Raw genomic sequence first — 45,130 nt, 5'->3', positions numbered from 1 at the left:
CCTCTTCCACAGCTATTCCACCTATCACCGCGGCGTGGAACTGCTGATGGGCGCGTTCAACTGGCTGGACCTGACCCCCAAGGGCCGCAACGAAAACGGCGCCATGAGCTGGCTCAGGCTGCATGACCAATATTGAAAGGGGCTATGGCTCGATGCGATGCATCTCGCGATAGGTTCCAGGCGAGAGGCCGAAGCGCTTTTGGAACAGGCGCGAGAACCTTGCGGCCGGAAACAGCCCCACCTGCGTGGCGACCTGCTTCAAGGGCAGGCCCCGCGACAGCAACATGCGCGCCGCATCCAGCCGCAGGGTCTCGACGAAATGCGCCGGCGTCTGGCCGGTGGCGGCGGTGAACTTGCGGTGAAAGCTGCGCTCGCTCAGCCCGGCGCGGTCGGCCAGGGCCGGGACATCCAGGGGGGCGTGCAGGTTGGCCTGGATCCAGCCGATCAGCGCCACGAAGGGGCTGTCGCCCCTGGCCTGCGCCGACAGCAGGGGGCTGAACTGCGACTGATGGCCCGGCCGGCGCGCATAGAGGACCAGCCGTTGCGCCACCTCGCCCGCGATGCCGGCGTCCAGGTCGCGCGCGACCATAGCCAGCGCCATGTCGATGCCGGTGGTCACCCCGGCCGAGGTCCAGAGCCTGCCGTCGGTCACGTAAAGCGCCTCGGGATCGACGTTCACGTCGGGGAAATGCGCTTGGAAGCGCGCGCAGGCGTCCCAATGCGTCGCGACCCGGCGACCGTCCAGCAGCCCGAGACCGGCCAGCACCATCCCGCCCGAACAGACCGAACCAAACCGTTCGGCCTCCGGCGTCAATCCAGGCAGCGCCGCACGCAATTCCGGGTCGGCCATGGCGGCTTGCAGCGGCCCGCTTTCGGCGCCGACGATCAGCAGCGTGCCGAGCCGTTGCCCGCGCAATTCATCAAGGCGCGCGGTCTGCACGGATATTCCTGTGCTGCTGGCGACCTCGCCGCCGCCCGGCGAGGCCAGCGAGATCTGGTAGAACGGCGCCTTGCCAACCTGCCCCAGAGCGCGGTTCGCGCCGTTGAAGACGGATGCGGGACCAGCCATGTCCAGCAGTTCGAACCCTGGATAGAGGATGAAGACGACCCGGTGCATTGGCAGAGATTGCACGTTTTTTGTCATATCTGCCAGCCCATCCGCAGACTAACCTGGGCCGACAGCGTTTCCTGGCCAGTTCAACGAGGTGAGACATGGACGCGAATGGCAAAACGACCCGCGAGATCGTCGAACGCTTTCACGATGCGTTCGAGAACCACCGCCCCGACGCCCTCGACGCGCTGATCGGCGAGGGCTGCATCCTGGAGAACACCGCCCCTGCCCCGGACGGCGCGCGCTACGAAGGCCGCAAGGCCTGCCTGGATTTCTGGAAGGGTATCGCCGCCCCGGCCAGTCTCGCCTTCACGGCCGAGGAGATCTGGGCCGGCAAGGATCGCGGCATCATCCGCTGGCGGCTGTCTTGGGGCGAAGGCGAGGCCGACCGGGTGCGCGGCGTCAACATCCTGCGCGTCCGGGACGGCAGGATCGTCGAGGTTTTCGGATATGTGAAGGGATAGCGAGGCAAGCCGATGAGACTTCGCATCGCCCTGCGGGCCATCCTGGGACTGGCCCTCCTTTCGGCGGCGGGCTTCGGCATCTGGATCGCCTCGCTGCCGCCCGCATCGGCAGACCTGACCCCGCCGCAGGTGCCGCAGGCAGAGACGGATGCCCTGCTCGCGGCGCTGGAACCGCCGAAGCGCGCGCGACCCCTGGTCGCCATCATCGGAATCAACGATGCCACCGAGACCACCGATTACCTGCTGCCCTATGGCATCCTGAAACGCGCCGATGTCGCCGAGGTGGTCTCCCTTGCCACCGCACCGGGCCCGGTGCGGCTGTTTCCCGCGCTGACCGTGCAGCCCGACGCGACCATCGCCGCCTTCGACGCGGCGCATCCCCAAGGCGCGGATTACGTGATCGTCCCCGCCATGAGCCGCGACAACGATCCGGCGGTGATCGCCTGGCTGCGCAGCCAGGCCGGCAAGGGCGCGGTGATCATCGGCATCTGCGCCGGCGCCAAGGTCGTTGCTGCCGCCGGGCTGCTGAACGGCAAGCGGGCGGTGACGCATTGGTATTACCTGGACGAGATGCGCAAGATCGACCCGACCATCTCTCATGTCCCGGACCGGCGGATGGTCGCGGATGGGGGCGTGGTGACGACGACCGGCATCACCGCCTCGATGCCGATGATGCTGACCCTGGTCGAGGCCATCGCCGGTCGAGCCAGGGCGGAAGCGGTTGCCCGCGAGCTCGGCATCGCCCGCTGGGATGCACGGCATGCCAGCGGCGCCTTCGCGCTGACCCGGCCTTTCGCGGCGACGGTGCTGGCCAACCGGCTGGCTTTCTGGAACCATGAGGAGTTGGGCATCGCCCTTGCGCCGGGCATGGACGAGATCTCGCTGGCGCTGGCCGCCGATGCCTGGTCGCGGACATATCGGTCGAAGGTGACGACTTATGCCGCGTCGGGTATGGTCGGAACTCGCAGCGGCATCCGTCTCATCCCCGACCGGCAGGACGCAGACTGGCCAAGGGATCGGCGCGTCCCGACCTTTTCCGACGGCAAGCCCGCCGATGTCCTGGACCGGACGCTTGACGCGATCACCGCGCGTTACGGCGCAAGCACCGCCGATGCGGTGGCGATGCAACTGGAATATCCAAGGTAGACAGGAGGAACCTATGCCACATACGATCCGACTGCACCGCGTCATCGCGGCGAAACCCGAGAAGCTCTATCGCGCCTTCCTCGAGCCCGACGCGGTGGCAAGCTGGCTGCCGCCCTACGGCTTTCTCTGCACCGTCCACGAGCTGGAGGCGAAGGTCGGCGGCCAGCACCGGATGTCGTTTCGCAACTTCACCACCGGCGACAGCCATGCGTTCGGCGGCAGCTACCTGGAGCTGATCCCGGACAGGCGCCTCGTCTATACCGACCGGTTCGACGACCCCAACCTGCCGGGCGAGATGACGGTCACGGTGGATCTGAAACAGGTTTCGGTCGGCACCGAGGTCAATATCGAACCGCAGGGCGTGCCCGATCTGATCCCCGCCGAGGCCTGCTATCTCGGCTGGCAGGATTCGCTGCACAAGCTGGCGAAACTGGTCCAGCCCGAGATCAAACAATAGGCGCAGGAGCTTTCCGATGACCCCCACCATCACCGCCTTCGCAAACTCCCCCGACCGCGGCCAGGGACAGGCGCGCGACATGCGCGTCCGTTGGGCGCTGGAAGAGATTGGCCAGCCCTACGATGTCCGCCTAGTGAGTTTCGGCGAGATGAAGCAGCCCCCACACCTGGCGCTGCACCCCTTCGGGCAGATCCCGACCTATGAGGAAGGCAATCTTGCCCTGTTCGAGTCGGGCGCCATTGTGCTGCATGTCGCGCAGCGCCATCCGGGCCGGCTGCCCGAGGACGCGAATGCGCGGGCGCGGGCGATCATGTGGATCTTCGCCGCGCTCAACACCGTCGAGCCGCCGATCATCGAGTGGGAGCAGGCCGTATACTTCGAGCGCGACAGGCCCTGGTACCAGGCGCGCCTTCCCCTGCTGGAGAAGCGCATCCGCGGCCGGTTGGAGCAGCTTTCCCGCCGGCTCGGCGAGGCCGACTGGCTCGACGGCGCCTTCAGCGCCGGCGACCTGATGATGGTGACGGTGCTGCGCAGGCTGGAGGGCAGCGGCATCCTGGACGGGTATCCCAGCCTCCGCGCCTATGTCGCCCGAGGTGAGGCGCGTCCCGCCTATCGACGCGCCTTCGAGGCACAACTGGCGGTGTTCACAGCGTCGCAGGGTTAAGCGGGCGTTTGCGGAAAGATCATGGCAGACTGAAGCAACGGGGAAGGAGAGACGCCGGAATTCGGGCCGCACCCCTCACGAAGCACAGGCTTGGGCAATGGACAGGCTGTTTTCATAGAGATGATGGCGGGTGATCCGGCCATTCTCGACCGTAAGGCGCAGGGCGAAGGGGCCCTCGAAGGATTTTCCCGTCGCCCGCACGGTTCCCGACAGATGCCCCATCAGGACCGCGTCGGCGCCATCGACAAGCAAGGTATCGACCGAGGCCCACGCATCCTCGGGCACCGTATATTGCGCCAGTTCGGTGAACTGGGCAGCGCACTCGGCGGCGGTAGATCGCGGCCGGATCCATGGGACGGCGGGGTTTTCAGCAAGCTGCCAGTCCACGTCCTCGGCGAACAGCGAGGCCAGGCGCGCGGTGTCGCCCGCCAGCCTGGCAGCGAGGAATTGCTGCACGACGGCGCGAGTTCGGTCGGCGACGGAATCCGGGGATGTGGTGGTTTGCGACGGCGGGCGGTGGTAGTCTTCAGGCATGATCATCTCCTTAAAGCGGATTCCGCCCTGCCGACTGGCAGAGCGATGCCCAATCATCGCGAATCGGCATTGCGAAAGCGATTACCCCGCAGGTAATCGTTCCGTCGCCGCGCCCGAGCCGAGTGTCCTGCCATGAGCGATGCGACCGGCAATGCGGGGGAGCTGCTGCGCCGATGGCGGCAGAGGCGCGCGCTCAGCCAGCTTGCGCTGGCAAGCGAGGCAGAGATTTCCCAGCGTCATCTCAGCTTTCTCGAGTCCGGGCGATCCCGGCCAAGCCGGGACATGGTGCTGCATCTCAGCGAAAGGCTGGAGATTCCCCTGCGGGAGCGCAACCTGATCCTGACCGCGGCGGGCCATGCCCCGCATTACCCGCATCGCGGGCCGGATGCCCCGGAATTCTCGGCAGTGCGCGGGATGATCGACCGCGTCCTGCACGGCCATCTGCCGCACCCCGCCCTGGCGGTGGATCGCCGCTGGACGCTGATTTCCGCGAATCCGGCGGCCCGCAAGCTGATGGCCGGCGCCGCCCCGCATCTGCTGGAGGGAAAGGTCAATGTCCTGCGCCTGAGCCTTCACCCCGAAGGGCTGGCGCCGCGCATTCTCAACCTGCCGGAATGGCGCGCCCACCTGCTGGCCCGGCTGAAGCACGATATCAGGCAGTCGGCGGATGCGGTGCTGGCCGCGCTTCACGACGAAATCGCCGCCTTTCCCTGCCCCGCAAGCACGACGCCGCCAGCCTCGGATCCCGAGCGGGAGGGGCGCATCGCGGTGCCGCTGAGGCTGCGAAGCGGTGCGGGGCCCCTGTCCTTCCTCAGCACCACCACGGTCTTCGGCACGGCCACGGAGGTGACGCTGTCCGAGGTGACGATCGAGGCGTTCCTTCCGGCCGACGACAGGACCGCCAGGGCAATGACGCAGGCGGCCGAGGGTTGATATGAGGCGCTCCCGGCGGTTGGCGGCAGGAGGATGGCAGCCGACTGACAGGCACCAGCGGGCGTTGTCCCGCGCCGGATCATGGGCTCTCGGAACCGGCCTTCGGGCAATTCGACCTGATCCATGACGATTGAAGGCCGGGCGGTCGCCGCCTTCCCCGCCTCGCCGAGCCACCGCGTTTCAGGTCCAGCCCGCAAGGCCGCCGCGGCGCTTCAATTCGCGGACGGGGGGCGATATGCCCGGACCGGGCAGACGAATGGCAGGGCATGCAGATGAACGGGCCAGATGCGGCGCCCCCGCGAAACTGCCGATGGGACGTAGACGGGTTGCAGCTTGGCGGGCGGGCATGAGGGCGGCACTCCCGTGCTGGCCCTGCACGGCTGGATGGACCATGCCGCCAGTTTCCAGGAACTGGCGCCCCGGCTTGTCGGATGCCATGTCGTCGCGCTGGACCTCAGCGGGCAGGGGCGGAGCGGCCATCGTGCGCCCCATGCCACCTACAATATCTGGGACGACCTGCCCCAGATCGCCGGAGTCCTGGATCGACTGGGATGGAGAGATTGCGTACTTCTGGGCCATTCCCGGGGCGCCAGTATCGCGATCCTCTTCGCCGCGGCGCAGCCTGAAAGGGCCCGCGCATTGGTCGCGCTCGATTGGCTGGTGCCCGAACCCATGCCCGATGAAAGTGTCGTTTCGACCCTGCGCGCCTTCATCGAAGAGACCCGCAGGCAAAAGGCAAGCGCTCCCAGAACCTTTGCCTCGAAAGCCGATTACATCGAGCGCCGCCGGGCCCAGGGCAATTCGCGGCAAACCTCGGAAGCCTTGGCCGAGCGTGCGCTGATCGAGAGGCCTGGCGGCTTCCAGCTGCGCGGCGATCCCCGGCATTTCGCCAGTTCCGCCGTCAAGCTGACCCAAGGGCAGGTGGAAGCCGTGCTGCGCGCGATCAGATGCCCCGTGCTGAATCTGTGGGCCGAAGACGGCGTCAAGAGCCGCAGACCGAAAGCCATGGAACTGGCCTGGCTTGGCGCAAGGCTGATCCCGGATTACGACATGGCCGAGCTTCCCGGAGACCATCATTTCCACCTCGACCCCCGCATCGCCGAGCGGATCGCCAGCGCGATATTGGCGTTCTTGGCCCGGAATGGTCGGTCCTGATCTGGGAAGGACGGATGCGCCCCCGCCACGTCCGAAGGCGGATCGAGGCAGGGATGTCCTCGCAGGTCTTGTTCGCACCGTGTACGAGAGCGTCCGAGCCGCCTCCTCACGCCGTCGGCACGGTTCCCCCGTCGATCACATGTTCCGTGCCGGTGATGGAGCTTGCCCGATCCGAGGCGAGAAAGGCGATCAGGCTGGCGATCTCGGCCGGTTTCGCGGGGCGGCCGAGGGGGATGCCGCCAAGCGCCTCCATGATGATCCGCTTGCCGCCCTCGTAGTCGGTGCCGGCCTCCTGTGCCAGCCGCTCGGCATGGCGGATGGCGGCCTCGGTTTCGATCCAGCCGGGAGCGACGCGCAGAACGCGCACGCCTTTGGGTGACACTTCTTTCGCAAGGCTCTTGCTGTAGGTCGAGAGCGCGGCCTTGGCGCTCGCATAGCCGGTGGTCGAGCCCGGCAGCGGCATGAGGCGCTGGATCGAGGTGACATGGATCACCACGCCCGCGCCCTGCGCCATCATCCCCGGCACAAGCGCGCGGTCCAGCCGGACGGCGGAAAGCAGGTTCCAGTCCAGCTCCTTCTGCCATTCCTCGTCCGTCAGCGCGGCGAAGCCGCCGCCCGGCGCGCTCGATCCGCCCAGCACATGGACCAGGATGTCGACGCCGCCCATGCGGCCCCGCGCGGCCTCGGCCACGGCCCGGCAACCCTGCGCGGTGGTCAGGTCGGCGGCGACGAAGATCTGTTCGGGCAGGTTCTCGGGGCGCGTGCGGGCCGTGGTCAGCACCTGCGCGCCAAGTTCCCGGAACAGCGCCACGGTGGCGACGCCGGTGCCCTGCGTGCCGCCGGTGATCAGGGCGCGCTTGCCCTGCAAGGTCAGAAAGCCGGTCATCAGCGGATCTCCAGATCGGTGATCCGGCCGCCCGCCAAGCCGAAGGTGAAGGTAAGCGTGGCAGGGCTGCCCGGAAAATCGCCGCTGACGCGGGCGCGGACCGCGGTCTTGTCCGCCGCTTGGGTCAGGTCCAGCGGCTCGGCCCTGTGGCGATACTGCGCCTTGGCCGCCTGCCACCAGGCCAGGATCTCCTCGGGGCCGCGATAGGTCCGGTGCTCGTCACGCACGACGGCATCGGGCGCGAAGGCCGCGGCCAGGGCCTCGGCATCCTGCGGGGCCTGAGCCGCGAAATAGGTTCTGATCGGCGCGGGAAGCTGCATGTTCCGTTCCTTCTGTTACTTGCAGGTGAAACATGGGCCTCGACCATTATCAGAATAAGCCGGATAATATGGCATCTGGTGATGACGGAATCGGGACAATGAAGGACGCGGGGCTGAGAGACCTTGAGGCCGTGCTGGCCATCGCGCGCCGGGGCACCTTCCGGGCGGCGGCGATCGAGCTGGGCATGTCGACGACCGCGCTGTCCCATGCCATCGCCCGGCTGGAGGCGGGCCTCGGCGTGCGGCTGTTCAACCGGACCACCCGCAGCGTGTCGCTGAGCGATGCCGGCCGGCAGTTCGTCGCAAGCGTCTCGCCGGCGCTGGCCGAGATCCGCGGGGCGATGGACAGCGTCCGCGCGCAGGGCCAGACGCCCTCGGGGATGCTGCGCATCAATGCCTCGGCGGTGGCGGGGCGCGAGATCATCTCGCCCCTGGTGCTGGAGTTCCTGCGCCGCCATCCCCGCATGCAGGTCGATCTGGTGACCGAGGAGCGGCTGGTCGACATCGTGGCCGAAGGCTTCGATCTGGGCATCCGCACCGCCGACCTGGTCCCCCGCGACATGATCGCCCTGCCGCTTGGCAAGCCGCAGCGCTATGCGGTCGTCGCGACCCCGGCCTGGCTGGCGGGCCGGCCCCGGCCGCGGGTGCCGGCCGATCTGCTGGCGCATGACTGCATCCGGGTGCGGCTGCCGAACCGAGAGCTTTTCCGCTGGTATTTCGAGCGGCAAGGCGAGGTCGTGCAGATCGACGTCCGCGGTCGCCTGATCCTGGACGAGGCGGCCATCGCCCGCGCCGCCGTGCTGGAGGGCGCGGGCATCGGCTTCTTCATCGAGCAGAACGTGGCCGAGGACATCGCCGCCGGCCGCCTGATCCGCCTGCTGGAGGACTGGACCCCGCCGCGCCCCGGCTTCTGCCTGTATTACCCCGGCCGCAGGAATCCCTCGGCGGGGCTCACCGCACTCCTTGCGATGGCGCGAGAGATGGCGCGGCAGGCGCTAAGGGGGTGAGGGCCGGTTCGGCCCAGAGTGGCCGGTCGACCTCGCGCTACACTGCAGCGCAGCATGTTTGAAAACTGCTGTTCGGGCAGTGCTGCAGCAACAATGAAGGCGCTGCTCCGGATACCTCTGGCGCCGCGACATCCTCCGGGCGATCAGCAATACGCCCTCCCATGCCAGCCCCAGTAATTCACCCCCCTAGGGAAGAGAAGCGAAATCAGCATCAGCCAGCCCATGCCAGCCATCGTGCAAAACATTCCACAGATATCGGTTTCGAACACGATACAACGCTGGGCAAAGCCCTCATGCAGTGCGTAGCCGTTCCATCCCGCAATCAGCCCGGCCAGGGCAGATTGCTCAGGCACTTATCGCACCTCTCCGGCGTTAGGCTCCTGCTCCTTGAGCATCCCGATAATCTAAGCTTCAATGAAACGGCTTTCCTCTTCCCCTCCGCAACTGCGGGTTGGGGAGACCCAATGTCAGACTGATCCAGCTACTGGCGGCAGGTCAGGAAGATCAGGCCAATCGTCGGGCACCAGTGCCGGAGGTTTCGTCCACGGTTCTTCCACAAGAGCGGCCTGGAACCACTCATCACGAAGGTTGGCGTGCTCCGAAACAATCAGTTGGAAGCCAGGCGCGTCTTCTGTCACGAAGCGCAACAGAAGAGCGAACAATCTGCGGACCGTCTCAAGATCGATGTCGCCCTGCTCGGTCTCCTCTACGGTCCCACCGACACTCTTGTAGCTCGCCTCCGACGGGAAGTAGACCTGTGTCGGCTGATCGATCAGCATGAAACGTGGGACAGGAAGGTTATAGTTCGTGGTGAATCTGTGGAACGCGAGCATGGCCCCAAGATGATAGGCCAGATGGTTCGCCCCGCCCCCACTCTTGTACATATAAACGGGTCGACCGGGCCGCTCGATCACGACGGTGAGCGATCTGAGGTCAAGCCTCGCGGGGAACTCTCCAAATTCACCACCGAGTTCACGGATGTAGCCAGACATGTGCTGGGCGATATTGCTGAGGGCGGCCTGGAGGCGGCTGTCGGAGTCGTCTGCGCCAAGCCGCTCTTCCAACTCCTCGACACGCCGGCGTAAGCGACGTTCCTCATTCAGCAGCTTGGCCAGTTCCTCGTCAGGCACCAGGTTTTCTAGGAATAGGCTGATGCGCCCCACTACCCGCGCTGCAGCATTGTTGCGATTTCCCATCTCCGCGAGAACCTCGCTCGCAGCAATCGCAGCCGAGAGTTCGAGTTCCCTCTGCGCGATGAGAGCCGTGAGGCGGGAAGACTCTTCGATCTGCTTCGAGAGATAAGCATCCAGAACCGGGCGCTCACCCGTGACCGCGGTCAACTCCCGATCCAAGGACCGAAGCTCGCCCAAGAGGGCAGCGGCAACGGGGCTGTCCATTCCGAGATCTTTTTCGGCGAACGGCCATTGCCATTCGCCGGTCTCGACGTTTTTGGGCAGTGCCTTAATAGACGCGAGACGGTCCTGTTGCTCCTTAACCTCAGTTTCGAACCCCCTCGATTGGCCCGCGAACTGCTGCGCGGCCTTGATACGGACTTCCGCTTCCCGGCGCTCCTCTCGTAGTTCTGAGATCTCCCGCTCAATTATGGAGACCTGCTGTCCGTCATCCGCGGAAACCGGCGTGGGTCGCCACGAGAGCGCTTGACGCAGCAAAGATATCGCATCTCCGGCAGACACACCTGTGGATGGAAGAATCCCAACGCCTCGGGCTTCAGACAAAAGGGTGATAGCCTTCGTCTCCGAACCCGCAGTTGCCTCTTTAGTTTGTTGGACGAGCTTTGCGTTAAGACGAAGCTCGCGATTTGCGGCGCGCAGCTGGGCGTCGAGTTGGAACTTATCCTTGCCAGAGACGCCAAGGACAATGGGCATTGTGTCTTTTATGGTTTGCTGTTGATAGTCCTCGTCCTGTCTGTAGAATAACTGAGTCTTGCTCGTGACAAACTCTTGTTTTTGGAACAAGTAGTACACTGTGTGTTGGATCGTCGCCTCAAAGCTGGAACGACTTTGGTCAATGGGTACGTCGGTGATGTTATCCGGTATGCCTACGAGCTTTGAAAGTAGAGAGACAACCCCCTCGTCATTATCATTCACAAGCAATTCTTCCGGTTCCGGTGCCTCAACAACGGATCCGCGTCGGACCATTGCGGTACTGCAACTAGCCACCCCTGACCGAGGCGCAGGTTTAGCGATCAGCACTTCTTCACCCGCAAACCGATAGATGACTGCGTACCATGCCACACGATCGTGAATTGTACCCTCAGGGACAAGGAACGTCGAACGCCCCATACAATACTCGATGATTTCGGATAACGCTGACTTGCCTGTCGATGACCTCCCGGTGATGATGTTCAAACCATCGTGGAAGGCCACATCACGGCGCCGGCCATCACCGCTGTAGAGATGGATTGATTTAATTTTCAAGGTCGCACCCCCAAGGTTGCATAGACAGTACTGCGGTCGCCGATGCGGGCGAACTCTTTGCCTAGAAACGCAGCGGTCCGTTGGCACTCGAGCGACTCATGTGTGCCTGACAGTGTCTTTCGGATGCCTGCACCTATTTGCAACCTACCAGCTGCCTCGACTGTCAATACACCTGACTGCATCAGCAGACCAAGGCCCTCGAAGGTGAACGGAAGAATATCGGTACAGCGTCTGGCCAAGCCAATCTGAAACTCGGGATGCTCAGCGGCGATCTTGAGGAAATAGCTCTTCTTCTTCGTGCGCACAACTTCCCGGGTTTCACGGTGGAGACAGAGAGGCAGAACAAGCAGTGACAAGGAAAAAGGCATGCCTTTCCTGTCGATCTCTTGGAAGGCCATTATGGCCCTAGATAGCACAAGACCGCAAAAGGCCGGGTTAAAAAGATTTCGAATCTCAACCGGACGCTCATTCCACGGCCTCAAACCGTGACCTCCAGCGCGTTGGCAAGGCGCTCCAGAAATCTAGGATGCCAATACACCCTCGGCTGCGGGTCGGCATTCGCCAGCATTTGGAATGTACCTCTGACTACGTAGGGTTCCGTGACGCGCTCACGAATTCTCAAATTGCCCGTGTTTAACTGGGCCCAGTCGTAGAGCTCCCGCCCTGCCTTCCGACACACCTCCTCGCCGCTTCCGTCCGTGAGAAGCTCGCACGCAATCTCGCGGAACCTGTCCCATTCCTCAACGAGACGATCTTCGTAGAGTTCGATCTCGTTGGAAACGAGTAGGCTCTCACGAGCCCAGCTTGATCGCTGCTGGAACGCCCGGTAGTAATCGATGATTGCGCGCCGAATCCGCTCTTCGGAGAGTCCCAGAACACGAAGCTGCTCCACAAATGTGCGGTTGTCGGAGGCGGCGTCGATACTTTCCGGGGTCTTGCCAAGGAAGTCAATTGGTAGATTGTCCGACTTGTAGGCGTCATTGATCGCACTCAGCTTGTCGGAAACGTCACTGATGTAGATCGGATCATTCCCCCTACTGACGAGATGATTCGTTACAACGTTCACCCACCATCCTTCGAGCCGTTCGAAGACAGCCTGGCGATTACGCCGGTCCACCGCGCGCAGTCGTTGCTCTATTATTGCCGGGAGCTGATCGATGCGGTCGGTTTCCTGTACTATCGAGATACGGCCTAAGAAATCACGCTGCTGCTTTATGGCTAACGCGTCCAATTCGGCGGCGATCCTAGAGATCGTATCGGACTTGCTCATGGAAAGGACTTTTTTTGCGCTTTCCAATCGAATCATATCATCCTGTCCATGACCAAGAAACAAGCTCATGAACGAATCATCCGGCACGCTCGCCGTCGTCACCAGGATGAAGCGAATGTCAGAACCAGCTCCATGGCCCGTTTTGATGTAGAGGGTAAGCCAGATCCGTACTGACTTCCAGAAGTCGGTCGCCAAGTCGGTCAACCGTTCCCCTTCCGCCTTGTGCTTGAGCGAAGCGGCCGTAATGGATCCATCGGCTGCGACATGCTCAACGTCATCGTTGCGCTCGAGAAACAATTGACCGCCATCGGGTAGCTCGAGTGCCCTCAGGAGAGAAAAGCGGTACTGGAAGAAATAGCCCAAGCCCTGGGCCGCCGCCGAGAACGGCGAAGCAGACATCACAAGGCACATCCGGATGTTGTGACGTTAAGACTGGGCAATACGCACTCCCCTTTCTCAAATGACCGAAGCAATCCGTTCAGGCAGCGTAGCTGATGAATTTAGCCCGTGCTAGCCTGTTTGTGATAGCGCGTTAGTCGACTGCTAGAGTTGCCTTCCAATCCATAGACGGGCGTTCCGGGTTCATTTGACCTCTCCCTACGTCTGCTGGTCGGTCTCATTGCTGGTGAAGCCACATCGCGGCGGGCAGTTATCCTGTGGACAAGTTCCGCTGACTGCGGGACTTCCGTGAAGCGGCTCACCGCCCTTCATGGCCAGCACTCGGCCACATTGCCGCGCGTTGCACGAGTGACCGCTTTTCCGATGTCGCCGCGATTGCAGCGCCGCACTGCCGCCAGACAGCTTTCCGCCCAGTGCGATGATCCACCTTCACAACAGCGGAGCACTTACCTTCCTTCGCCTGCGTCCGTATCCTGCACGGGGACGATGAGCCTGGATGGACGACAATGGATGATCACGGATATCGCCCCGGCCTCGCGAGCACTGCGCCCCGCACAGCTGCATCCTGACCTTTGTCCGGAAGGATTCCGATGACTTGGCGTTCCTCTGTCGACGCCTATTGCGAACGGACCGGCCCGGATTACTGGTCCGAGCCGATCAATGCGCTGACCAACATGGCCTTCCTGATCGCCGCCCTGGTCCTGTGGCCGCGGCTGCGCGGGCCGGAGATGGCGATGGGCCGGGCGCTGGCGGCGGTGCTGTTCGTGATCGGCATCGGCTCCTGGCTGTTCCACACCCACGCGAACCGGTTGACCGGGCTGATGGACGTGCTGCCGATCCTCGGCTTCATCCTGCTCTATGTCTTCACCGCCACCCGCGACTATTTCGGGGCGCGTCCCTGGATCGCCGCCCTGGTGACGGCGGGCTTCATCCCCTATGCCGCCGCGACGGTGCCGATCTTCTCGATGATGATCCCCGGCCTCGGCTCCTCGGCCAGCTATGCGCCGGTGCCGCTGCTGATCCTGATCTATGCGCTGCTGCTGTGCAATCGCCTGCCGGAAACGGCGCGCGGCCTCGCCATCGGCGCCGGCATCCTGATCGTCTCGCTGACCTTCCGCACGCTGGACCAGCCTCTGTGCGATGCCCTGCCCTTCGGCACGCATTTCCTGTGGCATGTCCTCAATGCGGTGATGCTTGGCTGGATGATCGAGGTCTGGCGCCGGCATCGGCTGCGCTGATCCCGGATTCAGGCAAGTCATTGCACGACGCCGGAACGCGCCGCTCTACGCCACCCTGCCCTGTCGCACCCCGGCCCATGCCATTCACCGCCGATTATTCCACAGCGATTTCCATTGCTTATGCGGATTTCGGCGCCGATGCTGGCGATTATGATCTTGCCAGCTTTCCGAACCCAGGCCACGATGACGCGGAGCGAACGCGAGGCGCTGCTCGACGCCCTGCTGCTCGGCGAGCCGGAACTCGGCTTCACGCCCCGCGGCAGTCCCGACCCGCGCCTCGTCGGGCTGGTGCGCCTGCTGGGCAGGCAGGCCGCCAGAGACAATTTCGAGGCGCAGAAAAAGACCAGGGAACCCGGCGCCTCCTGATCCGACAGGGAGTGCCGCCATGAAGGTCGCCGTCTACGCCCGCTATTCCTCCGACCAACAGCGCGATGCCTCGATCGCCGACCAGTTCCGCATGTGCCGGCTGCGCGCCGAGAAGGAAGGCTGGACCGTGGTCGAGGAATATTCCGACCATTCCATCTCCGGCGCCAGCATGATCCAGCGGCCCGGCATCCAGGCGCTGGTCATGGATTCGACGCGCGGCCGCTTCGACCTTGTGCTGGCCGAGGCGCTGGATCGCATCAGCCGCGACCAGGAGGACATTGCCGGCATCTACAAGCGCATGCGCTATGCCGACGTAGTAATGTTCACCCTGTCCGAGGGCGAGATCAGCGAATTGCATGTCGGGCTGAAGGGCACGATGAACGCCCTGTTCCTGAAGGACCTGGCCGACAAGACCCGGCGCGGCCAGCGCGGGCGCGTCGAGGCCGGCAAGTCCGGCGGCGGCAATTCCTACGGCTACGACGTCGTCAAGAAGTTCGACGGCAATGGCGAGCCGATCCGCGGCAACCGCACGATCAACGCGGCGCAGGCCGAGGTCGTGCGCCGGATCTTCCGCGACTACGCGGCCGGCAAATCGGCCAAGGCCATCGCCGTCGCCCTGAACAGGGACGGCATCCCCGCCCCCTCGGGCGGCGACTGGGGCTTCAGCACCATCAACGGCAACCCGCGGCGCGGCAACGGCATCCTCAACAACGAGATGTATGTCGGCAGGATCGTCTGGAACCGGCAGCGCTTCGTCAAGGATCCCGATACCGGCAAGCGCCAGGCCCGGCTCAACCCGGAAGAAGACTGGGTGATCCAGGAGGTGTCGGAACTGCGCATCCTCGACGACACGCTGTGGAACGCGGTGAAGGCGCGGCAGAAGGACAATACCGTCGCACGGGACGCGCGCGGCATCGCCGACGTGCGCAAGGTGAACCACCGCCGGCGGCCGAAGTATCTGTTTTCGGGACTGACGAAGTGCGCCTGCTGCGGCGGCGGCTATTCGGCGATCTCGAAGGATCTGATCGGCTGCTCAACGGCGCGCAACAAGGGCACCTGCGACAACCGGATGAACATCCGCCGCGACGCGCTGGAATCGCGGGTGCTGAACGCCTTGCGCACCCGCCTGGTCGATCCCGACCTCTTCGCCGAGTTCTGCGACGCCTATACGAGGGAGACCAACCGGCTGCGCATGGAGAGCAGCGCCGGCATCGACAAGGTCGAGGCGGAACTGAAGCGGATCGCCCGCGAGGAGGAGAAGCTGATGGATCTCTACATGCGGGACGCGATCTCGATCGAGGTGGTGAAGGAGCGCGGCGACAAGCTGCGCGCCCGCAAAGTGGAGCTGCAGGACCTCCTCGCCAATGCCGACGAGCCTCCGCCCCTGTTGCATCCGAACATGGCGCTGCAATACCGGGCAAGGGTGCAGCAGCTCTACGAGACGCTGCAGGGCGACGACGAGGCGCAACGCATCGAGGCGGCGGAGATCATCCGCTCGCTGATCGACCGGATCGTACTGACGCCGGGAGAGGACCGGATCGAGATCGACGTCCAGGGCGATCTGGCCGGAATCCTTATGATTTCCGCACAAACGAAAAAGCCCGCCGAGGGGGCGGGCGGATCGCAAGTAAAGATGGTTGCGGGGGCGCGCAACCAACGATACTTGCGATTGGTCGAACGCCATATCCCCAAGCTCGCCGCTTAATATAACTGATTGCGGTCATTTGAAAAACACCGTTGTCGACGCGCTTATGCCTCGTATTTATCGCTGGAGGCCGGAAAGGAGAATCGCGGCCGGACGTGGACGTCACCGAAACGGAAAGACAACCACAACTGCGGCTAGCTGAACAGCCCTTCCAGTACAGAACGTTGCTCCGCATGCTTGGCCGGGTTGTCGTTCTTCAGCTTCTCCAGATTGATCAGCTTCCAACGAACCGCAGGCAGGTCAGCCGCCCGCGGCCGTTCGATGGCATCGAAGTCGGGAATGCCATCATGCAGGCTCAGGAGAAACGTCCTGGCCTTTTCATCAAGGCGAGACCGGATGCCCGCGACCAGCCGTTTGCGGGTTTCGAGCAGGTCGTCAAGACTGACACGAGTCTTCGTCATGCCTTCAAACTCCTTCGTATAAGGCTGGTCGAGGTCGATAAAGTTCGGGTTCAGAAGTTCATGCGCGGGACGCGATGAGCAGGCGATATAGATCAGGAAGGTCCGGAACAGATCCTCTGTCAGACCTTCATTCTCGTACAGCAGCTTGATGTCATAGAGGTCACGCGGATGCTGGCGGTCCACTGCGGCATGCAATTTGCCTCCGAACAGATCCTCGAAGGAAACCACCTGCATCTCTGCATAGCCGAATTCGTCCTCAACCGCATCTGACACCGGGCGCATCTCGGGATCGTGGACGGCGCCACGCATGACCGGCGAGGTCTCGATCTTGATCTCGGCACCACCCAGTCGAACGAGAACACGGGTGGCGCCGCCTCCCCCGCCTTGGATGCGTTGCGTCTTCGCGCGGGCTATGCTGCCTTCGACGGCGGCGGCGATGCGATCCATTGCCTCGTTGATCTCAGCGAGGCTTTCACGGCGATCCTTGATCGGCAGATAGGTCAGATCGATATCGACCGACAGGCGAGGCAGATCGCGGTAGAACAGATTGATCGCCGTGCCGCCCTTGAGCGCGAATGCCTTTTCCTTCGCGACATGCGGGAGCAGGCGCACAAGCAGCGCGACCTGAGCTTCATAGTCCTCACGCGCCATCGTCAGCCTCGGTCTTTGCGAATTCCTCCGGCACCACGATACGGTACCGTGGGTGTATCCTGCCGCCCTTTACCAAGGCGCGGTCGCCGCTGCCGAGGTTGAACTCCTCGGGATCGAGGCGCTTGCGCCATGGGTGGCTGTGGCGATCAGCGAAGACGAAGAACAGCCGCTTCACCTTGATCTTCCTGCAACTGTACAGCAGCGCCGACAGCATTTTCGGGCGCAGCGTCGTCAGGCTCTCGAATACCATGTCGAGGTTGTGAAAGCTTTCATGGTCGGGCAGTTCATCGATAGCTTCGAGGATTGCCCGTTCGGGAGACGACATCCTGAGTTGCCAGTCCCAGGGAAGGGTTTGCCCGGCATCCGTGGTATCATCGGGAAGGCCCAGCTTCGGATCGTCAAAGAGGGACCTGCTGCGCGTCTCGATCGGCGCGTTCAGCGGCAGCTTCGAAAGCCAGTTCGGTATGACTTCACCATAGATCCATACCGGGGCGTTACCGCCCAGCCGCAGGTAGTGGCCGTAACCCTGCTGGGCGAGCGCCGTCATGCCACCGACATGGACATCGTGACCCATGATGTGCTGGACTGAGAGCAGGCAGATCTTCCAGTCGATCGTATCCGAAGCAGAAGTGCCCGGAAACGGACGACGGAAAACGCCTCGGGTCAGACGCTCGAGCCAGCCGCGCTTGACGTAGTCGCGAAAGGTCTCGTAGGCGACACCATGCGCGGTGAGCCACGCGGCATCGACCAGATACCCTGTGGGCACTGCATCAAGGACTTTCTTCAGGTTTTGCGCTCGTTCGGCCGCCATGACGCTTATGATGGCATATTTTCAAAGCAGACGCCACGGGTCTCTTTAAGAAACATCTAACTACAGTGTTCTAGACCCTCCAACCAAGGGTTCCTCAAGGAATGCTCCGGCGTACGACACCCCTGCAGACCAGAACATAACGGTGCGAGTCGAAAAGATCGACAGGTCTTCCCGCCACGTCGATCAGATCGACATATGCCACAGATAATCTTGCCACTCCGCTGACCGCATGTAAGAGCCGAACATCACAACGGCTTGCGGATCGCGCACCTCCGGCTCGGGCTCGAGCGTGCCGATGAATGGAACGACCTTGTGCCACGAGTAAGAGATGCCAAGCCGATCAAGTGCATCGGCCAGCTTCTGCGTGTCCTCGAACTGCTGAAGTATCCACTGCATGCCGTTTCGTATCCCATGCCGCGACAGTTCGCTTGAGAGCATATAAGCACCGCGAAGCCAACGACCACTCTGGGCGCTGCCCAAAAACGTGGCTCCGGCCAACTCCCAGATTGCGCAGATGTTCGGCCGGGTAACGTCGAAGCAATTTGGCTGATCGGCAGGCTGGTAGCATGGACATTTCTTGGCGGCGGCGACACTGCTGATCCAAGTGCCGAAATGCAGTGTCTTCTGGATTGAAGAAGCAAAAACAGCGCCGACATCCGCGAGATGACCCTATCGCGGGTCTACAACCAGACGCTGCCGCATCAATCCCGGGAGGCGGTGCGGCTCGGTGACCAAGTAGATAAGGCCTTGCTGGGCTGATTTCCTTAATAGCACGGATCGGTGGCGTTATGCTTGGTTGAAACCCGGCCCTTGGACGAAGCCGCTCCGCGGCATTGGCGCCTTGAGGTCGTCGTGAAGAAGTATGTCGAGTTCAGACGGGAATGCCCATAGGAGGATGGCATGAAGACTAAAGAGGACGTCGAGAACCTTGAGAAGCTAACTGGGCAGCTAAACAGCTTGCACGCTGAGGTGACAGCATTGGCAAAGAAGTCACCGAGCGATGCTGTGAACGCCTTCAATTTGAAATTGATCAATAAGGTTCTTGAACTTGGGAATCAGATATCAGGCGACAAGTATCGCCCTTTTTCAGATTTTGAGGCTTTCGATAGTGACGATCTGCCTTCGACCAGTGACGTTGCGATGGTCATCGGTCAATATATCGAAGAGGCCGAGAGGTTCCGGTCGGACAATGTAGTAGTTAATTCTGGGTGGTGGTATTATCGGGTTGATGGCAAGCAAAGCGACATACGCTCCGCCCCTCCTTCCAAGATTGGACGCAAGTAATGCAGGACGAATACGATGATCGCCCGGAATTTGTCACGACTGAGGCAGTAGTTCAGGCCTACAAGGCTAGCGAACCCATATTCTCGGGTCTCCTAGCAGAGATACGAGAGCTATCAAAGAAGAAGCCCGAGGCAACCATGAGTCCGGGCAAGGTAAAGATTATCAATCGTGTCCTTGCGGACCTTTTAGCCTTCTTGAAGGATCAGCCTCAAGGAAAGTACCTGGAAGAATTGGACGACAAGTCTCTGCCGCAAGTTAGCGATGCACTGCTAGTGATGGTGCAGTTCAAAACCGCTCTGTCATCATTTGCTTCCAGGCATCGTAGGTCCGATGTATATGGGAGTTCCGCCTACTGGGTGACAGAAGAACACCTGCAAGCCGAAGCAGAGGAATACTCCGAGGATGAAGATGAAGATTATTCAGACGAGGCAGATACATAGGGTTCACCAATTCGCACCCCGCCTGCCGAACTATGTCAGTATTCCTTCCCAGTCTAGCTCGCGAGGCTGAGTTTCCCGCTGCGCGCCGCCTGGATGACCGGCCTCGCAAGTTTTCTGTGTTCGCCATGCTGTGCCGCGGCTGACCGCTTCCCGCCCTTCTGTCTGGACCGAGGCGCAGGCCTCGGCCCAGAACTCTGCTCTACGCTGCTTCCCAGACTTGGTTGAGGATCCTTGCCGCTATCTCTGCCTTGTCCTGCGGCAGGAACCGCCCGTAGTGCTGCGCAACCATCTCCGCGGTGTCCTGGATGGCGTAGCTCGCCTGTTCGTAGGAGCCAGTCTGCTTCAGGATATGCGTCGCCAATACGTCACGGACATTGTGCGGGCCGTGGGGCAGCAGTCCCTTGATTGCCCCCTTCCCGGTCCAGGGATTGTAGATGCCGTAGCGCTGGATCGCCGTGCGCCAAGCCTCGTAGAAGGTGTTCTGGCAATAGGCGGCATTGGTGCTGGTCATCTTCGCCGTCTTGACGAAGAAGGTGCCGGGGTCGGCGGCCGACCCGATCAGGCGCGCCCGATGCCGGTCGATCCAGGCCTCGATCGTCTCGTAGAGCCTGCCGAGATCGGGCAGGATCAGCCGGAACGGCTTGGCACCGAAGAACGAGGAATTGGCATTCTTGAACGCCACCGAAGGGATCAGGATCTCCCAGCCCTGATCGCGTGTGCTCCAGCGCAATTCGCCACGCTTCATGTCCTCAAGCCGACGCTCGGCCGTCGGCAAATCGCCCCGTCTACAGAGCAGAAGCTCGCGCAGGTTCTTCTGGCGCAAACCAGTATGAAGGCCGATGCGCAGCAGCAGGAAGGCGCGGACAGCTTCTGCGGTCGACCGCGGATGATGTCTCTCATCCGGCATCCGGCGCAGGATCTCCTCGGTGATCTTGCGATACTCGCCGACCGGACTCGGCGCTTCCAGCACCGGCAGGATCGGCTCGAACGGATCGCGATGGATGCGCGCCACCCGGTCGATCTCCTTGATGCGGCGCCGGGCGTGCTTGTACATCCGGTCGCAAGCCCCGCCCCAGTCGGCACGCGTTTCGGTGATGTCCTGTTCCGAGATCAGCCCCTCGATCTCTAGCAGGTTGGCTGCCATGCGTGGCGTCTGGCGCAGCCACCCGGTCTCCTCCCGGCAGAACGCCGCGGCGATCGACAGCAAGTCGATCTCCCACTTGGTGTAGAACCCCCTGCGCCGCTCGCGCCATTGCAGGTACCAGTCCCAGACCTGCGGGAAGATCATCATCGCGAAAGTCAGGAGCCTGGGGTCCACGCCGAAGCCCTGGACCTCGCTTTCCGGCGGAGCGGCAAAAGCACCGAACCAGAGACCGAAGTGCTCGACCTTCTGCGAGGCGGTCTCCTCACCCCAGACCCCGTTCCGCTGCAAACCGAAAGCGGCAAAGGTCGAGGTCTTGAAGCGCAGGATTTCCGCCATCTCATCGTTCAGCCGCTTGGGCGCGTTGATGATGCCGGACTCACCTTCCGCCGTGGCAATCGAGGACTTGCGGCGCGGCCCGGAAGCGCAGGTAAAGCGAACAGCATAACGCTGGCGCATCATTGCCGTCTGATACCGCCGGTAATCGGTCGAACCGCTGATGACGACATTCCGAACCCAGTCGACAATCTCAGCCTGCTCGCGGCGCGGCCGCCGGTTAAAGTCATCCGGCAGATGCCAGGCAAGCCGACGCCGCTCGGCGGGGGCTATTTCGCTCAGCTCGAAGTCACCCGGGGCCCGATGGGTGCCACCCACCTTGCCGGCGAAGTAGCCTGCCGGCAACCGGTAACGCCGTTCGATCCGCTGAAGGATCTCGAGGCTAATGGCGGACCGTGGCGCTTTCACGCCCCTGCCCCATGTGATCAAGGTGCTGCGATGCACACCATCTTCAGGCCTCACCACGGCATTGTAGAGATGATAGACGGTTTCGCCATGACGTGCGGCATGCAAACGCAGAGCCTCGCCGAAGCTGTCCGGCTCTTCCCATGTGGTTTCCAGCGGCTCCGGAAACTCGACGACGGGCTTCGGCTGTCGTCCGGGTCGTTTGCCCTTTCGCGCAAGGGACGATCGCGAAGGGGAAGCTGCCACCTTTCTGGCGACATCTGCAGGTCCCGCTGCCGACACTCGTTTCGGCCTGGGTTTCGGCTCAGGGCGCAGCCGATACTCTGCAACCGCTCTGGCGACAGCATCGAAGATGGGCTGTAGACTGTCGCGGACGTGCGCCAGACGCGAGGGATCCATCCCCAGTTGCCCCGCCAGTGCATGGAGATCCAGTCCTCCGTCCCGATAGGGCGGATATTCGTTTCGCTCAAGCAGGTCCGCGAGACATTCTCGCAAGGAACGCACCTCTTCGGGGGCGAGTAGCGGGGCAAGCCTCAGGTCGCAATAGTCTGCAATCCTGCGCGCCGTGAGAGTGGAACATCTTGATTTCATTATATGTCTTCCGATAGTCACAAGACGGCGAACTAACGGAAAGGAGCAACGCGCAAAAGCCCCTTCAGGGCCTGCACGATCGATCACGGCGAAGCATACCCGATTTGAACCTGCATATTCAGGGAGTATGCTTGTCGCATCAGATCGTAGTTTGGCGTGCTCTGGCGTAGGTTCCGTTCCCGGTCGCGCAACCAACGATACTTGCGATTGGTCGAACGGGAAATTCCCAATCTCGCCGCTTAGCGTAACCCATTGTTCTCTTTTTTGGAAACGCCGTTTTCGAAGTGCTCACACCTCTCACAGCGATTACCAGAGGCCGGACAGGAGAACGTATAACCGTCGGCCCCGTGCGGTTCGTCTTATGGGTGTCAAGTGGGTCTCCACCCCGGTCGGTTTCACGGATCAGTCGTTCGCCGTCTTAGAACGTGGCGCCCCTGTCCTTCGACCCCGAGGGCTATTCGCTGCGCTGGTACGACAGCCTGCTGACCTTCGGCATGGCCAACCCGGACGCGCCGCGCGGGCTCAGCTGGTGGGCGGATGCCTGGCAGAACGCGAAATGGGTGAACGCGGCGAAATCGTCGATCATCATCGGCTTCTTCTCGACCATCCTCGCCACGGTGCTGGGCACGCTGGCGGCGCTGGGGCTGTCGCGGCCCGAGATGCCCTGGCGCCGGGCGATCATGGCCATGCTGATCTCGCCGATGATCGTGCCGATCATCATCACCGCGACGGGGATGTTCTTCTTCTACTCGAACCCCTGCGCGCCGCTGGCCTGGATCGGGCTGAACCCGGAATGCGGCAAGCTGGCCGGCACCTACCTGGGGGTGATCCTGGCCCATGCCACGCTGGGCATTCCCTTCGTCATCATCATGGTGACGGCGACGCTGATCGGCTTCGACCAGTCGCTGAACCGGGCGGCGGCGAGCCTGGGGGCGAACCCGCGCAACACCTTCTTCCGCATCACCATGCCCCTGATCCTGCCGGGGGTGATCTCGGGCGCGCTCTTCGCCTTCGTGACCTCCTTTGACGAGGTGGTGGCGGTGCTGTTCATCGCCGGGCCGGACCAGCAGACCATCCCGCGGCAGATGTGGAACGGCATCCGCGAGCAGATCTCGCCCGCCATCCTCGCCGTCGCCACGCTGCTGGTCATCTTCTCCATCGCGCTGCTCACCACCGTCGAGCTGCTGCGCAGGCGCTCGGAACGGCTCAGGGGGCTGACGCCAAGGTAGAACCGGACGCCGCCCTTCGGGGCGGCGTTCGCGCATCAGGGCAGGAATGCGGTCCTGAGATCCGATGGCCCATTGCCCGGCTCAGCCCCGCCCTCGCGGCAGTGGTCTCGATGGGATGGTCATTTCTCAGCCTTATGAAAAGCCTCGTCTTATGATCGGTTGCATAGCGACCGCCACAATGTTGGTTCTCCAGTCCCGAAAACCGCCAACGGTCGACCGCGATCACAGACCCCGGGAAAGCGGGCAGATCGGCGTCGTCAGTCAGGAGTTGGCGGTCCCAAACCGATGAACCATCTGCCTGATCAGCGAATACGCTCGCTGCTAGCTCATCTCGTGGTGGTCTCGATGGGCGCGCCGGGATGGTCAACACTCGACGCACCCTAGCCGGTTGCGCATCACCCTCGGAAGCCGACAAAGAGTGTTCCGGGAATGAACAAGTCGGGAAGGCACAATGGTGATATCTCGAATCACTCGCCTACCTCCGGCTTGGAAACGCCCCCTTCAGCCACCAGAACCTCATGCGCGGCCTTGAAAGCGTCAAGGCCTGCCGGAATGCCGCAATAAGCGGTAGCATGCAGCAACGTAGCGCGGATCTCGTCCACGGTGACGCCGTTGTTCAGCGCCCCCCGCACATGCAGCTTGATCTCGGGAGTGCGGCCAAGCGCGGTCAGCATGGCAAGGTTCAGCAGGCTGCGCGTCTTGCGGTCCAGGGTTGGATCGCCCCAAGCCCAGCCCCAGGCCCAAGCCGTGGTTGCCCGCTGGAACGACATCATGAAGTCGTCCGCTTTCTCCATCGAACCATCGACATAGTCCGCGCCCAGCACCTCGCGCCGGATCGGCAGGCCCTTGTCGAACAGTTCCTGGTCTTCAGCCATCGCGATATCCCTTCTCGCTTGATCATTCGCCGGCTTCCCAGCCGACCTGCATCAGGACGACGAGTCCGAAACGCCTTCCACGATCACGACATGCGCCTCGCATGCGCCGTCCCGGCGAGCACGGGCTTCCTGATATTCCGGGGAATGAAAGCAGGCGCGGGCACGGACCAGGTCGGGAAACCGGATCACCACATGGCGCTGGAGGACGGGACCTTCCAAGGTCTCGGATGCGCCGCCGCGAGCCAGGAACTCTGCACCGAACTTCGAGAAAGCCTTGGGAGCCAGCGCTTGATACCCAGCATAGGCCACCGGGTCGTGAACAGTCACATGGGCGATCCAATATGCACTCATTGCCCCGTCCTTCGAGCGCCCTCATTGGCCACATGCAGCAGCTTGCTTGCGATTTCCGCGGCTTCGGTCAGGTGCTCGCGCACGGCTTCGCCTGCCCGGTCCGGGTCTTGCGCGAAAATGGCCTCGGCAATGCGCTGCATCCGGGCCTGGCCCGATACATGCCGGTCGGTCGAGGCCAGCGTCAGCGCCCGAAGCCGCGAAATGCGCCCATTGAGGCGCTGGACGATCTCCCAGGCGATGTGATGCCCGGCGGTGACGAAAATGACCTCGTAGAACCGCGTCGTCGCATCGTAGAGCACCTGGGGATCGTCGGATAGAAAGGCCTCCTTGAGGCGCTGAAGCGCGGTCTGCAGATCGGCACGGGCAGACGTGTCGAGGAGCCTGGCGCAATCCGCCGCCGCCGCCGCCTCCAGCCGGAGACGGATGTCATAGATCTGCCGGGCCTTGTCCCAGTCGAGGGTGGCGACGATCGGTCCTTGCCGGGGCTGGATCTCGACCAGGCCCTCGGCCTCCAGATAGCGGATCGCCTCGCGGATGACGGATCGCGAGACACCCAGTTGATCGACCAGCGTCCGTTCGACGAGCCGGTAACCGGAAGGGAAGCGCCCCGACATGATCGCGGCCCGCAAGCGCTCCACCGCAAGTTCGCGAAGCGTCTGGGGAATGTGCTCGATGCGCAGGCTGGCATGTTGTTCGTTTGTCATGGCGCCAGATTAGCGCAGTTGAAATGCCAATACAATCTCATATTGACAGATAGCATGTTGGTATACCATCTTCCGGTCATCGAATCGCTTTGGGGGCTGCCATGACAGCGGAAATCCGCAAGACCTTGCTGAATATCGAGACCACGCTGATCGAAGGTGGTCGTGCGGCGCCGCAGCCGTTGAAGCTGATCACTGCGGCCGCCGTGCTGAAGAACCCCTGGGCGGGGCGGGGCTATGTCGACGACCTCAAGCCGGAAATCCACGCAGTCGCCCCGATCCTGGGCGAACTGCTGACGAATATGGTGATCGAGGCCGCCGGCGGTGGCAGCAAGGTCGAAGCCTATGGCAAGGCTGCGGTGGTCGGCCTCGATGGCGATATCGAGCATGCCAGCGCGCTGATCCACACGCTGCGCTTCGGCAACCACTACCGCAGCGCGGTGGGGGCGAAGTCCTACCTGGCCTTCACCAACACCCGCGGCCCGGCGAACGCCCCGATCATGATCCCGCTGATGGACAAGAACGACGAGGGTCGCCGCTCGCACTATCTGACGATCCAGTTCGCGATCCCGGATGCCCCGGCCGCCGACGAGATCGTCGTCGCGCTTGGCGCCTCGATCGGCGGACGCCCGCATCACCGCATCGGAGACCGCTATCAGGACCTGAAGGATCTGGGCCATGATGTCTCGAACCCTGCCGCTGTCTGACGGCGCCACCGTCCGGCTGATCGAGGCCGGGCGCGGTGAGCCCTTGCTGCTGATCCACGGCGTCGGCATGCGGGCCGAGGCCTGGGAGCCACAGATGGCTGCGCTTTCGGCGCATCACCATGTCATCGCGGTGGACATGCCGGGGCATGGCGCTTCGTCCCCGCTGCCGGCGGATGCACGCCTGCCCGATTTCGTCGCCTGGGCGGCGCGACTGGTCGAGGCGCTGGGACTTGAGCCGGTCAATCTTGCAGGCCACTCCATGGGCGCGCTGGTTTCGGCGGGCCTGGCGGTCGAGCGTCCCGACCTCGTCCGGCGGCTGGCCCTGCTGAACGCGGTCCACCGCCGCTCGCCCGAGGCTCGCGCCGCCGTCCTGGCCCGCGCCGACGAGATCGCCCGCGGCGAAGGTGACAACGAAGCGCCGCTGATCCGCTGGTTCGGCCCCAATCAGGTCGCCATCCGCAACAAGGTGGCGCACTGGCTGGACGGTATCGACCCGCAGAGGTACGCCACCGCCTATCGCGCCTTTGCCGAGGGCGATGCGGTCTATGCCGACCGACTGGCTGAAATCGCCTGCCCGACGCTTGTGCTGACCGGTGACGGTGACCGCAACTCCAGCGCGCAGATGAGCCATGAGATGGCCGATGCGATCCCCTTGGGCCGCGCGCTGATCGTCGCCGGGCACCGCCACATGGTGAACATGACGGCGCCCTACATCGTGAACGATGCCCTGACAAACTGGCTCAGATGGGACGAAACCAACATGACGCCATTCGATCCGCGCGCGCTGCGCGACGCCTTCGGCTGCTTCATGACCGGCGTGACGGTCGTGACCACGACAAGCGCTGATGGCATGCCGCTGGGATTCACCGCCAATTCCTTCTCTTCCGTGTCGCTGGATCCCCCGCTTCTGCTGGTTTCGATCGCCAGGACCTCGCGCAACTTCCAGCATTTCGCGAACGCGGGCCATTTTGCGATCAATGTGCTGGCGGAAAGCCAGAAAGACGTGTCGGGGACCTTTGCCCGTCCCGTCGAAGATCGCTTCGCCACGGTGGAATGGACTGCTGGCCCGGCAGGATCGCCGGTGCTCTCGGAGGTCTCGGCCTGGTTCGACTGCCGGCTTTCGCAGCTGGTCGAGGCGGGCGACCACGCCATCCTGATCGGCGAGATCAAGGGCTTCACCGCCTCGCAGGAGCCCGGCCTGGGATATTACCGCGGCGCCTATATCACGCCCGCGCAGACCGCTGCGCAGCTGCCGACCGGCCCCGACGTGATGATTGCCGCCATCGTCGAGGCGTGGGGCGAAGTCCTGCTGGTCGACGACGGCCAGGGCGGGCTTGCGCTGCCCGAGGCTCGGGTCGGGCGCGAGGGTGTGCAGGCCGCCTTGACGCAGCTTTTGCGCGAGACCGCCCCCGACGCCGCGCCGGGCGAGATCTATGCCATCTACGACAGCGCGGCGCCCGGCCGCCAGCACATCGCCTTCCGCTGCCCGGCGACCTCGACCGATGCGCGGCAGGGACGCTTTGTCCCGCTGGAACCGGAACACCTGGAATCCGTCAGCGATCCGGCGACGCGCTCGATGCTGGACCGGCTGGCGGCGGAATCACGGCTTGGCAATTACGGCGTCTATTTCGGATCGCATATCGAAGGTCAGGTCACGCACAAACAGGGAGCAGGGGCATGAAATTCTCACTCTTCATCCATATGGAACGGGTCTCGCCGGAAGAGGATCAGAAAAAGCTCTACGAAGAGATGCTGGAGCTTTGCCGTATCGCCGACGAGGGCGGGATGCATGCCATTTGGACGGGCGAGCATCACGGGATGAACTTCACCATCTCGCCGAACCCGTTCCTGAACCTGGTCGATATCGCCCGGCAGACGAAGAACGTGCGTCTTGGGACCGGCACCGTCATCGCGCCCTTCTGGCACCCGATCCGGCTGGCGGGCGAGGCAGCGATGACCGACCTCATCACCGGGGGCCGGCTGGACCTGGGCATCGCCCGCGGCGCCTATAGTTTCGAATATGAGCGCATGGTGCCCGGCCTCGACGCCTGGGGCGCGGGCCAGCGCATGCGCGAGCTGATCCCCGCGATCCAGAAGCTGTGGCAGGGCGATTACGAGCATCAGGGCGAATTCTGGCAATTTCCCAGGACCACATCCTCGCCCTTGCCGGTGCAGCAACCGCATCCGCCGATCTGGGTCGCGGCGCGCGATCCAAACAGCCATGAGTTCGCCGTGGAGCACGGCTGCAACGTCCAGGTCACGCCCCTGCATCAGGGCGACGAGGAAGTCGTCAGCCTGATGGAGCGTTTCAACGCCGCCTGCGAAAAGCATTCCGGCCGGCCCCGCCCGAAGATCATGGTCCTGCGCCATACCTATGTCGCCGACAGCGAGGAGGATGCGCAGCGCGGCGCCGAAGAGCTGAACATGTTCTACAACTATTTCGGTGCCTGGTTCAAAAACGAGAAGCCGATTTCGATGGGCCTGATCGAGACGATCACCCCCTCCGAGGCCGCAAAGCACCCCTTCTATTCGCCCGAGGCAATGCGCAAGAACCAGATCGTCGGCGAAGCGCCAGAGGTCATCGAGCGTATCAAATCCTACGAGGCGCTTGGCTATGACGAGTTCAGCTTCTGGATCGACAGCGGGATGAGCTTCGAGCGCAAGCGCGCTTCGCTGGAACGCTTCCTTGGCGACGTCATGCCGGCCTTCGCGTGATGGATCGGTTTCAGCAATATATCGACGGCACGTTCGAGGACACGGGCGGGACCTTCGACAGCTTCGACCCGGCCACCGGCGCGCCCTGGGCTGCGATGCCCGATGCCGGCGCGGCGGATGTGGATCGCGCCGTGCGCGCCGCACATCGCGCCTTTCACGCGCCGGAATGGGCGGGGCTGACCGCCACCGCACGCGGCAAGTTGCTGCTGCGGCTGGCCGATCTGGTGGCCGAGGCGGCCCCGCGCCTGGCCCAACTGGAAACCCGCGATACGGGGAAAATCATCCGCGAGACCAGCGCCCAGATCGCCTATGTTGCCGAGTATTATCGTTACTATGCCGGTCTCGCGGACAAGATCGAGGGCGCGCATCTGCCCATCGACAAGCCCGACATGGAGGTCTGGCTGCGGCGCGAACCCGTCGGCGTCGTGGCCGCGATCGTGCCCTGGAACAGCCAGCTGTTCCTGTCGGCGGTCAAGCTGGGTCCGGCGCTGGCCGCCGGCTGCACGGTGGTGCTGAAGGCCAGCGAGGACGGCCCCGCGCCGCTGCTGGAATTCGCCCGGCTGGTCGATCAGGCGGGTTTCCCACCCGGCGCCGTCAATATCCTGACTGGCGGACCCGAGGCGGGCAAGGCGCTGACGACCCATCCGCTGATCGCCCATATCGCCTTCACCGGCGGGCCGGAAACCGCGCGCCATATCGTGCGCGCTTCGGCCGAGAACCTGTCGCGCACCTCGCTGGAGTTGGGCGGCAAGTCGCCCTTCATCGTCTTCGACGACGCCGATCTGGACAGCGCGGTCAATGCGCAGGTGGCGGGGATTTTCGCCGCGACGGGCCAAAGCTGCGTCGCGGGATCGCGCCTTCTGGTGCAGAACAGCGTCCGGGACGAGGTGCTGGCGCGACTGACAGCCAAAGCCGAAGCCGTCCGCATCGGCACCCCGGGCGACATGGCGACCGAGGTCGGACCTCTCTGCACCCTGCGCCAGCGCGCCCGGATCGAAGAGATCGTCGCGGCCTCGGTCGCCGCCGGGGCGACGCTGGTCACCGGCGGCCAGGCGCCGCAGGGCGATGGTTTCTATTACCCGCCCACGATCCTGGATTGCAGCGGGACGCCCGATGCGCCTTGCGTGACCGAGGAACTGTTCGGCCCGGTGCTTTCGGTGGTCGGTTTCGACACTGAGGAAGACGCGCTGCGCATCGCCAACGCAACACCTTATGGCCTGGCCTCGGGCGTCTTCACCCGCAACCTGACGCGGGCGCACCGGATGATCCGCGGCATCCGCGCCGGCATCGTCTGGGTCAATACCTATCGCGCCGTTTCCCCCGTCGCGCCCTTTGGTGGGCATGGGCTGTCCGGGCATGGACGCGAGGGCGGGTTGGCAGCGGCGCTGGACTACACCACCGTCAAGACGGTCTGGCTGCGGACTTCGGACGATCCTATCCCGGATCCCTTCGTCATGCGCTGAACAAACCAGACAAACGGCGAATAGCGCCGCAAACACCAAGAGTGGAGGAGAAACAATGCAAATAAAAACGGTTCTTGCAGTCGCATTCGCGGTTGCGGCCAGTGCAGCCAACGCCCAGCAGATGGTCTTTACCTCCTGGGGCGGCACCACACAGGATGCGCAGACGGAGTTCTGGGCCGCGCCCTTTACCGAAAAGGCCGGCACAGCCGTGCTTCAGGACGGGCCGACCGATTACGGCAAGATCAAGGCCATGGTCGAGGCCGGCGCTGTCGCCTGGGATGTCGTCGACACCGAATTCGACTGGGCGCTTCAGGCCGGAAAGGCCGGGCTGCTCGAGCCGCTCGACTTCAACGTCATCGACAAGGCCAAGCTGGATCCGCGCTTCGTGTCGGATTACGCGGTGGGGTCGTTCTATTATTCCTTCGTGATCGGCTTCAATCCGGCGAACTTCTCGGGCGACGCCCAGCCCGCAACCATGGCCGACCTGTTCGACACCGCGAAATTCCCCGGCAAGCGCACCTTCTACAAGTGGTCTGCCCCCGGCGTCATCGAGGCGGCGCTGCTGGCTGACGGGGTGCCGGCCGACCAGCTGTATCCGCTGGACCTGGATCGCGCCTTCAAGAAGCTGGACACGATCAAATCCAGCATCATCTGGTGGGAAGGCGGCGCGCAAAGCCAACAGCTTCTGGCCTCGGGCGAGGCGCCGATCGGGCTGTTCTGGAACGGCCGCCTGGCCGCGCTGCAGGCGGACGGGATGCCAGTCGGCATCAGCTGGCAGGACAACATCACCGCAGCCGATGCCCTTGTCGTGCCCAAGGGCGCCAAGAACAAGGAGGCCGCGATGGCCTTCATCGCCGAGGCGACCAGCGCCAAGGCGCAGGCGGATTTCGCAACCAAGACCGGCTATGCGCCGATCAATCTCGACTCGCCGACGCTGATGGAGGCCGAACTGCGCGCCACCCTGCCCGACGCGCAGACCGCCAACCAGATCAACGCCGACATGGCCTATTGGGCCGAGCATCGCGACGAGATCGGCAACCGCTGGTATGCATGGCAGGCCGAGTGATCCGTCGCCCCGCCGCAGTCCGCCGTCGCGGGCTGCGCCACCCCGTCCCTTTCTGCTGAGGTGACCGATGCTGTCCTTCCTGACACCCGCCCGGCGGGGATCGGGGCTTGGCATGGCCATGCCCGCCCTGCTGCTGCTTCTTGCGTTCTTCGTGATCCCGGTCGCGGCGCTTCTGAGCCGTTCGGTCACCGAACCGGTGCCGGGCCTGCAGAATTACGAGACCCTGCTCGGCTCGGCCACCTATCTGAGGATCTTCTTCAACACCTTCCTGGTTTCGGGCCTCGTGACCCTGATCACCGCGCTGATCGCCTTTCCGGTCGCATGGGCGCTGGCGATCATGCCGCCTCGCATGGCCGGGGTGATCTTCGCCGTCATCCTGCTGTCGATGTGGACCAACCTGCTGGCGCGGACATACGCCTGGATGGTGCTTCTGCAGCAGACCGGGCTGGTCAACCGGATGCTGATGGCCACCGGCATCATCGACCAGCCGATCCAGCTGACCAACAACCTGGTGGGCGTCACCATCGGCATGGTCTATATCATGCTGCCCTTCATGATCCTGCCGCTCTACGGCGTCATCAAGAAGATCGACCCGGCAATCCTGCAAGCCGCCGCGCTCTGCGGCGCGACCAAGAGCCAGGCGCTGCGCCGGGTGCTGCTGCCCCTGGCCACGCCCGGCATCGCCTCCGGGGCGTTGATGGTCTTCGTCATGTCGCTGGGCTATTTCGTCACCCCCTCGCTGCTTGGCGGGACCGCCAACATGATGCTGGCCGAGCTGATCGTGCAGCAGGTGCAGAGCCTCTTGAACTGGGGCATGGGAGGCGCCGCCGCCTTCATCCTGCTGGTCGTCACCCTGGCGCTTTATGCCCTGCAGCTGCGCCTGTTCGAAGGAAAGGCCCGCTGATGCTGATGAATTTCGACAAGCTGGGTGCCTGGCGCTGGATCCTGTCCGGCATCTGCGCGCTGATGGCGCTGTTCCTGCTGCTGCCGATCCTGTTCATCGTCGCACTGTCCTTCGGCAATTCCCGCTGGCTGATCTTTCCGCCACCGGGATGGACGCTGAAATGGTATGGCGATCTTTTCGCCGATCCGCGCTGGCTGCAGGCCGCCTTCACCTCGGCCAAGATCGCCGCCATCGTCATGGTGCTGTCCGTCGCCATCGGCCTGCTGGCCTCGCTGGCGCTGGTGCGGGGCCGGTTCCGCGGGCGGGCGGTGCTGCGCGGCTTCTTCCTGACCCCGATGGTCCTGCCGGTGGTCATCATCGCCGTCGCGCTTTACGCCGCCTTCCTGCGGCTGGGGCTGAACGGCACGCTGGTGGGCTTCGTCATCGCGCATCTGATCGTCGCCCTGCCCTTCGCGATCATCACCATCTCGGGGGCGCTGGAGACCTTCGACCCCGCGATCGAGGATGCCGCGATCCTCTGCGGCGCCAACCCGTGGGAGGCGCGCTTCCGCGTCACCCTGCCCGCCATCAGCCACGGCCTGTTCTCGGCCGCGATCTTCTCGTTCCTGATTTCGTGGGACGAGGTGGTGCTGGCGATCTTCATGGCCTCGCCCACGCTGCAGACCCTGCCGGTCAAGGTCTGGACCACGCTGCGCCAGGACCTGACGCCGGTGATCGCCGCCGCCTCGACCCTTCTCGTCCTTCTGACCGTGGTCCTGATGATCGCGGCCGCCCTGATCCGCAAAGGCAAATCCCGATGACCAGCCCTTATCTGCACATCAACGGAATTCGCAAGACCTTCGGAGACGTCGTTGCCACCGACCATGTCGAGCTGGAAATCGGCGAAGGCGAGTTCATGACCTTCCTCGGCCCCTCGGGCTCGGGCAAGTCGACGACGCTCTACATCCTGGCCGGTTTCCAGGATCCGACAGCGGGCGACATCAGGCTGCGCGGCAAGTCCATCCTGCAAACGCCCTCGCACAAGCGCAACATCGGCATGGTCTTTCAGCGCTACACGCTGTTCCCGCATCTTTCGGTGGGCGAAAACGTGGCCTTTCCCCTGCGCGTGCGCCGCGCGCCGCAAGCCGAGATCGCCGCCAAGGTGAAACGCGCCCTGTCGCTGGTGCGCCTGGACGGTTTCGAGGAGCGGATGCCCGCCAACATGTCCGGCGGCCAGCAGCAGCGCGTCGCCCTGGCCCGTGCGCTGGTCTACGATCCGCCGGTGCTGCTGATGGACGAGCCGCTGTCGGCGCTGGACAAGAAGCTGCGCGAGGAAATCCAGTATGAGATCCGCCGCATCCACCAGCAGACCGGCGTGACCATCCTCTATGTCACCCACGACCAGGAAGAGGCGCTGCGCCTGTCCGACCGGATCGCCGTCTTCAACCGCGGCAGGATCGAGCAGGTCGGCACCGGACCCGAGCTTTATGCCAGCCCCGCCACGCATTTCGTGGCCGATTTCATCGGCGACAGCGCCTTCCTGACCGGAGAACTGGCCGAGGTGAAGGACGGCCGGGCCACGCTGCGCTTTAACGACGGCACCCACCTGGCCGATGTGCCGATGCACGGCGCGGGCGCGCGGGGCGGCAAGGCCGAACTGATGCTGCGCCCGGAACGGATCGACCTGTCGGACGCTGCCGGCCCGCAAGGCGCCTCGCTGCCCGTCACGGTCGAGGACGTGACCTTCCTGGGCAACAACAGCGCCGTCACCGCCCGCACCGGCTGGGGGGACCCGCTGTATATCCGGCTGAACTTCGGCCATCCGATGATGGGCAGCGTCGGCCGGGGGGACAAGCTGCATGTGCGCTGGCAGCCGCAGGATGCGCATGTCTTTCCCAAGGCATGACCCAATCACCCCACCGAATCGCGCCCCTCACCGGCCAACAGCGGAAACCGAAATGCTTGACCTGAACGATCCTTCGCTGCTAACCGGCAGCGCCCTTATCGGTGGCGCATTTGTGCCGGGTGACCGGGTTTTCACCGTGACCAACCCCGCCACCGGCGCGGAACTGGCCGAGGTCGCCGATCTGGGCGTCGAGGGCATCCGCGCCGCCATCGACGCCGCCCACGGCGCGCAAAAGCCCTGGGCGGCGCGCACCGGAAAGGACCGGGCCGCTATCCTGCGCCGCTGGCACGACCTGATCATGGCCAACCAGGAGGATCTCGCCCTCATCCTGACCGCCGAGATGGGCAAGCCCCTGGCCGAGGCACGGGGCGAGATCGCCTATGGCGCATCCTATGTCGAATGGTTCGCCGAAGAGGCCAAGCGCGTCTATGGCGACACCATTCCCGGCCATATGCCCGACAAGCGCATCATCGTGCTGAAGCAGCCGGTGGGCGTGGTCGGTGCGATCACGCCCTGGAACTTCCCCAATGCCATGCTGGCGCGCAAGATCGCCCCGGCGCTGGCGGCGGGCTGCACCATGGTGGCCCGGCCCTCGGAGCTCACGCCGCTGTCGGCGCTGGCGCTTGGCGTGCTGGCCGACCGTGCCGGCATCCCGGCCGGGGTGCTGAACATCGTGCCCGGGCTTGATGCCGCCGGCATGGGGGCCGAGCTTTGCGCCGATCCGCGCGTGGCCAAGATTACCTTCACCGGCTCGACCCGCGTCGGCAAGATCCTGATGCGGCAGGGGGCGGACACGATCAAGAAGCTGTCGCTGGAACTGGGCGGCAACGCGCCCTTTATCGTCTTCGACGACGCCGATCTGGATGCGGCAGTCGAGGGCGCCATGGCCGCCAAGTTCCGCAATGCCGGCCAGACCTGCGTCTGCGCCAATCGCATCTATGTGCAGGCGGGCGTACATGACGCCTTTGTCGAAAAGCTGGCGGCGACGGTCGCGGCGCTGAAGGTCGGCGACGGCATGGCGGATGGCGTGACCACCGGCCCGCTGATCAACGCGGCGGCGTTGGCCAAGGTCGAGGATCACGTCGCCAATGCCCGCGCCCATGGCGCAACCGTCGCCACCGGCGGCACACGGCATGCGCTTGGCGGCACGTTCTTCCAGCCGACCGTGCTGTCCGGCATGACCCCTGCGATGAAGATCGCCCGCGAGGAAACTTTCGGCCCCGTCGCCCCGATCTGGCGCTTCGAGACCGAGGACGAAGTTATTGATCTGGCCAATGCCAGCGAGTTCGGACTGGCGGGCTATTTCTATGCCCGCGACCTGTCCCGCGTCTGGCGCGTGGCCGAGGCGCTGGAGGTCGGCATGGTCGGGGTGAACACCGGCCTGATCTCGACCGAACTGGCGCCCTTCGGCGGCGTCAAGCAATCCGGCCTTGGCCGCGAGGGCAGCCATTACGGAATCGAGGATTACCTCGAGATCAAATACGTTTGCATGTCGGTTTAAGGGTTCTCAGTAGGAGGTCGTATCTTCAGAGAAAGGAGGCTGGACTGATGCAACAGCGATCCGGCAAAATGTTGATTGAACTGCGCCGCCTCCGCTAGGTCGTCGCGGCGGTGGAGCATGGCAGCTTCAGCGCAGCCGCGGGGGGACTCGGCGTGCGGGAATCCGCGATCAGCCGGCGCATCCGCGATCTGGAGGACGAGACCGGCGCCGCGCTCTTCATCTGCCACAAGCGAGGAGTGACATTGACCGATGCCGGCAAGAGGTTCCTGTCGCATGCCCGGCGAGCGCTCGACGAGATCGATCTGGCCATCAAGGATGGAGGTGGAACTGATGCCCGGCGCCGATGCCTGTGCCGATTGCGGCGGGCACCTGCGCCGGATCGGGGAAGACGGTGAGGCACGAGCCCGCCACCGGTCCGAGGGCCGTGCCGAACGAAGAGCTGGAGTATGTCCCCGGGCGCTTCATCGTGAACCGCATCGTCCGTCCCCGACTGACCTGCGCCTGCTGTGAGCGGTTCATCCAGGCCCCGCTGCCGTCGCGCCCGATCGAGCGGGGCCGTTCCGGCCCCGGCCTGCTCGCCCATGTGCTGGCGAGCCAAGTATGCCGATCATCTGCCCTTCTGTGATCGGGCGGGTTTGGTCAATCATCCATCGAGCAGGTCCTTACTTCTGTCCGTGGTCGGCATGCCGCCACGAGATGCGGACTATGGTGAGGCGGGCGGCTCCGAGCTTTACCTCGTGCTTTTCAGCGACATGGGTAGATACGAGCCCGTCCCGTCCTCCGTCCCTGCTCGGGACGCACCCACCCGGAGGTGGATCTCATTGCGCGTGTGGTTCCGTGTCAGGGAGGTGCGCGTGTTGCTCTCGGGTTATGTCGGTTCCTCATGCCGCGGCGAGGTCCTGCGCCGAGGCTGGCTCACGCTTCGTCGCCCAGAACGCAGTTCCGGACTTCCACATCGCGAGCAGCATCGTCGCCAGCTTGCGTGCCACGGCGACGATTGCCTTCTTCATGCATGTTCTCTTGGCGATGCGCAGTCCCCAGGCTTTCAAGGGCGACATGAAGCGGACACGCCCCAGAAGCGTCGCGGCCGCCTCGAACAGCATGGTTCGCACGCGGGCAGCCGCGGCGATGATCGCCGCCGGATCCACGTCCAGCGTCCCGGCCATGCAGCCGAAGAACCCCAGTTGCCCGTCGCGGTCCAGCCCGCTGTATTCGTCCAGGATCTCGCGCGCCAGCCGCGTCCCCGAGACCTCGCCCTGCGCCGACAGCAGCGCCAGCGCCAGCGCCAACTCGGTGATCCCGTCGCCCGAGGCGCGGCCCCTGCGGGCCGCACCGCGCCGCGGCACCCTTTCGAACAGGCCCGACATCATGCCGGTAAAGAAAGACAGCCGTCGCATTACGCCCTTCAACCTCGGTCCGCCGATGCCGCCGCGATCCAGAGGAAAGCGCACGACACCACGATCATGCACATGGCATAGGGCATCGCGCCGCCAAGGACAGGACGCGGCGGGATTTCGGGCGCGATCCCGGTCGGCAGGGGGGCCGGAGTGCGTTTTCAGACGGTGATCCCCGACTTGCCGGGCGCGATGATCCCCTTGGGGTCCAGCGCCCGTTTCAGGGTCTGGTTCACCCGCCGCTGCACCGGCCCGTAGCATTCTGCCACCTGATCCATGAAGGCGTTGTTGGTGCGGTAGACCGCATAGCCGTGCTGGCGAAAGGTCTCGATCAGCTCGGTCATGCAGGCGTGGGCGTTGCTGGTATCCTCGGGGTCGGTCTTGTCGAACAGCAGATCGATGACGTGATGCATGTCGCGCATGCCGACGATATATTCGCCGCAATAGTCAAAGCCCCAGCGGTTCAGGATCTCCATGGCCATCCGGGTCTGCTTCAGCGTTTCCGAGCCCTTGGCGACCGTCACCGGCGCAAACCACATCGAGCCGCCGCCACCGCGCCAGCGGTAAAGCCCGAACTCCTGCAGATTCATGCCGCCCCGCATCAGCGCGGCGCGGTATTCAAAGGGCTCGGTGCCGGCCATGTCCTCCTGCGTGAAGATCTCGCCCTTGCCGAGCGCGCGCACCGCATCGGTGACGATCTTCCAGTTCACCTCGATCTGCTCGGGGGTGCCGTAAAGCGCGGCATAGACGTTCCAGGCGCCGAAGCCCTCGGCCTCTTTCATGCGCTCGATGTCGGCCTGCGGCATGGCGCCCGGACCGTCATAGTATTTCGACCGCGGGATCACCGCCGGGGCTTCCCACAGCGCATGGGCAAAGACCACGGCGTTGGGGATGATGTTGGCCATGCGCAGCGGCCGCATCATGTCGACGATCTCAGCAATGTCGTCGTCATCCCTGAACCGGATGTAGAAGGGCTTGTAGGCCGGCGGCTTCGGCATCAGCCACAGCCCCATCTTGGTGACGATACCGTAGTTCGACTGGGTGAAGATGCCGTCCAGATAGGGGCCGTAGCCCCATTTGAACACCTGCCAGCTGTTCGAGCCCTCGACGCCGCCCATGGCGGTGCGCAGCAGATCGCCGTTCGGCAGCACCACCTCCATCCCGCATTGCATCATGAAATGCTCGCCGTAGGGGGTATAGCCGACGCCGCGGTCCAGCGTGTTGCCCACCGGCGAGGCGATGGCCGAGGGCGCCGGGCAGGACACCCACAGCGGGATGTCGTTTTCTTCCAGGTAATCCACCAGCTGCTGATAGGTGACGCCGGGTTCCAGCAGGGCGGTGCCGAGTTCGGCGTCCACCGCCAGGATCCGGTTCATGTGGCGGAAGTCGATCACCACCTGATGGCGATGCCCCCGCGCATTGCCGTGCGCATAGGTGCCATAGCCGAAATTGCGCCCGGTCGAGGTTGGCCAGACCGGCACCCCGAAGTCGTTGCAGATGCGCACGATCTCTTGCACCTGCTCGACGCCGGTCGGTTGCAGCACCGCCGACATGGCGTAATCCTCGTCCGCCACCGGCATCATGGTCTTGCGATAGGGCGTCAGCCGGTCCTCGCCGGTCAGCACGTTGTCGGGGCCGACCACCGCCTGAAACCTGGCCAGCGCCTGCATGAAGCGTTCGAGCGTCACCCCGTCCGGGGTCAGGGTGATGTCAAGCTGCGTGGTCATTCCTGGGCCTCCTTGCGGGTTGCGGCGAGATGGGCGGCGATCTCGTCCAGCGACGCGGCGTCCACCATCGATTCGGTAAAGGTCGGCATCGGGCCCGAGCCGTGGCGGGCGAAATGGCGGATGGTGTCGGCGTCATAGTCGTTGGCGGTCAGGTCGGGGCCGACCGCATCCTCGCGCCCGGTGTGGCAGCGGGCGCAGATCTTCTGAAAGGCGATCTCGCCCGAGGGGAACATCCGCTGCGCATCCAGCCGGGGCGTGTCGGCAAGGGCGGTCCCGCCCGCTGCCAGCACAAGCGCCAGCGCGGGGGTCAGTCTGGGGTCGAACATGGTGTCCTCAGCTGCTCTGGATGGTCAGGCGTTCGATGGCACCGCGGCGGGTACGGCGCAGGACCGCGCGGCCCTGGGCATTCAGCGCGGTGTCCAGCAGCACCTCGGCCGCGGCATCGAGATGAAGCTCGAGCCGCAGCGCCGCCGGATCGGCAAGCAGGGCGCGCAACTGCCGGAAACGGTCAAGCTGGCTGCCCGCCAGCCGCAGATGCCGCGGCCCGGGGGCGAAGAACGGGGTCTCGGCGCTGTCGATGGTGATCGGCGCCGCCGCTGGCGTGGCAACGGCCGCACCGGCGGCGGACAGCGCGCCAAGCAGGGCGGCGCTGCCCTGCATGAAGCTGCGTCTGGTGAACATGGTTCCTCCCTGGACGGATGGGGCGGCGGCCCGGGTGCGCGGGCCGCGCTTGGGGGCGATCAGAACGGATAAGGCTGGGCGGGGTCCTCGATGGTGACCCAGCGCAGCTGGGTGAACTCGGCGATGCCGGCCCGGCCGCCGAAACGGCCATACCCGGAGGCCTTGACCCCGCCGAACGGGGCCTGCGGCTCGTCGTTCACGGTGGGGCCGTTGATGTGGCAGATGCCGGTTTCCAGCCGCTCGGCAAAACCCATGGCGCGGCTGATGTCGCGGCTGAACACTGCCGAGGACAGGCCATAGTCGCTGTCGTTGGCGACACGCAGCGCCTCGGCCTCGTCGCGCACGCGGATGATGGGCTTGACCGGGCCGAAGCTTTCCTCGGAATGGATGCGCATCTCCGGCGTCACCCCGTCGATCACCGTCGCGGCGACCACGGCGCCGTCGCGGCTGCCGCCGGCCAGCACCCGGCCGCCCTTGGCGGTGGCGTCGGCGATCAGTTCTTCCATCCGGTCGGCGGCGCCGGGCAGGCACAGCGCCCCCAGCACCACCTGCCCGCGCGGATCGCCGGCCGGCAGCGCCGCCGCGCGTTCCGCGAACTTGCGGGCGAATTCGTCGGCCACGCTGTCGACCACGATCATCCGCTCGGTCGACATGCAGATCTGGCCCTGGTTCATGTAGCAGCCGAAGATCGCGGCATTCACCGCCGCGTCGATGTCGGCATCCTCCAGCACCACGAAGGGCGCCTTGCCGCCCAGTTCCAGTAGCGCGGGCTTGAGGTTCTCGCCCGCCAGCCGCCCGATGATCCGCCCCACGCGGGTCGAGCCGGTGAAGTTCACGTGCCGCACCTCGGGCGCGCGGATCAACGTCTCGACGATGGCGCCGGCATCCTCGGGCGCGTTCGAGATCACGTTGACCACGCCCGGCGGGAACCCGGCATCGACGAAACATTGCCCGATCAGCCGGTGGGTTTCCGGGCACATTTCCGAGGATTTCAGCACCGCGGTATTGCCCAGCGCCACCGGCACCGCCACCGCGCGGGTGCCCAGGATCACCGGCGCGTTCCACGGCGCAATGCCCAGGCACACCCCGTGCGGGCGCGCCACCGCCATCGACAGGCAGCCGGGCTTGTTCGAGGGGATGATCTCGCCCCCCGCCTGGGTGACGATGCTGGCGGCCTCGCGCAGGATGCCGGCGGCCAGCGTCACGTTGAAGCCGATCCAGGGGCCGGTGGCGCCGGTTTCGGCCATGGCGGCGGCGATGAAGTCGTCCATCCGCGCCTCCATCGCCGCGGCGGCCTTCAGCAGCAGGGCGCGGCGGTCCTGGGGCGACGTGCGCGACCAGTCGGGAAAGGCGGCATGGGCGGCGGCGACCGCCGCCAGCGCATCGGCATCCCCCGCCGCGGCGGCGGTCGAGGCGACGGCCCCGGTCACCGGGTCGCGCCGGTCATAGCTGCGCCCGTCCGCGGCCGCGCGGTGTTCGCCGTTGATCAGAAGCTGGGTATCCATCTGCATGTCCTGTTCAGAAGCCCATGGTTTCGGCGTTGATCGAGGCTTCCAGCCCGCCATCCGCCGCGATATTGGCGCCGTTGATCCAGCGCGCCCCGTCCGAGGCCAGAAACAGCACCACCGGCGCGATGTCGCCCGGGGTGCCGGCGCGGCCGACTCGGGTCACGTCGCTATTGACCCGCGCCTCGCCCAGCACCTCGCGGAACTGGGTCAGGATCGGGGTCTCGACCGGGCCGGGGGACACGCTGTTCACCCGGATGCCGCGGTCGCGGAAGGCGGGCTGAAAAGCCGCCATCTGCGTCCACAGGATCAGCGCCTCTTTCGAGACCGGATAGCCGGCCTCGTCGGGGACGCCCAGATCGGCGGCCAGCCGGGCGGTGTCGGGGAAGCCTTGCGCCCCGACCAGCGCCCGGGCGCGGTCAAGATTGCCCCGCCAGCCATAGCCCGCGATCGAGGCGACGCTGACGATGGCGCCGCCCGGCCGCATCCGCGGCGCCAGCGCCAGGGACAGCGCCCGCAGCCCATAGAAATTGATGGCCAGCGTCGGCGCCGCGCCGGTATTGCCCGACACGCCCGCGATGTTCAGCAGCGCGTCGATGCCGTCGGGCAGCGCCTGCGCCAGCGCCTGCACGCCCTGGGCCGAGGACAGGTCTCCCTGCAGGAACGCACCGGTTTCCTGCGCGGGCGGGTTGCGGTCGATGCCGATGACATCGGCCCCCATCTGCGTCGCCAGTTCCGCCGTGCGCCGGCCGATGCCGCTGGCCACGCCGGTGATGGCGACCGTCTTTCCGAAAAGCATCATCTGTCGGGTCCTTCGCTGGCCGGCTGTTGCAGAAACGGATAGCTGCACGGGGCATCGGCCAGGGTGACCCAGCGCAGTTCGGTGAACTCATCCAGCACCGAGGCGCCGCCGAACCGGCCGTAGCCGCTGTCCTTAACGCCCCCGATGGGCTGGTCTGGGCGGTCGTTCAGGGTCGGGCCGTTAATATGGCAGATGCCGGTTTCCAGCTGCCGTGCCAGCCGCAGCGCGCGCCCGGTGTCGCGGCTGAAGATCGCGGCCGACAGCCCGTATTGCGTATCGTTGGCGATGCCGATCGCCTCTGCCTCGGTTGCGGCGCGGCAGATGCCGGCGATCGGGCCGAAACATTCCTCGGCGTAAAGCGCCATGCCCGGCGCCACTCCGTCCACCACGGTGGCGTCCATGAAGCTGCCGCGCGGTGGCCCGCCCGCCCGCAGCACCGCGCCGCGTTCCTGCGCGTCGCGCAGCAGCTCGGCCAGCCGCGCGGCGACATTGCCGCTGACCAGCGGCCCCAGCGCGCAACTCTCCTGCCGCGGGTCGCCCGCCCGCAGCCGCCGGGCGCGGTCCGACAGCAGCGCGATGAAATCCTCGGCCACGCTGTCCAGAACCACGATCCGGTCGGTGGCCATGCAGATCTGCCCCTGGTTGAAGAAGGCGCCCCAGGCAGCGGCATCCGCCGCCGCCTGAAGGTCCGCATCCTCCAGCACGATCAGCGGCGCCTTGCCGCCCAGTTCCAGCAGGCAGCGTTTCAGATGCCGGGCGGCGATTTCGGCGACCAGCCGCCCGACGCGGGTCGAGCCGGTGAAGTTGATGCGCCGCACCGCCGGGTGGGCGATCAGCGCCTCGACCACCTCCTGCGCGTGTTCGGGGGCATGGGTGACGATGTTCAGCACCCCCTCGGGAAGCCCCGCATCGGCAAGGATGCGCCCGATCAGCAGATGGGTCTGCGGGCAGATCTCCGAGGCTTTCAGCACCACGCTGTTGCCGCAGGCCAGCGCCGTCGCGACCGCCCGCATCCCCAGCACGAAGGGCGCATTCCACGGCGCCATCGCCAGGCAGACGCCGACCGGTTCGCGAAAGGCGAAGCTCAGCCCCTGGGGATCGCGCTGCACCGTGCCGCTGGCCTGCGTCACCATCGCGGCGGCGTTTTCCAGATGCTGGCGCCCGATATCCAGGTTGAACCGTACCCACAGCGGCGTCGCCCCGATCTCTGCCTGCATCGCGGCGGCAAGCCGTGGCTCATAGGCCGCGACCAGCTCGGCGGCGCGGGTCAGGATCTCGCGCCGGCGGGCGGGCGGGGTGCGGGACCAGTCGACATGGGCGCGCGCGGCGCGGCTGGCGGCCAGCACCGCCTCGCGCCGGCGGCAGGCGGGCGCGGTCGAGGCGACCAGCCCGGTCGCGGGGTCCAGGCGCTGGAACTCGGCCGCCGTGGCGATGGCGGCGCCCGTCCCCGGCCGGGCGCGGGTCTGCGTCGATCCTGTCATCTGCGCCCTCCTGTCGCCGGGTGATTGCGTCCGGCCTGTGCCGACCCATCAACGCTACAGGGTTGCCCGGCGTCGCGTAATGTCGTTTCATGGCAGTTAATTGTGAGTTTCTGGCATGATTGCGCCCCAAAACCCCGCTTCCGCCCGGCTGGACCAGCTGGTCCGGGCCGAACCGCTGCCTGCGGCACTGCGCCGCACGGCGATTCGGCCGGGGCGCGGCAGCTACGCGCCCTTCACCCATCTGTTGCTGCTGGACCACGGCGAAATCGGCATCGAGGCGGCCGAGTCCGCCCGCCAGATCGAGGGGCCCGCCGCCGCGATCCTGCCGCCCGGGGAATCGCTGCTGTTGCAGCTTGGCCCCGGCTGCGGCGGCTGGCTGCTGGGGATGGCGCCCTCGATGTGGGCCGCGGCGGTGGGGGTGCGGGCGGAATCCGAGTTTCTCGTCCCCATCGGCACGCAGCTGCTGATCGCGCCGGGCCTGTCGGAGACAACCGCCCCCGACCCGTTCCTGCTGGCCGAACGGATCGGGGACGAGCTGTCGCGCGGCGCTGTCGGGGCGCAGATGGCTGTGCTGGCCTGCCTGCGGCTGATTCTGCTGGACATCTGGCGCGGCAGCGACATCCAGCCCGGGCTGGTCGGCCGTGGCAACGAAATCCACGTGCTGCAGGCGTTCCGGCGGCTGGTCGAGCTGCATTTCCGCAGTCGGCTGGGGGTCCGCAACTATGCCGGACTGCTGGGGGTCAGCTATGAACGCCTGCACCGCATCTGCCGGCGCAACCTGCAACGCTCGCCGCTGCAACTGGTCCACCGGCGGATGATGCGCGAGGCGGCGGACTGGCTGGAGCGCTCGGGCCGCTCGGTCCAGCAGATCGCGCATCTGCTGGGCTTTCACGACAGCGCCGAGTTCAGCCATTTCTTCAAGCGCAACAGCGGGCTGTCGCCCTCGGCCTATCGCCAGCAGGTCCGCAACCACAGCACGGCCTCGCGCCCCGCCACAACCTCCTTCGCGGATTGGCCGTGATCGGGGCCCTAGCCCGGGGGAACGAACCCCAGCGCCACCACCCGCATCACCGCCTGCCGGAACAGCAGCTGCGCGCTGATTTCGGGCTGGCCGGCGCGGGTCATCAGCCCCACCGGGCCCTTGGTCAGCTCGGTGTCCAGCGGCAGTCGCACCAGCCGCCCGCCGGCGATCTCGCGCGCGACCACCCCGGCCGAGATGAACCACACCGCATCGCTCTGCCGCACATGGACGCGACCGAAGGCGCCCGAGACGGTCTCGATCCGCCGCGGCGGCGGCGCGATGCCGCGGGACAGCAGCAGCCGCTCGACCAGCGGATGGATCGCTGCGGCCCGTGGCGGGTAGAGCACCGGATATTCGGCGATGCGGCGCAGAGCGGGGCCGTCGCTGTCAGGCCCGGGGTCGGAGAGGATCGGATGCCCGGGGCGCACCACCACCGCCACATCCTCGAGGTGAAGCTGGGTGAGGCTCAGCTCCTGCATGGTTTCGGGGGCGCCCAGCCCGCCGATCACCACGTCGAGGTCGCCCGCGCGCAGCAGCGTGGTCAGATACCCGTGGCCGCCGTCGGCGACGCTCAGCCACAGATGCGGCGCGACGCGCTGCAGCTCGGCCACCACATCCGGCATCAGCCGCGCCGAGACCGAGGGCAGCGCCCCCACCAGCATCGCCGAGATCAAGAAGAAAATGATCGAGCGGCAAGGCTGACACGAAGGAAGCGCCATGTCTCACCGCCGTCCAAAATCACCCAACATGCAGAACTACCGGCCACAGCTGACCTCCGTCCTGTCGTTCGGGCACCGGCTTTCGGGCGTGGCGCTGAGCCTCGGCGCCTTCGGCCTCGCAGCCTGGCTGATGGCCGGCGCCTCGGGCCAGGATGCGTTCGGAAGCGCGCAGGCGCTGCTGCTGTCCGTGCCTGGGCGTATTGCGCTTTTTCTTGTAACGCTGGAGCTGTTTTACCACCTTTGCAACGGC

Annotated in this window: 49 protein-coding genes; 27 read left to right on the top strand and 22 right to left on the bottom strand. The window is 64.9% G+C overall.

Going from position 1 to position 45,130, the window contains the following annotated elements; genetic code table 11:
- Positions 1-136: DUF899 family protein (locus tag IT40_RS19720; RefSeq protein WP_036758821.1), on the top strand; the 136-nt coding region annotated here is incomplete at its 5' end.
- Positions 137-142: 6 nt separating this feature from the next.
- Here the strand turns inward: IT40_RS19720 and IT40_RS19715 are convergent.
- Positions 143-1,132, bottom strand: coding sequence for a GlxA family transcriptional regulator (locus tag IT40_RS19715; RefSeq protein WP_243700291.1), 990 nt, complete (start codon positions 1,130-1,132; stop codon positions 143-145).
- Positions 1,133-1,212: 80 nt separating this feature from the next.
- On the opposite strand from IT40_RS19715, the gene IT40_RS19710 reads away from it, so the two are divergent.
- Genes IT40_RS19710 through IT40_RS19695 form a run of 4 tightly spaced genes read left to right on the top strand, consistent with a single transcriptional unit; the run spans position 1,213 to position 3,842 of the window.
- Positions 1,213-1,575, top strand: a complete 363-nt coding sequence (locus tag IT40_RS19710) for a nuclear transport factor 2 family protein (RefSeq protein WP_036758818.1) — start codon at positions 1,213-1,215, stop codon at positions 1,573-1,575.
- 12 nt (positions 1,576-1,587) lie between these two features.
- Positions 1,588-2,721 carry a DJ-1/PfpI family protein gene (locus IT40_RS19705; RefSeq protein ID WP_036758816.1) on the top strand — a complete coding sequence of 378 codons (1,134 nt, stop codon included), beginning with the start codon at positions 1,588-1,590 and terminating at the stop codon, positions 2,719-2,721.
- Positions 2,722-2,734: 13 nt separating this feature from the next.
- Positions 2,735-3,178 carry an SRPBCC family protein gene (locus tag IT40_RS19700; RefSeq protein ID WP_036758815.1) on the top strand — a complete coding sequence of 148 codons (444 nt, stop codon included), beginning with the start codon at positions 2,735-2,737 and terminating at the stop codon, positions 3,176-3,178.
- A 16-nt stretch (positions 3,179-3,194) separates the two neighbouring features.
- Complete coding sequence (locus IT40_RS19695; protein WP_036758814.1) at positions 3,195-3,842, top strand: glutathione S-transferase family protein; 648 nt, start codon at positions 3,195-3,197, stop codon at positions 3,840-3,842.
- 75 nt (positions 3,843-3,917) lie between these two features.
- Here the strand turns inward: IT40_RS19695 and IT40_RS19690 are convergent, their stop codons facing one another.
- Entirely contained in the window at positions 3,918-4,376 is a 459-nt protein-coding gene (locus IT40_RS19690) for a nuclear transport factor 2 family protein (protein WP_052096168.1), read from the bottom strand.
- A 132-nt stretch (positions 4,377-4,508) separates the two neighbouring features.
- Here IT40_RS19690 and IT40_RS19685 point away from each other — a divergent pair, with 132 nt between their 5' ends.
- Positions 4,509-5,309, top strand: a complete 801-nt coding sequence (locus IT40_RS19685) for a helix-turn-helix domain-containing protein (protein ID WP_036758811.1) — start codon at positions 4,509-4,511, stop codon at positions 5,307-5,309.
- A 333-nt stretch (positions 5,310-5,642) separates the two neighbouring features.
- Positions 5,643-6,464 carry an alpha/beta fold hydrolase gene (locus IT40_RS19680; RefSeq protein WP_243700290.1) on the top strand — a complete coding sequence of 274 codons (822 nt, stop codon included), beginning with the start codon at positions 5,643-5,645 and terminating at the stop codon, positions 6,462-6,464.
- A 106-nt stretch (positions 6,465-6,570) separates the two neighbouring features.
- On the opposite strand, the gene IT40_RS19675 is transcribed toward IT40_RS19680, so the two are convergent.
- Both IT40_RS19675 and IT40_RS19670 read right to left on the bottom strand, forming a co-directional pair.
- A complete protein-coding gene (locus tag IT40_RS19675) occupies positions 6,571-7,350 on the bottom strand; it encodes an SDR family oxidoreductase (RefSeq protein ID WP_036758808.1) in 780 nt (259 codons plus the stop codon).
- A complete protein-coding gene (locus IT40_RS19670) occupies positions 7,350-7,670 on the bottom strand; it encodes a nuclear transport factor 2 family protein (protein WP_036758805.1) in 321 nt (106 codons plus the stop codon). The genes IT40_RS19675 and IT40_RS19670 overlap by 1 nt, the downstream gene beginning before the upstream one ends.
- A gap of 98 nt (positions 7,671-7,768) precedes the next feature.
- Between IT40_RS19670 and IT40_RS19665 the strand changes: the two genes are divergently transcribed.
- Positions 7,769-8,677, top strand: a complete 909-nt coding sequence (locus IT40_RS19665) for a LysR family transcriptional regulator (RefSeq protein WP_036758802.1) — start codon at positions 7,769-7,771, stop codon at positions 8,675-8,677.
- Between the two features lie 467 nt (positions 8,678-9,144).
- On the opposite strand, the gene IT40_RS19660 is transcribed toward IT40_RS19665, so the two are convergent.
- The 3 genes from IT40_RS19660 to IT40_RS19650 form a co-directional block, all read right to left on the bottom strand.
- Entirely contained in the window at positions 9,145-11,115 is a 1,971-nt protein-coding gene (locus IT40_RS19660) for a DUF3732 domain-containing protein (RefSeq protein WP_036758800.1), read from the bottom strand.
- The gene (locus IT40_RS19655) at positions 11,112-11,531 is read right to left on the bottom strand and encodes a three component ABC system middle component (RefSeq protein WP_243700292.1); all 420 of its coding nucleotides are present in this window, start codon (positions 11,529-11,531) and stop codon (positions 11,112-11,114) included. Before IT40_RS19655 ends, IT40_RS19660 begins: the two co-directional genes overlap by 4 nt.
- 62 nt (positions 11,532-11,593) lie before the next feature.
- Positions 11,594-12,784, bottom strand: a complete 1,191-nt coding sequence (locus IT40_RS19650) for an ABC-three component system protein (protein ID WP_036758841.1) — start codon at positions 12,782-12,784, stop codon at positions 11,594-11,596.
- Between the two features lie 590 nt (positions 12,785-13,374).
- Here IT40_RS19650 and IT40_RS19645 point away from each other — a divergent pair.
- From IT40_RS19645 to IT40_RS19635, 3 genes are all read left to right on the top strand, one after another.
- On the top strand, positions 13,375-14,022 hold the full coding sequence (locus IT40_RS19645) for a ceramidase domain-containing protein (RefSeq protein ID WP_036758796.1): 648 nt from the start codon (positions 13,375-13,377) through the stop codon (positions 14,020-14,022).
- A gap of 138 nt (positions 14,023-14,160) precedes the next feature.
- On the top strand, positions 14,161-14,388 hold the full coding sequence (locus IT40_RS19640; protein ID WP_244274037.1) for a hypothetical protein: 228 nt from the start codon (positions 14,161-14,163) through the stop codon (positions 14,386-14,388).
- Positions 14,389-14,407: 19 nt separating this feature from the next.
- On the top strand, positions 14,408-16,093 hold the full coding sequence (locus IT40_RS19635) for a recombinase family protein (protein WP_036758793.1): 1,686 nt from the start codon (positions 14,408-14,410) through the stop codon (positions 16,091-16,093).
- Between the two features lie 134 nt (positions 16,094-16,227).
- On the opposite strand, the gene IT40_RS19630 is transcribed toward IT40_RS19635, so the two are convergent.
- The 3 genes from IT40_RS19630 to IT40_RS19620 all read right to left on the bottom strand — a co-directional run bounded on the left by IT40_RS19630 (position 16,228) and on the right by IT40_RS19620 (position 18,352).
- Positions 16,228-17,145: a nucleotidyl transferase AbiEii/AbiGii toxin family protein gene (locus tag IT40_RS19630; RefSeq protein WP_036758791.1), complete on the bottom strand. Its 918-nt coding sequence runs from the start codon at positions 17,143-17,145 to the stop codon at positions 16,228-16,230.
- Positions 17,135-17,956 carry a type IV toxin-antitoxin system AbiEi family antitoxin gene (locus IT40_RS19625; protein ID WP_036758788.1) on the bottom strand — a complete coding sequence of 274 codons (822 nt, stop codon included), beginning with the start codon at positions 17,954-17,956 and terminating at the stop codon, positions 17,135-17,137. The genes IT40_RS19630 and IT40_RS19625 overlap by 11 nt, the downstream gene beginning before the upstream one ends.
- A gap of 183 nt (positions 17,957-18,139) precedes the next feature.
- Complete coding sequence (locus IT40_RS19620; RefSeq protein ID WP_036758785.1) at positions 18,140-18,352, bottom strand: hypothetical protein; 213 nt, start codon at positions 18,350-18,352, stop codon at positions 18,140-18,142.
- Between the two features lie 504 nt (positions 18,353-18,856).
- On the opposite strand from IT40_RS19620, the gene IT40_RS27860 reads away from it, so the two are divergent.
- On the top strand, positions 18,857-19,240 hold the full coding sequence (locus tag IT40_RS27860) for a hypothetical protein (RefSeq protein ID WP_084197296.1): 384 nt from the start codon (positions 18,857-18,859) through the stop codon (positions 19,238-19,240).
- On the top strand, positions 19,240-19,680 hold the full coding sequence (locus IT40_RS27855; RefSeq protein ID WP_243700289.1) for a hypothetical protein: 441 nt from the start codon (positions 19,240-19,242) through the stop codon (positions 19,678-19,680). The genes IT40_RS27860 and IT40_RS27855 overlap by 1 nt, the downstream gene beginning before the upstream one ends.
- A 199-nt stretch (positions 19,681-19,879) precedes the next feature.
- Here IT40_RS27855 and IT40_RS19615 read toward each other — a convergent pair whose 3' ends face one another.
- A complete protein-coding gene (locus IT40_RS19615; protein WP_036758782.1) occupies positions 19,880-22,153 on the bottom strand; it encodes a hypothetical protein in 2,274 nt (757 codons plus the stop codon).
- Positions 22,154-22,578: 425 nt separating this feature from the next.
- Here IT40_RS19615 and IT40_RS19610 point away from each other — a divergent pair, with 425 nt between their 5' ends.
- Positions 22,579-23,382 (top strand): ABC transporter permease, encoded by an 804-nt coding sequence (locus IT40_RS19610; protein ID WP_243700288.1) that lies wholly within the window; start codon positions 22,579-22,581, stop codon positions 23,380-23,382.
- A 467-nt stretch (positions 23,383-23,849) separates the two neighbouring features.
- Here IT40_RS19610 and IT40_RS19605 read toward each other — a convergent pair whose 3' ends face one another.
- Genes IT40_RS19605 through IT40_RS19595 form a run of 3 tightly spaced genes read right to left on the bottom strand, consistent with a single transcriptional unit; the run spans position 23,850 to position 25,312 of the window.
- The gene (locus IT40_RS19605) at positions 23,850-24,257 is read right to left on the bottom strand and encodes a carboxymuconolactone decarboxylase family protein (RefSeq protein WP_036758779.1); all 408 of its coding nucleotides are present in this window, start codon (positions 24,255-24,257) and stop codon (positions 23,850-23,852) included.
- Between the two features lie 51 nt (positions 24,258-24,308).
- Positions 24,309-24,608, bottom strand: coding sequence for a DUF1330 domain-containing protein (locus IT40_RS19600; protein ID WP_036758777.1), 300 nt, complete (start codon positions 24,606-24,608; stop codon positions 24,309-24,311).
- Complete coding sequence (locus IT40_RS19595; RefSeq protein WP_036758774.1) at positions 24,605-25,312, bottom strand: GntR family transcriptional regulator; 708 nt, start codon at positions 25,310-25,312, stop codon at positions 24,605-24,607. Before IT40_RS19595 ends, IT40_RS19600 begins: the two co-directional genes overlap by 4 nt.
- 101 nt (positions 25,313-25,413) lie before the next feature.
- Here IT40_RS19595 and IT40_RS19590 point away from each other — a divergent pair, with 101 nt between their 5' ends.
- The 11 genes from IT40_RS19590 (at position 25,414) to IT40_RS30190 (ending at position 36,175) form a co-directional block, all read left to right on the top strand.
- Positions 25,414-26,016, top strand: coding sequence for an amino acid synthesis family protein (locus IT40_RS19590; RefSeq protein ID WP_036758772.1), 603 nt, complete (start codon positions 25,414-25,416; stop codon positions 26,014-26,016).
- Positions 25,988-27,697, top strand: coding sequence for an alpha/beta fold hydrolase (locus IT40_RS19585; protein WP_036758769.1), 1,710 nt, complete (start codon positions 25,988-25,990; stop codon positions 27,695-27,697). Before IT40_RS19590 ends, IT40_RS19585 begins: the two co-directional genes overlap by 29 nt.
- On the top strand, positions 27,694-28,731 hold the full coding sequence (locus IT40_RS19580; RefSeq protein WP_036758766.1) for an LLM class flavin-dependent oxidoreductase: 1,038 nt from the start codon (positions 27,694-27,696) through the stop codon (positions 28,729-28,731). Before IT40_RS19585 ends, IT40_RS19580 begins: the two co-directional genes overlap by 4 nt.
- A complete protein-coding gene (locus IT40_RS19575; RefSeq protein WP_036758763.1) occupies positions 28,731-30,194 on the top strand; it encodes an aldehyde dehydrogenase in 1,464 nt (487 codons plus the stop codon). The genes IT40_RS19580 and IT40_RS19575 overlap by 1 nt, the downstream gene beginning before the upstream one ends.
- Before the next feature lie 55 nt (positions 30,195-30,249).
- Positions 30,250-31,260 (top strand): ABC transporter substrate-binding protein, encoded by a 1,011-nt coding sequence (locus IT40_RS19570; protein WP_036758759.1) that lies wholly within the window; start codon positions 30,250-30,252, stop codon positions 31,258-31,260.
- 112 nt (positions 31,261-31,372) lie between these two features.
- Positions 31,373-32,164 (top strand): ABC transporter permease, encoded by a 792-nt coding sequence (locus IT40_RS19565; RefSeq protein WP_208021405.1) that lies wholly within the window; start codon positions 31,373-31,375, stop codon positions 32,162-32,164.
- Entirely contained in the window at positions 32,164-32,964 is an 801-nt protein-coding gene (locus IT40_RS19560; protein WP_036758752.1) for an ABC transporter permease, read from the top strand. The genes IT40_RS19565 and IT40_RS19560 overlap by 1 nt, the downstream gene beginning before the upstream one ends.
- On the top strand, positions 32,961-34,049 hold the full coding sequence (locus tag IT40_RS19555; RefSeq protein WP_036758750.1) for an ABC transporter ATP-binding protein: 1,089 nt from the start codon (positions 32,961-32,963) through the stop codon (positions 34,047-34,049). Before IT40_RS19560 ends, IT40_RS19555 begins: the two co-directional genes overlap by 4 nt.
- Positions 34,050-34,101: 52 nt before the next feature.
- On the top strand, positions 34,102-35,550 hold the full coding sequence (locus IT40_RS19550; RefSeq protein WP_036758747.1) for an NAD-dependent succinate-semialdehyde dehydrogenase: 1,449 nt from the start codon (positions 34,102-34,104) through the stop codon (positions 35,548-35,550).
- 110 nt (positions 35,551-35,660) lie between these two features.
- The gene (locus IT40_RS30195; protein WP_275600378.1) at positions 35,661-35,945 is read left to right on the top strand and encodes a LysR family transcriptional regulator; all 285 of its coding nucleotides are present in this window, start codon (positions 35,661-35,663) and stop codon (positions 35,943-35,945) included.
- Positions 35,894-36,175, top strand: coding sequence for an IS66 family transposase zinc-finger binding domain-containing protein (locus tag IT40_RS30190; protein WP_420874800.1), 282 nt, complete (start codon positions 35,894-35,896; stop codon positions 36,173-36,175). The genes IT40_RS30195 and IT40_RS30190 overlap by 52 nt, the downstream gene beginning before the upstream one ends.
- A gap of 256 nt (positions 36,176-36,431) precedes the next feature.
- Here IT40_RS30190 and IT40_RS30185 read toward each other — a convergent pair whose 3' ends face one another.
- The 7 genes from IT40_RS30185 to IT40_RS19510 all read right to left on the bottom strand — a co-directional run bounded on the left by IT40_RS30185 (position 36,432) and on the right by IT40_RS19510 (position 43,140).
- A complete protein-coding gene (locus IT40_RS30185) occupies positions 36,432-36,947 on the bottom strand; it encodes a hypothetical protein (RefSeq protein ID WP_036758741.1) in 516 nt (171 codons plus the stop codon).
- A 158-nt stretch (positions 36,948-37,105) separates the two neighbouring features.
- Positions 37,106-38,671 (bottom strand): FAD-binding oxidoreductase, encoded by a 1,566-nt coding sequence (locus IT40_RS19535; RefSeq protein WP_036758739.1) that lies wholly within the window; start codon positions 38,669-38,671, stop codon positions 37,106-37,108.
- Entirely contained in the window at positions 38,668-38,997 is a 330-nt protein-coding gene (locus IT40_RS19530; RefSeq protein WP_036758736.1) for a c-type cytochrome, read from the bottom strand. Before IT40_RS19530 ends, IT40_RS19535 begins: the two co-directional genes overlap by 4 nt.
- Positions 38,998-39,004: 7 nt before the next feature.
- A complete protein-coding gene (locus IT40_RS19525) occupies positions 39,005-39,352 on the bottom strand; it encodes a hypothetical protein (RefSeq protein WP_036758733.1) in 348 nt (115 codons plus the stop codon).
- A gap of 59 nt (positions 39,353-39,411) precedes the next feature.
- Positions 39,412-40,857, bottom strand: coding sequence for an aldehyde dehydrogenase (locus tag IT40_RS19520; RefSeq protein ID WP_036758834.1), 1,446 nt, complete (start codon positions 40,855-40,857; stop codon positions 39,412-39,414).
- Between the two features lie 13 nt (positions 40,858-40,870).
- A complete protein-coding gene (locus IT40_RS19515) occupies positions 40,871-41,659 on the bottom strand; it encodes a coniferyl-alcohol dehydrogenase (RefSeq protein WP_208021437.1) in 789 nt (262 codons plus the stop codon).
- Entirely contained in the window at positions 41,656-43,140 is a 1,485-nt protein-coding gene (locus IT40_RS19510) for an aldehyde dehydrogenase (RefSeq protein WP_052096164.1), read from the bottom strand. Before IT40_RS19510 ends, IT40_RS19515 begins: the two co-directional genes overlap by 4 nt.
- A gap of 115 nt (positions 43,141-43,255) precedes the next feature.
- Between IT40_RS19510 and IT40_RS19505 the strand changes: the two genes are divergently transcribed.
- On the top strand, positions 43,256-44,161 hold the full coding sequence (locus IT40_RS19505; RefSeq protein ID WP_052096163.1) for a helix-turn-helix transcriptional regulator: 906 nt from the start codon (positions 43,256-43,258) through the stop codon (positions 44,159-44,161).
- A gap of 8 nt (positions 44,162-44,169) precedes the next feature.
- Here IT40_RS19505 and IT40_RS19500 read toward each other — a convergent pair whose 3' ends face one another.
- Positions 44,170-44,880, bottom strand: coding sequence for a LysR substrate-binding domain-containing protein (locus tag IT40_RS19500; RefSeq protein WP_084197292.1), 711 nt, complete (start codon positions 44,878-44,880; stop codon positions 44,170-44,172).
- Here IT40_RS19500 and sdhC point away from each other — a divergent pair.
- A partial coding sequence (gene sdhC / locus IT40_RS19495; RefSeq protein ID WP_036758824.1) for a succinate dehydrogenase, cytochrome b556 subunit occupies positions 44,879-45,130 on the top strand: 252 nt, incomplete at its 3' end. The two genes, IT40_RS19500 and sdhC, sit on opposite strands and share 2 nt — an antisense overlap.

The organism is Paracoccus versutus, assembly GCF_000763885.1.
In the GTDB taxonomy this organism is placed as follows: Bacteria; Pseudomonadota; Alphaproteobacteria; order Rhodobacterales; family Rhodobacteraceae; genus Paracoccus; species Paracoccus versutus.
This window is presented reverse-complemented; position numbering and strand designations above follow the sequence as displayed.

Excerpts from the sequence above, each read along its gene's own strand:
- IT40_RS19710 (WP_036758818.1), top strand. The coding sequence starts at position 1,213 with ATGGACGCGAATGGCAAAACGACCCGCGAGATCGTCGAACGCTTTCAC.
- IT40_RS19705 (WP_036758816.1), top strand. The coding sequence starts at position 1,588 with ATGAGACTTCGCATCGCCCTGCGGGCCATCCTGGGACTGGCCCTCCTT.
- IT40_RS19700 (WP_036758815.1), top strand. The coding sequence starts at position 2,735 with ATGCCACATACGATCCGACTGCACCGCGTCATCGCGGCGAAACCCGAG.
- IT40_RS19695 (WP_036758814.1), top strand. The coding sequence starts at position 3,195 with ATGACCCCCACCATCACCGCCTTCGCAAACTCCCCCGACCGCGGCCAG.
- IT40_RS19690 (WP_052096168.1), bottom strand. The coding sequence starts at position 4,376 with ATGCCTGAAGACTACCACCGCCCGCCGTCGCAAACCACCACATCCCCG.
- IT40_RS19685 (WP_036758811.1), top strand. The coding sequence starts at position 4,509 with ATGAGCGATGCGACCGGCAATGCGGGGGAGCTGCTGCGCCGATGGCGG.
- IT40_RS19675 (WP_036758808.1), bottom strand. The coding sequence starts at position 7,350 with ATGACCGGCTTTCTGACCTTGCAGGGCAAGCGCGCCCTGATCACCGGC.
- IT40_RS19670 (WP_036758805.1), bottom strand. The coding sequence starts at position 7,670 with ATGCAGCTTCCCGCGCCGATCAGAACCTATTTCGCGGCTCAGGCCCCG.
- IT40_RS19665 (WP_036758802.1), top strand. The coding sequence starts at position 7,769 with ATGAAGGACGCGGGGCTGAGAGACCTTGAGGCCGTGCTGGCCATCGCG.
- IT40_RS19650 (WP_036758841.1), bottom strand. The coding sequence starts at position 12,784 with ATGTCTGCTTCGCCGTTCTCGGCGGCGGCCCAGGGCTTGGGCTATTTC.
- IT40_RS19645 (WP_036758796.1), top strand. The coding sequence starts at position 13,375 with ATGACTTGGCGTTCCTCTGTCGACGCCTATTGCGAACGGACCGGCCCG.
- IT40_RS19640 (WP_244274037.1), top strand. The coding sequence starts at position 14,161 with ATGCTGGCGATTATGATCTTGCCAGCTTTCCGAACCCAGGCCACGATG.
- IT40_RS19635 (WP_036758793.1), top strand. The coding sequence starts at position 14,408 with ATGAAGGTCGCCGTCTACGCCCGCTATTCCTCCGACCAACAGCGCGAT.
- IT40_RS19630 (WP_036758791.1), bottom strand. The coding sequence starts at position 17,145 with ATGGCGCGTGAGGACTATGAAGCTCAGGTCGCGCTGCTTGTGCGCCTG.
- IT40_RS19625 (WP_036758788.1), bottom strand. The coding sequence starts at position 17,956 with ATGGCGGCCGAACGAGCGCAAAACCTGAAGAAAGTCCTTGATGCAGTG.
- IT40_RS19620 (WP_036758785.1), bottom strand. The coding sequence starts at position 18,352 with ATGCAGTGGATACTTCAGCAGTTCGAGGACACGCAGAAGCTGGCCGAT.
- IT40_RS27860 (WP_084197296.1), top strand. The coding sequence starts at position 18,857 with ATGAAGACTAAAGAGGACGTCGAGAACCTTGAGAAGCTAACTGGGCAG.
- IT40_RS27855 (WP_243700289.1), top strand. The coding sequence starts at position 19,240 with ATGCAGGACGAATACGATGATCGCCCGGAATTTGTCACGACTGAGGCA.
- IT40_RS19615 (WP_036758782.1), bottom strand. The coding sequence starts at position 22,153 with ATGAAATCAAGATGTTCCACTCTCACGGCGCGCAGGATTGCAGACTAT.
- IT40_RS19605 (WP_036758779.1), bottom strand. The coding sequence starts at position 24,257 with ATGGCTGAAGACCAGGAACTGTTCGACAAGGGCCTGCCGATCCGGCGC.
- IT40_RS19600 (WP_036758777.1), bottom strand. The coding sequence starts at position 24,608 with ATGAGTGCATATTGGATCGCCCATGTGACTGTTCACGACCCGGTGGCC.
- IT40_RS19595 (WP_036758774.1), bottom strand. The coding sequence starts at position 25,312 with ATGACAAACGAACAACATGCCAGCCTGCGCATCGAGCACATTCCCCAG.
- IT40_RS19590 (WP_036758772.1), top strand. The coding sequence starts at position 25,414 with ATGACAGCGGAAATCCGCAAGACCTTGCTGAATATCGAGACCACGCTG.
- IT40_RS19585 (WP_036758769.1), top strand. The coding sequence starts at position 25,988 with ATGATGTCTCGAACCCTGCCGCTGTCTGACGGCGCCACCGTCCGGCTG.
- IT40_RS19580 (WP_036758766.1), top strand. The coding sequence starts at position 27,694 with ATGAAATTCTCACTCTTCATCCATATGGAACGGGTCTCGCCGGAAGAG.
- IT40_RS19575 (WP_036758763.1), top strand. The coding sequence starts at position 28,731 with ATGGATCGGTTTCAGCAATATATCGACGGCACGTTCGAGGACACGGGC.
- IT40_RS19570 (WP_036758759.1), top strand. The coding sequence starts at position 30,250 with ATGCAAATAAAAACGGTTCTTGCAGTCGCATTCGCGGTTGCGGCCAGT.
- IT40_RS19565 (WP_208021405.1), top strand. The coding sequence starts at position 31,373 with ATGGCCATGCCCGCCCTGCTGCTGCTTCTTGCGTTCTTCGTGATCCCG.
- IT40_RS19560 (WP_036758752.1), top strand. The coding sequence starts at position 32,164 with ATGCTGATGAATTTCGACAAGCTGGGTGCCTGGCGCTGGATCCTGTCC.
- IT40_RS19555 (WP_036758750.1), top strand. The coding sequence starts at position 32,961 with ATGACCAGCCCTTATCTGCACATCAACGGAATTCGCAAGACCTTCGGA.
- IT40_RS19550 (WP_036758747.1), top strand. The coding sequence starts at position 34,102 with ATGCTTGACCTGAACGATCCTTCGCTGCTAACCGGCAGCGCCCTTATC.
- IT40_RS30190 (WP_420874800.1), top strand. The coding sequence starts at position 35,894 with ATGCCTGTGCCGATTGCGGCGGGCACCTGCGCCGGATCGGGGAAGACG.
- IT40_RS30185 (WP_036758741.1), bottom strand. The coding sequence starts at position 36,947 with ATGCGACGGCTGTCTTTCTTTACCGGCATGATGTCGGGCCTGTTCGAA.
- IT40_RS19535 (WP_036758739.1), bottom strand. The coding sequence starts at position 38,671 with ATGACCACGCAGCTTGACATCACCCTGACCCCGGACGGGGTGACGCTC.
- IT40_RS19530 (WP_036758736.1), bottom strand. The coding sequence starts at position 38,997 with ATGTTCGACCCCAGACTGACCCCCGCGCTGGCGCTTGTGCTGGCAGCG.
- IT40_RS19525 (WP_036758733.1), bottom strand. The coding sequence starts at position 39,352 with ATGTTCACCAGACGCAGCTTCATGCAGGGCAGCGCCGCCCTGCTTGGC.
- IT40_RS19520 (WP_036758834.1), bottom strand. The coding sequence starts at position 40,857 with ATGGATACCCAGCTTCTGATCAACGGCGAACACCGCGCGGCCGCGGAC.
- IT40_RS19515 (WP_208021437.1), bottom strand. The coding sequence starts at position 41,659 with ATGATGCTTTTCGGAAAGACGGTCGCCATCACCGGCGTGGCCAGCGGC.
- IT40_RS19510 (WP_052096164.1), bottom strand. The coding sequence starts at position 43,140 with ATGACAGGATCGACGCAGACCCGCGCCCGGCCGGGGACGGGCGCCGCC.
- IT40_RS19505 (WP_052096163.1), top strand. The coding sequence starts at position 43,256 with ATGATTGCGCCCCAAAACCCCGCTTCCGCCCGGCTGGACCAGCTGGTC.
- IT40_RS19500 (WP_084197292.1), bottom strand. The coding sequence starts at position 44,880 with ATGGCGCTTCCTTCGTGTCAGCCTTGCCGCTCGATCATTTTCTTCTTG.